This window comes from Halosimplex halobium, from assembly GCF_051414055.1.
GTDB lineage: Archaea > Halobacteriota > Halobacteria > Halobacteriales > Haloarculaceae > Halosimplex > Halosimplex halobium.
The window spans coordinates 54836-109378 of the sequence record NZ_JBLKNX010000001.1 but is presented as its reverse complement, the minus strand read 5'-3'; the positions used below and the strand labels follow the sequence as shown (position 1 = coordinate 109378).

Genomic DNA, 54543 nt, shown 5'->3' with positions numbered 1-54543 from the left:
CCGTACTTAGTTGTGTCTCCAGTCTCGTCGGTCCGCCGGCTACTCCCGCCCGTCGTCGTCGGCTTCGAGCCGGTCGACCTTCTGGCCGGCCCGCCGGAGGATGCCCCGGAGCGTCTTCGCCTCGCGGCCGGTCGGGTGGGCGCGGCCGACGAACCGCCGCCAGAGCCGCCGCGCCTTCCCCCGCTTTTCCTCGGGGTGGTCGATGGCGTCGAGGAACTCGCCGAACTGCTCGTGGAGCCCCTCGACGGCGCGCTCGTCGGCGCGCTGGTGGTTCGACTCGGGGTGCTGGGTCCCGTCGACGGTCAGCTCCCGGAGCTCGTAGCAGACGACCGTCGCCGCCTGCCCGAGGTTGAGCACGGGGTAGTCGCCGGAGGCGGGGATCGAACACACTTCGTCGAGGCGGGCGATCTCCTCGTTGGTGAGCCCGACCCGCTCGCGGCCGAAGACGACGCAGGTCTCTGCGTCGACGCCGCGGAGGCTATCGGCGAGGTCGGCGGGTGTCCTGAACGGGTAGCGGGTGTGGCTGCGCTCGTCCTCGTTGGTGACCGCCGTGCAGCCGACGGTGTGGAAGTGCTCGACCAGGTAGTCGAAGCTCACTTCCCGTGCGTCCGGGAGCACATCCTCGCGGGCGTGGCCGGCGAACCCCCAGGCCTCGCTCTCGGGGCCGATATCCGGTGGGTCGACGAGGTACAGATCCGTGATCCCGAAGTTCTTCATCGAGCGGGCGATGGTGCCGACGTTGCCCGAGGTCTCGGCGTCGACCACCGCGACCGAGACCGAGGGGCCGCCGTCGCGGTCCGTCCTGCTCCGGTCCGTCTCGTCGGGTACGTTGTCGCCGCTCATCCGTCGAAGTCGATGTCGGACAGGTCCATGTCCAGCGCGTCGAGCTCGTCGTCGTCCATCTCCTCGATCTCCTCCTCCAGGCCGGGCAGCTCCTCGTCGGGGTCGGGCGCCTCGGGCACGTCGTCGGGGTCCTCCTTGACGTGTTCGAGTTCGAATCCCTCCGGGGCGCGGCCGCCGTCGGCGAACCACTCGTGGAACCGGGCCTGCAACTCGCGCTCGCCGGCGTAGCGCTTGCCGCCCTCCTCCTGGAACCAGTAGACGAAGTCGGCCTCGTGGTCGTCACAGAGGAGGACCTCCCCCAGCGCCTCCCCGTAGATGGCCCGGGCGGGGTTGCACCGCTCGATGGCCTCCTCGCCGTGGATCAGGTAACAGCAGTCGCAGGGCTCGCCCATCATCGCCGAGAGGCGGACGATCCGCTCGCGCGTGTCGGCGTCCATGTTGTCCAGCGGCCGGATCGTCCCGTCGTCGGCGAACACCGCCTCCTCGTCGAACCGCCAGCCGCGGAGCCCGATCGAGACCTTTCCCATGTCCCCGGGTAGACGGCCGCCCGACAAAAAGCGCCCGAGTCGGCGCGGCCCGCCCGCGAGTCGGGCAACGGGACCGCGGCGACCCGACAATTTATTGTCTCGTGGCACTGAGTGTCACACATGGTCAGTTTCGTGGCCGTCATCATGTTCGCCACGTTGGCGGCGCTGGGGCTGGGGCTGGTCGCGTTCCTGGGGTCGCTGCTGGTCGGGGGCGCCGGGTCGCTGTTGCCGCAGAAGGAGGCGACGATGCCGTCCCACTACTCGAGTCTCGTCAACACGACGCCGTCGAAGTACCCGGGGTACTGCCCCGAGTGCGGGACGAACAACGACCCCGACTACACCGTCTGCCGGAACTGCTCGTCGAAGCTCCCCGAGTCGCGCTACGAGCGGGACAAGCGGACGACCAACGCCTTCTTCGACGAGCAGTAGCGGGGCCTCGCGCGGCGGGAACCGGGCGGGAGCCGCCGGGCCGGCGCAGTCGGCGAGCCGACGGGCATCGCCGCGGGCGCACCGTACCGCTTTTGCACCCGTGGTCCTCAGCCCCGCGTATGCAGAACGTCGACGCCGCGGGCCTCGGGATCGGGGACGACCATCCGCCGCGGGTCATGGGCGTGCTCAACGTCAGCGAGGAGTCGCCCTACGACCCGAGCGTCTTCGCCGACCCCGGCGAGGCCGCGGCGTACGTCGACGACGAGCTGATCGACGAGGGCGCCGACATCGTCGACGTGGGGCTGGAGTCGGCGAACAAGAAGTTCGACGTGCTCTCGGCCCAGGGGGAACTCGACCGGCTGGACACGGCCGTCGAGACCCTGGAGTCGACATCCGGCGACGCCGTCTGGAGCATCGAGACGCGCTACGCCGAGGTCGCCGAGGCCGCGCTGGACCGGGGGTTCGACATGGTCAACGACATCGCCGGCTTCGCCGACCCGGAGATGCCCGAAGTCTGCCGGGAGTACGACGTGGCCGTCGCGAAGATGGCGAGCCCGCCGAACATCGCGAAACCGGGGGCCGTGCGGGCGACGCCGTGGGCCGAACGGAAGTCCGAGTCGTGGGCCGCCGAGGCCGACTACGTCGACCAGGTGTACGAGGCGCTGAAACAGAACGGGCTGACCGACAAGACCATCGTCGACCCCGCGTTCGGCCGGTGGTCCGACGAGCAGACGATCGAGGACGACCGCGAGACGTTCCGCCGGCTGCGGGAGTTCCGCGGGCTCGGCGCGCCGACGCTGGTCTCGATCAACCGCAAGACGTTCCTGCGGACGCTGGCCGACCGCTCGACGGAGGGGGCGCTGCCGGTCAGCCTCGCCGCCACGTCGATGGCCGTCGAGCGCGGCGCCCACGTGATCCGCACCCACGACGTGAGCGAGACGCGCGACGCCGCGCTCGTCGGCGACGCATTCGCGCGGGAACGGGGCCGTAGCGGCGAAGAAGGGGCCGACGAGGGGGGCGACATCGCGGTCGAGGAACTCGACGTGACCACGCCGGGGGAGGCGGCCCGCCACTTCGAACGGGCGGGCGTCGACGCCGACCCGGCGGCGGCGGTCAGCCGCCTCTACGCGGTCAGCGGCCTCGACGCCGCGACCCGCGAGACGCTGCGGTCGGCCGCCGCGGCGACGGACTGCCGGTTCGTCGCCGGCGACGGGGAGGGGTTTTTGTGGGGGTCGACCGGTGCGCTCGCCGACCTGGCGGCCAGAACCGACGTGCCACGGGCGCTCGCCGGGATGCTCCCCGACGACGGGCGGGGTGACAGGTGAGAAAACTTATACCGGATGCGCCAAAACGGAATGGTGACGGCCGAAAGGGCACCTGGGTAGGGGTACCTTGTTCGTGCCATTTCGGCTAATCCGGTTTATTGGGGCGCAACTCCGGTAGTCACAGCTATGGAATTTCACGACTGGGAACCCGTCTACACCGCGATCCTGGCCGATATGGGGTTCGACCGCGACGGCGACGAGCGGGCCCGCGACCTGCTCGCCGACCTCGTGAGCGGCGGGGTCGGCGGGCGCGGGGACGGCCCCGACGGATCCGCGGGCGCGTCAGACGCCGGCGGGGCCGCGTCGAGCGCCGACGGGGATCCGTCCCGGCGCGGCGACGACCGCGGCGGCCCGCTCGCGCCCGCGGACCTCGATTTCGGCGGCGAGACGGTCGCGGTCGTCGGCGCGGGGCCGTCGCTCGGCGACGAACTCGACACCGTCCGGGCGGCCGACGCGGTCGTCGCGGCCTCCGACGCGGCCGCCGTCGTGTGCGAGGCCGGCCTGGCCGTCGACTGCATGGTCACCGATCTGGACGAGGAGGGCGACGCAGCCAGGGAACTGACCGCTGAAGGGACGCCTGTGGCGGTCCACGCCCACGGCGACAACCGCCCGGCGCTGCGCGAGCGGGTCCCCCGCCTCGCGGTCGAGCGGGTGTTGCCGACGACCCAGGCCGCCCCCGCCGGGCCCGTCGTCAACACGGGTGGGTTCACGGACGGCGACCGGGCGGCGTTCCTCGCGGACCACTGCGGCGCCGACGCCCTGGTCTTCGCCGGCTGGGACTTCGACGACCCCGACGTGGACCCGCTGAAGGCGAAGAAACTCGTCTGGGCCGAGCGGCTGCTCCGGTGGCTGGAACTGCGGCGCGGCGAGCGGTTCGCGGTGCTGGACAGTCGACGTGAGGGCATCGAAGAGTCCGTGCTGCCGGTGTAAACTACCCTCCCCTACTTCGCTCGGGGGCAATGGCCCCGCTCGCTCGTTGAGGGGAGGGCTTTCGCGTGGACTCCCGTTCTACGCCTTGGATGAGGCGGGAAGATTGTACTCTCCACTCACGTTCACCGTCCCGCGATTCAAGCGCACGTCTACGGGTGCGCCTCCGTCGTCTGCGTTTTGCCGACGCCGGAGATACTGCAGGCCGATGTTCTTGGAAGCGTTGTAGTCGGCGTGGTTCTGGTAGCCACAGTCCTGACACTCGAAGTCCTCGCCGTTGCGGTTGTCGTCGTGGGTAAACCCACAGGTCGAACATCGCTTCGAGGTGTTCCGTGGGTCGACCTGAACGGTTTCGACACCCTGCTCTCTGGCTTTGTAGGCGACATACTCGTAGAGCCGACGGAATGCCCAGAGATGGTGCCACGACGCCTGTGGGACGTTCTCACGAATGTCCGTCAAGTCCTCGAACACGATGTGCGAACAGTCGTGTTCGACAGCTTCGGTGACGATCTCGTTGGCGACACGATGCAGGAATATCTCGAAGCGTCCCTCCTCTTTGCGCTCGACACCTGCCATCGCGTCGTGGGCGGCTCGTGTCCCACACTGTTGGAGGTCGCCACGCCGTTTCTCGTACTCTCGCTTCCAGTGGTTGAACTCGTCTGCCGACCAAAACCGTCCGGTCGAAGCGACCGCGAGTTGGTTCACACCGAGGTCCACACCGAGGACTGTTCTGTGCTCGGTCGTGGAGTCGGTGTCGTCGTCCTCTTTGAGCATCGACGCGTGGAGATACCAGTCGCCCTCGCGTCGATGGAGTGTCGCCCGCCGAAACTCGTAATCCTCGTCCGCGACGTACTTCGTCGGCGGTGTCTCGGCGTCGTCGGGCAGAATGTAGTCGCACTCGATTCGTCCGTCCGGCGTTGACAGCGACACGTGGTCACGGTGGAACGTGGCACTTCGCTTGTCGTAGATAGCGGTATCTGCCGAGAACGTCGGACGGGACGTCTCTTGGTCGTTTTTGAGCCGTTCGACACCACTTTTGATGGATTCGACAGCCTGATGAATCCCTTTCTGGACGAGATTCGCGGTCAACTCCGTGTCCTCGCGGAGTTGGTCGTACAGCGCATCGTCGGCCTTCGCCTTGGATGTGACGTGGTAGCCGTCGTCGCCGTGCCAGCACCACTCGCTTGCAGTGTTAGCACAGTATTTGAATTGCTCGACAGTCTCTTGAAGATGTGTATCCGCGCCTTCGGGCGTGTCGAGCTTGATAACGGCAGTTCGACGGTACTCCACGATATTTTCATATAACTGCTTGTAGTTACTTAATAGTTGAGAGTTAGCAGGCAACAGTCTGGTGTCTGGTTGATATCGGGTCGGTTTCCTCCCCGCCCTACTCGCTTGTGCTTCCGCCGGGGCCGGAAGCCCGGCGCTCCTTGAGGGTGGGGCCTCCACCTCGAATTAGGTGAATCGCCGCGGGAGCGGCCGGCCGCTCGCCGGGGCCGGATCGCCGGCGGCCGGTCACCACCTGATATCGCGGTAGCGGAAGGCGGCGACGAGGAAGAACCCCAGGAACGCCGAGACGGCGAGCCCGGTGACCGGCGTGTACGTCACGCTGAGGGCGGCGAATGCGACGACGACCGCGGCGAGGATCGCGAGGTCACGCGCGTCCATACCGGGCAATTGGGACGTCGGTTCATTACAGTTCCCGTCCGGCCCGCCCGCTGGCTTGACGATGAACGCGGCCACTGTGTCACTCGTTTACACTTGCCGGACGACCGCAAGCCTTCTGTCGGTCGCCGGGCGAGTGGCGGTATGGTACCGGACTCCGTTTCGCCGACCGACCGCGAGGTGTCCGACGAGGCGGTCCGCGGGATGGTCGCCGCGATCCGCCCCGAGTGGACGGTCGAGTCCGTCGAGCGGAGCCCCCACGGGACGGATTTCGTGGCGACGCTCGACGTGGGGACGCCTGGCGGGCCGCGCGCCGTCGTCCTGAAGGCGACGACCGCCGACCTCGTCGACCCGCCGGTCGCCCGCGCCGAACCGCGGTTGTTCGAACTCGCGGGGCGGGAGACGACGATCCCAGTCCCGCGGGTCTACGGCTACTGCGACGCCCACGGGGAGTTCCCCGCGCCGTTCTACCTCGCCGAGCACGTCGAGGGCGCGAACCTGGAGGACGACCCCGGCCGGCTCGACCCCGCGGCCCGCGAGCGTGTGGTCCGGGAGGCGGGACGGAACCTCGCAGAGCTACACGAACTCGGCCCCCTTCCAGCGGTCGGGACCGTCGGCGTGCAGGACGGCGAGCTGACGGTGCTCGACACCGACGACCACCCGCGCGCCGAGGACTTCCGGGAGCGACTGCTCGAAGACTACGAGGGGACGCTCGACCGGCTGACCGAGGGCGGCTACTTCCCGGACCTCGCCGACGACCCCGAGCGGTTCGCCGACCTCGTCGAGCCGGTCCGCGAGCACCTGCGCGACGTGATCCCGGACCTCTCCGAGCCGGACCCGCCGACGTACAACCACTGGGACTACCGCTACGGCAACCTCCTGCTCGACCCCGAGCGCGGCGAGACGAAGGCGGTGCTCGACTGGGCGAACCTCTCGGCGGCCGAGCCCGCGTACAATCTCGCGAAGGTCGAGTTCCACCTGCTGAAGCCCGTCCGTGACGACGAGGTGCGGACGGCTGAACTGCGGGAGACGTTCCGGTCGGCCTACGCCGGTGGCCGCGAGGAGTGGCGGTTCGACGAAGCGACGCTGGAGCGGATGGCCGTCTACCGGCTGGTCGACCGGCTGGACGCGATGGCCTGCCTGCCGCTGTGGTACGAGGACGCGACGCCCGCCGGGCGCGACGAGCGCGCCGCCGAACACCGGGCGTTCCTCGCCGAGCGCGTGCCCGGCGTGGATCGGTGAGCCGCTCCTGGGGGGCGCCGACTGGGCCGCACTCTCTCCGCTGCCGACGGAGCTAAACCCCCACGGCCCCGGGTCTCGCCCATGACCGACCTCGACTTCCTGCGCGACGCCGTCGACCCCGACCGGGTGTCGACGGACGAGTACGCCCGGGAGGAACACGCCGGCGACTGGGGCACCCACCCCGAGGACGAGGTCCGCCCCGACGCCGTCGTCTGGCCGACGAGCACCGCGGAGGTGTCGGCGGTCCTGGCGGGGGCCCACGAGCGCGGGATCCCCGTCACCCCCTACGCCGCGGGCACCGGCCTGGAAGGTAACGCCGTTCCTGCCCACGAGGGTATCAGCCTGGACACTACGCGGATGGACGATATTCTGGAGATTCGACCCGACGACCTGCAGGTCGACGTGGAGCCGGGCGTGCTGGGGACGGCGGTCGACGAGGCGGCCGCCGAGCACGGGCTCACGTTCCCGCCGCTACCGTCGTCGGGCGACATCTCGACGGTCGGCGGGATGATCGCGACCGACGCGAGCGGGATGCAGGCCGTGAAGTACGGCGTCGTCGGCGACTGGGTGCTCGAACTCGAAGCCGTCCTCGCGGACGGGACGGTCGTGACGGCGGGCAGCGGCGCGGTGAAGTCCTCGGCGGGCTACAACCTGAAGGACCTGCTCGTCGGCAGCGAGGGCACGCTGGCGGTGATCACGCGTGCGACACTGCAACTGGCCGGACGACCCCAGCAGGTCCGTGGCGGCCGGGCGGTGTTCGAGACGTTCGACGACGCCGCCGGCGCCATCGCCGACGCCGTCCAGTCGGGCGTCGACGTGGCGAAGATCGAGCTGATGGGCTCGTTCGCGGCCGAGGTCGCCAACGAGTACGTCGGTACCGATCTGCCCGACGCGCCGATGGTCTTCGTCGAGTTCCACGCCGACCACGGGATCGACGAGGAGATCGAGTTCTGCCGGACGGTCTTCGCCGACTACGACCCCGTCTCCTTCGAGATCGCCGCCGACGAGGAGATGGCTCGGCTGTGGGAGTTGCGGCGCGAGATGGCCTACGCGCTCGACGAGTACCGCGGGAATCTCCGGCCGCTCCACCCCGGCGACGTGACGGTCCCGATCGGCTCGTTCCCGGAGATCGTCCGCCGCGCCCGCCGGGAGGCCGACGAGCGGGGCCTCCCGATGGCCTGCTACGGACACGCCGGCGACGGCAACCTCCACTACGAGATCCTCGTCGACCCCGACGACGAGGCGATGGTCGAGCGCGGCGAGGCGGCCTACGCGGCCGTCGTCGAGGCAGCCATCGACCTGGGCGGCACCGCGACCGGCGAACACGGCGTCGGTCTGGGCAAGCGGCAGTTCATGGAGCGCGAGCACGGAGCCGAGTCCGTGGCAGCGATGCGGTCGGTCAAAGAGGCGCTGGACCCCGAGGGGATCCTGAATCCCGGGAAGGTCTTCCCGGACGAATCGGACTGAGCGCCGCGGGCCTCAGCGGCCACCGTCGCCCCATGTCGCGGCGTCGTACAGCGCGAGCGCACCCAGCGGGAAGGTGAGCAGACCGAACCCCGCGGTGGCGGCGCGTCCGAGTCGCGAGTCCCGCGGCGCGAGCCAGCCGCCGACGCCGAGCAGGACCGTCCCGACGGTGACCGCGCTCCACAGCGGCGCGTAGGTCTGACAGTAGACGTAACAGACCGCGGTGACCGCGGGCTCCCACGGCGTGGGCGTCGGCTGCGGGAAGACGAGCGCGCAGTACGCGTGGAACCCGAGCGCCACGAGCGCCGGGACGGCCACGAGGACCGCTCGCCGGGCCCGCTCGCTCGTCAGCGACGCGCGTTCCGCTGCCCGGAGGATCGCGAGGGGGAACGTGAACTCCCACAGCCAGAGGCCGAGCGTGTAGCTGGCGGGATAGTGGCCGAGCGTCGGCTGGTCGGGCAGCGGCGCCACCGGGAGCGACGCCCACGGGTAGTACGGCATCGGTTCGGGGTCGGTGAGAAACGCCAGGCCGACGAGCAGGTTCGCCAGGACGAAGCCGACGGTCCCGATCCGGGCGATGCGGCGGATCGCCGGTGAGAACGCTTCGCCCGCCCCGGTGCGGCCAGTTCGGAGTGGAACGGTCCCGGACACGTCTGTTTCTTCTCCCCCCTGATTTTCCGCGATTTCGGTTACGCGACGCGGCGCCGAGATCGCGGCCCTGCGGCACCGACACGACGTATTCGTCGTGCCCGCCGGCGGACGCGCGCTCACCGGCTTCCCGATCCGTATCGAGGGGCGGCCGCGAGTTCGGATCGCGAACTGCCCCGTTCAAAAAGGCTCGTCACTCCGGCGCGAGCGCGCGCATCGTCGCCGATATCTCGTCGGGTTCGGCGCCCCGCGGGAACGACACCGACACGGCGTCGACGCCGTCGATGGCCTCCCACGCCGCGTAGTGCTCGCGACACTCCTCGGGCGTGCCGGCGATCCCGAGGTCGTCGAGCAACTCGTCGGAGATGGCGGCCAGCGCGGCCTCCTGATTCCCGTTGGCCCACTCGCTGGCGATCTCGACGGCCTCCTCGTCGTAGCCCTGCCGTTCGAGCGCCTCGCGGTAGAACGTGCCCATGGCGCCAACGTAGAACGCCAGGTGGTTCCGCGCGAGCCGACGCGCCCGCTCGCGGTCGTCCAGCGCGATACACGGCAGCGAGAGTGTCACGCGCAACTCATCGGGATCACGGTCGCCGAGTTTCGCCCCCCGTTTCAGGTCCGCCAGCCGGTCGCGCAGTCCCGCTTTCGTGAGCATCAGCGCGTGCCAGCCGTCTGCGAACCGACCGGCGAGTTCGACGGACTTCGGTCCCATCCCGGCGGCGTCGATCCCAGGGACCGTCTCCGGCGGATCACAGCGGAGACGCAGCCCCGAGAGCGTGAATATCTCGCCGTCGTACTCGACGGGGTCGCCCGAGAGCACGAGCCGGACGACCTCGACGGTCTCGCGGGTCCGCCGCAGCGGGCGGTCGTAGTCGGCGCCGTGCCACCCCTCGACGACGGCGGGGCCGCTGGGACCGAGGCCGACGCGCAACCGCCCGTCCGAAACCTCCTGCAGCGTCGCGGCGGTCTGGCCGATCAGCGCCGGCGAGCGGGAGTAGACGTTCGCGATGGAGGTGCCGATCCCGATCTCCTCGGTTCGCTCGGCGATGGCCGTCAGCGTCGTCACCGCGTCGCGACCCCAGGTCTCGGGGAGCCAGGCGCGCTCGTAGCCCAACTGCTCGGCCTCACGGGCGAACTCGACGAGCTGATCGACCGACGGCTGGGCGGCGACCGGGAGGAAGGCATCCCGGGTCGGCGCGGCTGGGTCGGTCACCGCGGACCCTCCGTGCTATCTCGTGGCATACGCCTACTCGGGCGCGAAGACCCAAATAGACCCGTAGCACTCGAAACAACTCGCGATACGTTTAAGATTCACGTTCAGTGCGGGGGCAGAGCAGACGGCGAACGGCAGTAGCTTCCCTACCACTCCCGGTCGTAGACGTTCCGGCGATGGCCGAGAGTTAGCACGTACACCGTGTCGTCCTCGCGGTTCCAGTCGGTGATGACGCGATAGTCGCCGACTCGGAGTTTGTACGCATCTTCGCCGGAGAGCCGTGAGAGGTCTCGATCCGGATCGACCTCCCGGAGGGCGTCTTTGATGCGTTCCTGAATCTCGGGTTCGAGCGCCGAGAGACGGTCCCGCGCCCGTTCCGAGAGGAGCACCTCCGTCATTCGAGGTCGTCGAGCGCGACCGTATCGCCCTCGTCGATCTGGTCGCGACTCACACGGATGTCGTCGCGAGCCCAGTCGGCCAGCTGCTGGGAGTCCATCAGGTGTCGAAGCGCGTCGCGGACCAGTTCGCTCTTGTTGAGATAGTGCGGGTGTTCCTCCAGAAACTCCCGCAGGTCGTCGTCCATCTCGTCGGGTATCTTCACGTTGAGTGTGCTCATCGTGTTACGAGAGTAGTACGCTCGACGGATTAAATCTTCTTCCGGGGACCGCTCCGTCCCGCACTTCGTTCGGAAGACTAGTCGTCGGCCGGTTCCCCGTGGCCGTACGGGTCGACGAACTTCGGGAGGTCGGGCACGTCGGCGCCGTCGTGTTCGCCGACCGGCGGGCGGTTCACCTCGGCGGCGGGCGAGTCGTCGAGGTCGGTCTCGTCTTCGATCGACTCCATCTGTCCCTCGCCGTCGGCCTCGCGAGCGTCCTGGTCGATGCGCATCGAGCAGAAGTCGACGCCGCACATCGAGCAGAAGCGGGCCTCCTTGTAGTTGTCGCCGGGGAGCGTCTGGTCGTGGAACTCGCGGGCCCGCTCCGGGTCCAGGGCGAGTTCGAACTGGCGGCGCCAGTCGAACTCGTATCTCGCCTCGGAGAGGGCGTCGTCCCAGTCGCGAGCGCCGGGGCGACCGTTGGCCACGTCGGCGGCGTGGGCGGCGATCCGGTAGGCCGCGAGCCCGTCCCGCACGTCCTCGGCGTCGGGCAGGCCGAGGTGCTCTTTGGGCGTGACGTAGCAGAGCATCGCCGCGCCGGCCCGGGCCGCCTCGGTCGCGCCGATGGCGCTGGTGATGTGGTCGTAGCCCGGCGCCACGTCGGTCACGAGCGGCCCGAGCACGTAGAAGGGGGCACCGTCGCAGACTTCTTGCTGGCGCTCGACGTTGTCGGCCACCTCGTCCATCGGCACGTGGCCCGGTCCTTCGACCATCACCTGGACGCCGTGGTCCCAGGCGGTCCGCGTGAGTTCCCCCAGCGTCTCCAGTTCGGCGAACTGCGCCTCGTCGCTCGCGTCGGCCAGCGAGCCCGGCCGGAGCCCGTCGCCCAGACTGAAGGTCACGTCGTGCTCGGCGAAGATGTCGCATATCTCCTCGAACTTGGTGTACAGGGGGTTCTCCATCCCGTTCTCCTCGATCCACTGGGCGAGGATCGACCCGCCCCGCGAGACGATGCCGGTCTTGCGGCCGTCGGTCAGCGGGAGGTGTTCCATCCGCACGCCGGCGTGGATCGTCATGTAGTCGACGCCCTGCTCGGCCTGCTTCTCGATCACGTCCAGCAGGAGTTCGTGGGTCAGGTCGGCCACGTCGTCGACCCGCGTGACCGCTTCGTAGATGGGGACCGTTCCGACGGGCACCGGCGAGTACTCGACGTTCGCCTCCCGGATCTCGTCGAGGTCGCCTCCGGTGGAGAGGTCCATCACCGTGTCCGCGCCGTAGTGGACCGCGGTGTGGAGTTTCTCCAGTTCGTCCTTGAGGTCGCTGGTCGTCTCACTGGCGCCGATGTTGGCGTTGACCTTCGTCGCGAACTCCCGGCCGATGACCATCGGGTCCAGCGACTCGTGGCCGTGGTTGGCGGGGATCACCGCCTGCCCCTCGGCGACCTGCTCGCGGACGAACTCCGGGTCGCGCTGTTCGCGTTCGGCGACCCGCTCCATCGCCTCCGTGACCGTTCCCTCCCGTGCGCGCTGCAGTTGCGTCGGCATCGATTACTAGGTTGTACTACCAAGTTATAAGCGTTGGTGGTCGGGCCGGTTAACGGAAGCGCGACCGCTGTCTATAGTATCCGACAGAATTATTTACTCAGAGTGCGTTGCAACTACTAGTGAATCATCTCGACGAGATCTCCGTCGAGGAACTGCAAGACACCCTCGACAACGTGGATGGAAAGAAACCGACACAACGGCTCTTAGCCGCAATTGCGTACAAAAACGGTGTTTCGCAGACTGAACTAGCCGAGTGGTACGACGTTCAACGACGGACGATCTACAGCTGGCTCAAGCGACTCGACACCGACGAGTCGCTTGAGCAAGCCGTCTCTGATGCTCATCGATCCGGAAGAAAACGAAAGCTCTCAGAATCACAGCAAGAAGAGTTCGAACAAACCGTTCACGAACCACCTGAAGAAGTCGGGATCGACGCGCCGGCGTGGACGCCGGCGCTCGCCCAAGAATTTCTCGAAGACACGTACGGCGTCGAATACTCGATCGCGAGTTGTCGGCGGTTGCTCAAAGAAGCTGGACTCAGTTATCAAAAACCACGTCGAACAGCCGCCGAAGCCGACGAATCTGACCAAGAGGAGTTCCACGACGAGATCAAAAAAAGCGGCGGGAAATGGACGCCACAGTAGTCTGTATCGACCAAACCAAGAAATCGGTACAGGTCGAGCCGCGTGCCGCGTGGTTTCCGCGCGGCACGCGGCCGAGCGTCGAACTGTCTGGTCAACGCGACTGGACGTGTCTGCTCGGCGCGATCACCGAAGATGGTGACTGCTTTTTCTCACGATTCACCGAGTACGTTACCGCCGATCACGCGAAACATTTCATTCTCGCGTTATGCGAAGAATTCGAAGAAGACTTGATCGTCGTGCTAGACGGAGCGCCGTACTTTCAGGCGTCGGCCGTCACGGACCTAGCGGCCCGTGACGACCTCGCCTTCGTCACGTTGCCTGCGTATTCGCCGGAACTCAATCCTGTCGAAGAGTGCTGGCGACAACTCCAAGACGCCCTCAGCAACCGGTTCTTCGACTCGCTTGAGCAACTGACCTCCGCGATCGATACCGCTCTCGACCAGCTGTCGCTCCCAAAAGTGAGTAATTACTTCTGACGAATACTATAGCGTGTCGTTCCGGGGAGAACGGACCCGGGCGGACCTGCGTCGAAAGTCGGACGTGTCAGCGAGTGGGCCGACGCGGGAGGATCGACGACGGTACGGGGCCCGACCAGTCCGGAATGGGTCTGCTGGGCGCGTCGGAGTCGCCCGGAGGGCGCTACTCGTCGACGCGGACGGTCGTGACGGGGACGGGCGACTCGCGGACGACGTTCTCGGCGACGCTGCCGATGAGGTAGTGGTCGAGGCCCGTCCGGCCGTGCGTGCCCATGACGACCAGGTCCGGGTCGTTCTCCGCGACGAATTCGAGGATCGCGGACTTCGGCACGCCCTCCTCGACGATGCGCTCGACGGGTACGTCGTCGGGGAGGGTAGCGACGGCCTCGTCGATGGCCTGGCGAGCGCGCTCGCGTTCGGAGGCGAGCCACGCGTCGGGGGCGATGCCGGACGACGGGCTCTCGAAGCGGTTTCGCGTGTCCACGACCGAGAGGACGTGGACGGTCGCGCCGTGAACTTCGGCCAGCTGGCCCGCGTGGTCGACGGCGGCCGTCGTCGCCTCGCTGCCGTCCGTGGGGAGGAGGATGTCGTCGTACATCAGACACCCACCGCCATGCCGAACAGGGCGAGCGCGATGACGGCGAACAGGCCGCCGACGAAGGTCTTGATCGTGTCGGTGTCGAGGGCGTTCGAGACGTAGGGGGCGATCTGCCCGCCGGTGACCGTCGCCGGGACGGTGAACACGACCATGTTCCACGGCGTCGAGGCCAGCGAGAGGCTGTGGACGCCGGGGATGTGGATCCCGGCGGCGTCGAGCACCGTCCCGCCGAAGACGTGGACGAGCGAGGCGAGGACCGCCGTCACGGCGACGACGATGTGATTGGTCCCGATGGCGACGCGGACGGGGACCTTCGTCGAGAGCATCGAGATGATGCCGAGTTCGCCGGCGCCGAAGCCGGCGAGCCCCTGGAAGGTGCCGCCGATGCTGTAGTTGGCGAACCGCTTGAGGTAGCCGCCGCGGGTGTAGCGGTAGTCGTCCCCGTCGCGGTCGACCCGCGTCACGGTCCCGTCGTCGTCGGTGCGGACGCCGGCGGGGCCGAGCTTGTCGGCGTCGTCGGGGAGGTCCGCGGTGCCGCCGTCCGCCGCCGTCGAGGCGCCGCCGTCGGTCGCCGTCGAGGTGCCGCCCTCCGACCCCGACTCCGGCTCCTCGTGGCCCAGGTCAGCCTTGAACAGGAGGTACGAGGCGGCCAGTAGCGCCAGGCCAAGCAGGCCGTGGAACAGCGGTTCCGGGATCACAAAGGAGAGGATGGCTCCAGCGACGACGAACGGCACCGCACCGCCGACGATCGACAGGGCGAGCCGGCGGTCGACCAGCCCGTACTGGACGAACGCGACTGCGGAGCTCGACAGCCCGAACGCCTCGCTGATCAGCCCGACCTTCACGAGCGTCTCCGGCGTGAGTGGCTGGGCGAACAGCGGGAAGATGAAGATCAGGAAGGGCACGAACAGCGCCGAGCCGCTGATCCCGACCGTGTTCACGATGGTCGCGCCCGTCAGGAACACGGGGAACAGCCACCAGAAATCCAGCCAGTAGCCCGGACCGCCGGCGCCGTCCGTCGGCGCGAACAGGAACACGCTCGCGACGAAGAGCACGGGCGCCGCGAACACGAAGATGTGCTGGTACTTCAGGAACGACTTCTGGACGGAACTGAAACTCACGCGGGAACACCTCTGGAAGCGGCACGGGTCGACGCCCGCACGACCGAGTCGCCGGACTGAACGAAGGGGTCCCGCATTCAGGTGATACCCCTCGTTGTCGGGTGAAATCGGGTCTGGCTCGCGGAACGGTCGACCGCCGGTGAACGGGTCATGGTGCCCGGCACGTTGCGAGTACCGTCTAAAGGACCTTGGGGTTCGGACGACGTTTGCGAACGGGACACACAGCGCGGCTGTGTCCAGTTTTCGCCGTTCCCGCTCGAGATCGATCAGAGTCTTTCCGGGAGGATCGACAGGGCGAAAACGACCCCGGCGGACAGCGGTCTCTGGACGGTGCGAGTCGAGGCGGACGGGGAGCGCCGTTCAGGTGTCGAACTCGTAGGCGTCGGCGGCGCGGGCCTCGGAGGGTTCGACGTCCGGTTCGCCGGGGTCGGCGTCCCTGTCGAGGGTCCGCCTGAGCAGGAGATAGCCGGCGGCGCCGACGGCCAGCCCGCCGACCCCGCGGGGACCGACGCTGACGGACGTTTCGAGCGCCCACCCGGAGGCAAACAGCAGCTGGTACGCCGTGAAACCGACCATGGCGACGCCCAGCGCCAGCAGCGCGTAGCCGAGGAGCGTGCCGCCGACCGATGCGAGCCGCTCGCGTTCGATGGAGCGCTCCATACTGTCGCTTCGGACGGGTCACAGATTAGACTTGTTGCCATGCGAACCGCTTCGGGCGACTCGCCCCCTCCCCGGGTCGTCGACGCGCGGTCGGCGCCGCCGCGAAAACCCTAACCGTGCCGGCGACAACGACCGGATATGAACCCCCTCGAACTGGACCGCCAGCAGGTCCTGGCGCTCATCATGGTGTTCCTGATGATCGGGTCGGCGGTCGTCTACGTGCTCGCGTACGCGCTCGGGTGACCGACTCGACCGCGGGGCACCGCCGGGTCAGTGGTCGTCAATCCCGTCGTCGCCGTCGCCGTCGTCACCGTTTTCGTCGGATTCACGGCCGGGGTCGAAGCGGGCGACCCAGTCGTCGAGCGTCTCCAGCCGGTGGGATTCGCGGTCGGGGTCGCCGACGTTGTGGTGTTCGTCGGGGTAGACGACGAGTTTCGACTCGACGCCGCGTTTCCGGAGGGTGCGGTAGAGCTGCTCGGACTGGGTGGGCGGACACCGCCAGTCGTTCCCGCCGGCGGTCAGCAGGAGCGGCGTGTCGATCCGGTCGGCGTCGGTGATCGACGACGCCGCGTCGAAGGCCTCGGGCTCCTCCCACGGGAGGCCGAAGTCGTTCTCGATCCACCTGTGGGAGTCGTCGGTGCCGAACGCCGAACGCATGTCGTAGACGCCGTGTTCGGCGAGACCGGCGGCGAACCTGTCCGTTCGGGTGAGCACGTAGGCCGTGTTGACCCCGCCCTGGGAGAAGCCGCCGACGAACAGCCGGTCGGGGTCGGCCCACCCCCGCTCGACGAGGTCCTCCATCCCGGCCAGCAGGTCCTCGACCTCGAGCGTGTTCCACGCCCCCTGCAGCGCCTCGCAGAAATCCCGACCGTAGGAGGTCGACCCGCGGTAGTTGACGTTGTAGACGAGGTAGCCGCGCGTCGTCCAGAACGTCGTCAGGAGTCCGAACTGCGGCTGGTCGTAGGCCATCGGCCCGCCGTGGATCCACAGCAGCGTCGGCCGCGGGTCGGGGTCGTCGGGGTCGAACCCGGGCGGATGGGAGGCGATCCCCTCGACCTCGGTCCCGTCGTCGCTCTCGAACGCTAGCCGGGTGGTCTCGGGGTGGTCGTAGTCGGCGACGAGGTCCGGGTTCAGCTCGGTGAGCCGGCGCCGCGGGTCGGCGTCGTCCGGCCCGGCGTCGAGGGCCTTGGAGTCCATCGCGTACACGTCGTACCCCTCCGCGGGATCGCTGCGGACGAGCGCGACGGTCCCGCCGTCGGCGTCGAACTGCCCCAGCGTCTCGTCGCGGGGCTGGCGGTCGAAGACCCGCTCGTGGCCGCCGTCGGCGTCGATCTCGGCGAACCGGGTCCAGCCCTCGTCGGCGATCGACGCCAGCAGCCGGTCGCCGTCGAGCCACGCCGCGCTCCCCAGCAGACCGAGCGTCCGGTCGAGTTCCCCGGTGACGACGGTGTACTCGCCCGTCTCGGGGTCGGCGACGCAGAGCTCGGTCGGCGCGTACCAGTTGGTCGGGTCGCTCGCGCCGAAGGCGAGCCGGTCTCCCTCGGGGCCCCAGACGGGGGCGGTCGCGGTGTACTCGCCGTCGGTGAGTCGCTCGACCGAGCCGTCCCCGGCGTCGACGACGTGGATGTCGTAGACGTACGTGTCGTCGGGCTCGTCGCCGTGGTACGCGCAGAAGGCGATGCGGTCGTCCTCGGGGTGCCATGCGGGCTGGAGCCCGCCGAGCGCCTCGAAGATCCCGCCGCCGGTGGCGTCGTCGAGGCGGCGTTCCTCGCGGGTCTCGACGTCGACGACGAACAGGTAGGTCGTCACCGTGTCGAGCCACCCCTGGCCGTCCATCTTGTGCTGGAGGCGCTCGGTCTCGACCGGGCCGTCCTCGCGGCGCTGGTCGAGATACTCCTCCTCCGCCTCGGTCGGGTCCCGCGCCGAGACGACGACCCGCTCGCCGTCGGGCCCCCAGTCGAAGTCCCGGACCCCCTCCTCGCGGTCGGTCACCTGCCGGGCGTCACCGCCGAGTTCGAGGTCGTACACCCAGACCTGGGGCTTGGGCTCGTCGCCGTTCGCGCCGCTCTCCCCGTCGTCCTCGCCGTCAGCATCGTCCTCGCCGTCAGCATCGTCTCCGTTCTCGCCCTCATCACGGCCGACGCGCATATCCACGTCCGCGTCGCGGACCATGACGGCGCCGAGTTTCGAGCCGTCCGGCGACCACTCGACGTTCCACGCGCCGCTGGCGCGAGTGAGCCGGTGGGGGTCGCGGCTCCCGTCGGCGGGGACGACGAACACCGATTGCAGGGTCTCGTCCTCGTCGGGGTCGGCCTCGCTGGCGGCGAACGCGACCCGGTCGCCGTTCGGCGAGACCGCGAGTTCCGTCGGGCGCGTCCGGTCGTAGACCGCGTCTGCGGGGAGTTCGTCCATGCCCCGGCGTCGGCCGGCGGTCACTTACCAGTTCGGGCGATGTGGCCCCCGTTTGCACCCGTCCGCGGCGGTCAGTCGTCGCCGACGGCAGCCGCCACCTCGGCGCTCGCGGGTGCGGCCGCACCGTAGCGCGCCCACAGCGCCAGCAGGCTCGGCAGAACGACGACGCTCGCGAGGAACGCGTAGCCGATGCCGAGCGCGAGGACGAGCCCGAACTGGCGCAGCGCGGGCAACAGCGAGAACGCCAGCACGCCGAACCCGCCGGCGGTCGTGACCGCGCTGGACAGCAGCGCCCCGCCGGTGCCGGTGACGGTGCGCTCCAGCGCGCGCCCGGGGTCGCCGCTCGCCGCCAGTTCGTCGACGAAGCGCTCGGTGACGTGGATCGCGTAGTCGACGCCGAGCCCCAGCGAGATGCTGCCGACCAGCGCCGTCACGAGGCTCAGCGACAGGTCCAGCGCCGCCATCGTCCCGAGGAGCCACGCGACCGTGGCGGCCACCGGCGCGAGCGTCACCGCCCCGACCGAGGCGCTGCCCTCGAAGGCGCGGAACGCGACCGCCAGCAGGGCCAGCAGCGCGACCAGCGTGACGGCCACGCTCTCGACGATCGTGGTCGCCAGCCGCGTGTCCAGGTCGTCCGTGACGACGAGCGACCCCGTCGCGGTGGCGGTCAGCGCGCTCCCGCGTTCGAGGTCGGCGGCGACGCCGCGCACGGCCTCCGCGACCGCCCCGCTCGACGCGGTACCCTCGACGCCGACCCGCATCCGGAGCGCGACGGGCTCGCCGTCGACGCGGTGGACGAACCGCTCGGCCAGGCCCGGCGCGGCGGCGGACAGCCCGTCGTAGACGGCGTCCAGGTTCCGGTCGGGGACGCCGTCCCCGTCGGTGTCGGCGGCCGCCACGGTCGCGTTGAACGAAGCGTTGCGCGCGGCCGCCAGCCGGATCGCCGAGACGGGGGAGGCGACGGCCGCCTCGCCGGTCGGGCGGGTGAACGTGACCTCGGCCGCCCGCGCCTCCTCGGCCGCGTCGGCGACACGCTCCAGCGTCGCCGGGTCGGTCACGTCCCCGCTCACGAGGACGTACGTCTGCGTGTCGGGCGCCTGGAACCGCGAGTAGACGAACTCGCGGTTCTCGTCGAGGAAGTACTCGCCCGGCCGGACCGCCGCGGGCAGCTCCTCGGTCCAGCCGGGCGGGTCGTCGGCCATGAACGACTCCGTGTCCGAGGACACGTCGACGCCGGTCGCGGCGTAGGCGCCGCCGGCGCTGACGACCAGTGCGACAGCGAGCACGGCCAGCGGCGCCCGCCTGGCGAGGACGGCCCCGGCGCCCAGCAGTCGGCCGAACCGCCCGCCGGTCCCGAAGGGTCGGCGCGAGCGGTCGACCCCGCGGGCCTCCAGCGCGGCATCGACCTCCGTCTTCAGTGCCGGGAGGAAGACGCCGAAGACGACCAGCGTCGCGCCCACCCCGACGGCGGTGACGACGCCGAAGGTCCGCAGGTCCGGCATCGAACTCGTCAGGTTCGCGAGGAAGCCGATCGCCGTCGTCGCCGTCACGAGCGCGAGCGCGGTGCCGACCCCGCGCAGCGAGCGACCCATCGCGGTCCGCACGCCCTCGCCGTACTGGCTGCGGCGCTCCCTGAATCGCATCACGACGTGGAGCCCGTAGTCGACGGAGAGCCCGATCAACAGCAGCGGGACGGCGATCATCATCTGGTTGAACTCGATGCCGGTCCACCCCATGACGCCGAAGGTCCACACGAGTACGAGCACGACGCCCACGAGCCCGAGCGCGACGTCGAGGGGGTCGCGATAGGCGACCGACAGCGCCGCGAGGACGAACAGCAGCGCCAGCGGCCCGAGGATCGCCATGCTGTCGCCGATGGCCGCGTTCTGCTGTTCGGAGAAGAAGCCCTCGCCGAACGCGAGATACGTCTCCGGCCCGGGCTGGCGCTTCGCGACCGCGCGGGCGGCGAAGTGACTCTCGACCACGGGCTCGGAGATCATCGGCGGCGCCCGGACGAGTTGCTCGGTGCGGAAGGTGACGACGACCAGCCGCGCGTCCGCGGTCGTCGACCCCGGTTCGTACCCGCGGGGCAGCAGCCGCCGCGCCGTGCGGCCGCTCGCGTCCCCGTCGGCGGCCAGCACCTGCCCGACGACCGACTCGACCGCACTCGCGTTCATCGACTCCAGTTGCGCGAGTTGCTCGTCGACCGTCGGCGCCGTCGCCGACTGTCGCCGCTGGCGCTGGGTCGACTCCTCGCTCAGCCGCTCGGACCGATCGCGCCGCTGCTCGGCGACGATGGCGGCCCGCGCGACGATATTCGCCACGCCCGTCGTCGAGCGGTTCCCGACGAGCGTCCGGTTCACCGTCGCGTTCTCGCGGAGCCGCTGCTGGAAACGCAGCGAGCGCACCAGCGACTGGCGCGAGAGCACGTTCCCGTCGGGGTTCCGGACGGCCAACAGCGCGGTCGTCGTGTTGCCGTCCCCGGCGGAGAAGTTCTCGCGGACGTAGTCGTTGGCCGCCGCGGCCTCGGACTCGGTGGCGACGGCGTCCAGCGACGCCGACTGCTCGACCATCCCGGCGCCCGCCCCGACGGCCAGCGTCAGGACGAGCATCGCGGCGACGACGAGTCGGCTCCGCTCGGCGACGAGAGCGGCGGCGCGGTCGACCGCTCCCATCAGCGACCACCCTCCCGTCGGCGTCTCGCCGCGCTCCGTTCCCGGCCGCGCGCCGTCCGCCACCGCGCCCGGCCCCGGTCGCGTCTCGGTTCCGTCCGACTCTCGGTGTCTCTCATCGTTCGAAGGCAGCGGCGCCCGCCGGGTGCCGCTTCTGTGCGGTATAGTCGGGGGATTTAAGCCCGGCCGGGGGCGAGCCGTCGCCGATGAAACACCTCCGTGTGACCTCGCGGCCCGAGCCCGGACGGGCGCCCGCGTTCTTCCGGGTGCTGGCCGACTCCGACCACGTCGCGGAGGCGCGGGCGGTCGACTGGAACATGGCCGCCCCCGAGCGGACGACGCTGCTGTACGCCGTCGACGGCGACCCGGTCCCGTTCCGCGAGGCGGCGCTCGACACGTCGGGGATCGAGTCCGTCGCCCTCTCGGCGGTCGACGCGCCCACCTCCCACGCGCTGGTCCGCGCGGAGACGGCGGCGATCCCGCTGTTCAGCGCGATCGCCGAGGCGATGGCCCGGGCGGGCCTCGTGGTCCGCAAACCGGTCGTCTACCGCGACGGGACGGCTCGCGCCCACGTCGTCGGCGACCCCGCGCCGCTCCAGGCCGCGCTGGACGCGGCGCCGCCCGGCGTCGACGTCCGGGTCGACGAGATCGGCACCTACCCCTGCCCCAGGGCCGACCCCGCCACCGAACTGAGCGAGCGCCAGCGGGCGGCCGTCGAGGCGGCGCTCGAACTCGGGTACTACGACCGGCCCCGCGGGGCCACCCACGAGGACGTGGCCGACGCGCTGGACTGCGCCCCGGCGACGGCCAGCGACCACCTCCAGAAAGCGGAGGCGAAGCTCGTCCGCGCCGGGATGGGCGCGTTCGGTCACGGAGACTGACCGGCGAGGTCACGACCGTCTCCGGTCGCCCTCCGGGTCGGAGACCGGGGCCGGAGCCCGGAGGGTCGAGCCCCGGCCGAGTCGCACGGATTTATGCCGGCGTCGCCCGCAGTTCGCGCCGATGAAGGTCCTGCGAGCCACCGCGCGGGTCGCCCCCGAGGACGCGCCGACGTTCTTCAACCTGCTCGCCCACGCCCCCGAGGTCGAGGAGGCGCGGGTGCTCGAAGTGAACACGACGCCGGCGGGCGTCGAGACACTGCTCATCGCCATCGACGGCGACCACACCGCCTTCGCCGCGCAGGCTGACGAGACCCCGGGCGTCCAGTCGGTCGAGGTGTCGGTCGTCGGCGAGGGCCGCGCGTACGCGCTCCTGGTGATGCGCTCCCCGGAGACGCCGCTGTTCGACCGGATCCACGAGATGGGGTCGAGCCGGGGGTTCGTGGTCCGGACCCCGTTCGTCTACCGCGACGGCGCGATGTACGGGCGGGCGGTGGGCGACCCGGAACCGCTCCAGCGGGCGCTGGAGGAGGTCCCCGCCGAGATCGACGTCCGCGTCGACGAGGTCGGCGAGTTCCGCGGCGGGCTGGACGACCCCGGGACACGCCTGAGCGAGCGCCAGCGCGAGGCGCTCGAGACCGCGCGGGACCTGGGGTACTACGAGACGCCCCGCGAGGCCACCCACGAGGACGTCGCCGCGGAACTCGACTGCGCGCCCGCGACCGCCAGCGACCACCTCCAGAAGGCCGAGGCCAAACTCGTCGACGCCGCGCTCGACGAGTTCGGTCCCGAGGTCTGAGCTCGGTCACGAACTCCGGGTCTCCGTCCCCGCTCGACCGTTCAGACCGCCTCGGCGCTGCTGGCGCGCGCGCGAGCAGTCCGACCGCGAGCGCGCCGACAGCGAGGTTCAGCGCGACGAGGACGGCGACGGCGGGGACGACCGTGTCGGCGACCCCGCCGAACCGCGAGACCGACAGCACCGTCGACACGTCCCGGCCGAGGACCAGCGCCCGGACCGCGTCGACGCCGTAGGTGACGGGGTTGAACGCCGCGACGAACTCGATGTCGTCGGACAGCGGGACAAACGCCGGCGAGAGGAAGAGGAGGGGGAACATGAACAGCATCGAGGCGGCGTTGACCACCTCGTCGTCGCGGGCCAGCAGGCCGACGACGTTCGAGACGGCCATGAACAGCAGGCCGACGAGCAGACAGACCGCGACGACCCCAGCGACGCCGGCCGCTCGCGAGTCGACGGGCGGGTCGCTGACCGACCGCCAGCGGGAGGCCGTCGCGGCGGCGAACCGGCTGGGCTACTACGAGACGCCGCGGACGGCGACACACGCCGACGTGGCCGCCGAACTCGGCTGTTCCCCACAGACCGCCGGCGAGCACCTGCGGCGGGCGGAGGCGAAACTCGCCGACGCCGCGCTCGACGAGGTCCGCTCCGGGCGGTGAGTCACACCCACTCGACGGCGGCGTCGAGGTCGAGCGGCACGTCGCCGTGGCGGTAGCCCTCGCAGCGGCCGTCGGGGCGGTAGCGGAAGACGACGGTGGGCTGGTAGCCGACGGAGGGGCGCTCGGCGCGGATGGGGTTCCACTCGTCGTCGCGGAAGGAGGTGCAGTCGACCAGCAGGACGGCGTCGTCGTGGATGGCGAGCTGGTCGCGGGTCTTCGAGTCGACAGTCCGCCGCAGCGCGGCGATGGGGGTACCGGCGGGGCGGTTGCGAGGGGCCATCGGGCGGGTGACCTCGACGAGCCGCTCCCCGCCGGGGGTCTCGACGGCGAAGTCCAGCGCGTGCCCGGAGTCCCGTTCCGACTCGGGGACGAAATCGATCCCGGCGTCGGCGAGCAGTTTGGCGGCGTCGAACTCGCCCATGGTGGCGCGCATGCGGCTGAACTCGTTGCGCTCGCTGGTGCCGAGCTTGGCGGCCATGGTGTAGCGGTGGTCGTCGAGGACGCCCGTCTTCAGGAACCGCTCGTAGAACTCCAGCCCTTCCTCCCGGGTGGCGTCGGGGAACCCGGCGGCGTCGCGGTCGAAAAAGGCGCGGGTGGTCTCGCGGCCGTCCTTCGAGAAGAGGACCGGGAGGAAAAACCACGAGACGTACTCGTAGGCGGCGAGCCAGGGGGCCTGGCGCTGGAGGTCGTAGGTGAGTTCGCGCTGGGCCCAGCGGGCGACCTCGTAGGGCGCCTCGTCGAAGGTCTCCTTCTCGGTGCGCCACAGCGCCTCGGGCGTCTCGGTGTTGCCCAGCCAGTAGGCGCCGTCGTCGTCCCAGGCGAACAGGGCCAGATCGCCGTTGTCCATCTCGAACCGGCGGGCGCGGTACCCGCGCGGACCGTCGATCTTCGGCGTCGTCAGTCGCGCGCCGAAGCGGTCGTCGAGCGGGGCGAACAGGTCCTGTCTGACCCGCTGCTCGTCCCAGCGCCCGGTCGACCGCCGAAAGCGAACCGGTCCGGCCATATCGGGGGAAGCGGGAGCCAGCGGTTTACACTGTTCGGACTCGTCGCCCCGCCGGCGCCGCCGCCCGTTCAGACCCCGCCAGCGGGCGCGTCAGTGACGCTCGACCGGAAATTTCACCGACCGTTACATTGATAATCGTTAGCTCACTAGTGTGGGTGTGATACACAATGTCGATGGGTGCATACGACGAAGTGGAGCATGAGCGCCGCGAGCGCAAGAACGGCGAGGTCGACATGAGCGACGAGGACCGCCGCACGGAGTACCGCGGCGAGGTCGAGTACGACAGCGACGAGTCGGCGGAGGAGCTGCTCGACCAGTTCAAGGAGATAAATTCGTAATCGCTCCGGTTCCTTCCGTGCGCCGGTAGAGGACGACCAGCGACAGCGATGTCACGGTCGCGATCGCGAGGACGTGCCCGACGACGGCGACCAGCAGGACCGTGTGGTCCAGCAGGAACGGGACCAAAAGCAGCTGGAGCAACCCGAAGCCCATCGTCTCCAGGTCGGCGCGGGCGAGGATCCGGGTCTGTTCGGGGGAGAACCGGAAGCGGGCCGACCGCCACAGCGCGGCGACGCTGGCCCACCAGCCGGTGCCGATGCGGTAGCACACGTCCCAGAGCACGAGGAGGGTGAGATACGTCGCGGCCAGCGGCGGCTCCGGGCCCAGCAGTTCGGTCACCAGCGGGCGCGGCGTGCGCGGGTCGACGACGAACAGGTAGGTCAGCAGGGCGACGAAGGCCAGCACGCCGAGGACCACCTCGATGCTGGAGCCGAAGACGAGCCGGCGGTACGGCTCCGGCGGGTCCGCCCGGCGGACGAGCTTGCTGATCCGCAGCATCTCCAGGCTGCCGGCGGTCGCGACGAGGACGGCGACCGTCCCCGCGACGGCCCCCTCCGGGAGCCCGTAGATCGCGGCCAGCACCAGCACGCCCGCCTCGAACAGCGAGAACTGGATGACCAGCGCCAGCCGCTCGGAGACCTCGACCCCCGGGAGCGCGCCGACGATGCTCTCGTAGACCCACGTCTCACCGTACTCCGGGACGGGCGACGCGGCGGCGTCAGCGGCGTCTGCAGCGTCCTCTCCGCCTGTGCCGTCCCCGTCCGCGCGGGCGTCGCCCCCCGGGCCAGGGTCCGGGTCGATCACCGGGACCCTCCCGGTGTCGCGCGTGGCGCTCGGTCCGCCATCGGGTCCACCCTCCGTGGTCGTCCCGCTGTCGGGTCCGCCGGTCGTCCCACCATCAGGTCCGCCCCCCGCGTTCGTCGGCGCTCGGGCTCCCGCCGGGGGCGGGTGCGGCCGTCCCCGTCTCGGGGGCCAGCGCCTTCCGGACGGCGTCGTCGAACGACGTGAGATCGACGTCGACGTGGTCGCGGATCGCGTCGTCGGTGACGACGACCGGGTTCTTCAGCCCGAGGACGAGCGGCCGGGCGACCGCCGTCGGCACGTCGGTCACCAGCCCGATCCAGTACGAGGAGAGCTTCGGCGTGAGGACGGGGACCGAGAGGATCAGCGGCCGGCGCCGGCCCATCGCCTCGGCGGTCCGGGCGAGCATCTCGCGGTAGGTCAACACGTCGGGCCCGCCGATCCCGTAGGTCTCGCCCGCGGTCGCCGGCGCGTCGAGGACGCCGACGAGGTACGCGACCACGTCGTCGACGGCGATGGGCTGGCACTCGTTTTTGACCCACCGGGGGGTGACCATCAGCGGTAGCCGCCGGACCAGCTGGCGGACCATCCGGAAGCTGGCGCTGCCGTCCCCGACGATGACCGCCGCCCGCAGCGTCGTCAGGTCGTAGTCGGCGTCGGCGAGGATCCGCTCGACCTCCCGGCGCGACCGGAGGTGCGGCGAGAGGTCGTCGCCGTCCTCGCCGAGGCCGCCGAGGTAGACGACCCGCTCGACCCCCGCGCCGTTCGCGACGGCGGCGAAGTTACTCGCGGCCTTGCGGTCCCGTTCCTCGAAGTCGTCGCCCGCCCGCATCGAGTGGACGAGGTAGTACGCCGCGTCGATCCCCTCGAAGGCGGGCGCGAGCGTTCCGGGTTCGAGCAGGTCGCCCTGGACCACCTCGACGCCCGGCGGCGGGTCGTAGGCCGACGGGTCCCGGACCAGCGCCCGCACGTCGTGGCCGGCCGCCGTGAGTGCGGGGACGAGCCGCCCCCCGACGAACCCCGTCGCCCCCGTGACGAGCACGTGCATACCCGGACCAGGGACTGAATCCCCTTAACGACCCGAGCCGGCTGGGCGACCCCGGCCGGTCGCGCCTCAGTCCTCCCAGCCCGGCGTCTCGGGCGCGCCGCGGTCACCCTCGACGGTCGCGGCGGCCCCGGGGTCGGGCGGCTCCTCGCCAGCGCGGTCGGTCCACTCGGCGACGGCGCCGTCGACCCACGAGTCTGCGTCGAGCGCCCGCTCGCGGGCCCGTTCGTAGCGCTCGTCGCTGACGGCCAGCGTCCCCGGCGCCGAGGCGGCGGCGACGGCCACGAACTCGGCGTGGTCGGCCCGCGTCGCCTCGCCCGCGGCGAGCCGCGCGACCGCTCCCTCGATCCGTTCGGCGTCGGGGTGGCCGAACACCCGCGCACCCACCGCTCCCGGCCCCAGCACCGGACCGGCGTCGTCGGGCGGTTCGTCGTCGAGCAGCCGCTCGCCGCCGTGGACGCGCTCGACCCGCTCGCACTCCGTCTCGGCGTCCAGCGCGAGATTGTCGCCCGGGTAGGTCGCGCAGGTTCCGGGATAGAGGTCGCTCTCGTGGATGCGACACTGGAGCGTCTCCGGGTCGAGGAAGGCGCAGGTCGGGAGCCAGCGCGGCTCGGCGTCGAAGGGCGCGACGGGCTTGGGGACCTTCCGCAGGCCGACGAGGAAGGCTGGGCGGCCCCGGACGGCGGCGACCTCGACGCCCCCGACGGTGACGCTCGGGCCGTCCTCGATCCGGAACAGCCGGGCGACCAGCGCGCCGGCGAGGCCCGCGTCGAGGAACGCGCGCACCTCGTCGCTCGACAGCGGCGCGAGGTTGGCCACGTCGTCGAGCGGGCGGTAGCTACCGCGGCGCTCGTGGCCGTGGTCGGCGTCGTCCGGCGCCAGCGCGCGCCAGTCGAGACAGCAGCCGGCACACCCCTCGCAGTTCACCTCCATACCGACGGTTCGGCGTCGACGGGCAAAAGTCCGCGCCCGGACGGCTGTGATCCGCGCGAATCCGATGGCCGGATTCCTCCGCCTTCAGGGGGAGGAGGAGGTCAAGGTCCGTTCGTGCTGTGAATGGAGCCGTCGTTTCCGGTTGGGTCGGTGTGGCAGCGACGGGAACGACAGCGACCGCACTCGACCGTATTCGACCTGACTGCACTCGACTGTGTGCGTTGCAAGCCCTCGGCGCGAGCGCGCCTCGCCCGTTCAGTCCACCGGGAGAGCACGCTCTCCCGGGCCCGCGCTCACACGTTCGCGCGGACGCCAGGACGCAACCGCACCGCCCCGCACAGCACCGCAACGGACCACAAGCCTCCCCAGCCGATTCGCTCCTGGCGTCGCTCATCCACTGTCAGAGCAAGCTCCGACAAGCCTTCGTCACACGTTCACGAAGATCTCGCGCGGTGTCGTCGCGGCACGGAGGCCGCCAACGTCAGAGCAAGCGCTGACGAGCCCTCGGTCGTTCGCGGTGTTCACTCCCGCGGACACCGGCTGCGCGGGAGCGGAGCGACCGTCGCAGCCGGCCTTTTTCACCCATGGTTTCGGACCGGGCGTTCCCCCCAGGTCGCCGCAGGCGACCGAGGAAACCCCGGTCGAAAAAGTCGGTCCCGACAGTTTAAATCCCGAAGGGCGCAAGGCGTCGGTAATGGACGTCGCGGACATCCCGGGCGTGCCCGAGTGGTTGCCCGAGCACCTGCGCGGGGACGGCATCGAGTCGCTGTACCCCCCGCAGGCCGAGGCCGTCGACGCCGGCGTCACCGAGGGCGAGAACCTCGTCGCCAGCGTCCCCACGGCCAGCGGGAAGACCCTCGTCGCCACGCTCGCCATGCTCGCCTCCGTCGAGCGCGGGGGGAAGGCGCTGTACATCGTCCCCCTGCGCGCGCTGGCGAGCGAGAAGCGCGAGGAGTTCGAACAGTTCGAGCAGTACGGCCTCGACGTGGGCGTCTCGACCGGCAACTACGAGTCCGAGGGCGGCTGGCTCGCCTCGAAGGACATCGTCGTCGCCACCAGCGAGAAGGTCGACTCCCTCGTCAGGAACGACGCGCCGTGGCTGGACGAGCTCACCTGCGTCGTGAGCGACGAGGTCCACCTCGTCGACGACGGCGAGCGCGGCCCCACGCTGGAGGTGACGCTGGCGAAGCTCCGCCAGCTCAACCCCGACCTGCAGACGGTGGCGCTGTCCGCCACGATCGGCAACGCCGAGGCGCTCGCCGAGTGGCTCGACGCCGCGCTCGTGGACTCCGAGTGGCGCCCCATCGAACTGAAGAAGGGAGTCCACTACGGCCAGGCGCTGCACCTGGAGGACGGGAGCCAGAGCGAACTGCCCGTGCGAAACTCCGAGAAGCCGACCGCAGCTATCGTCCGCGACACGCTGGAGGACGAGGGGTCGACGCTGGTGTTCGTCAACTCCCGGCGCAACGCCGAGGCTGCCGCCGGGCGGCTCGCCTCGACGGTCGAACCGCACCTCACGGCCGACGAGCGCGACCAGCTCGCCGACATCGCGGCGGAGATCCGGGAGGTGAGCGACACCGAGACGAGCGACGACCTCGCCGACGCGGTCGAGCAGGGCGCGGCGTTCCACCACGCCGGCCTCGCCAGCGGCCACCGCTCGCTCGTCGAGGACGCCTTCCGCGACCGGCTCGTCAAGGTCGTCTCGGCGACGCCGACGCTCGCGGCCGGGGTCAACACCCCCTCGCGGCGCGTCGTGGTGCGGGACTGGCGCCGCTACGACGGCACCGCCGGCGGGATGCAGCCGCTGTCGGTGCTGGAGGTCCACCAGATGATGGGGCGGGCGGGCCGCCCCGGACTGGATCCGTACGGCGAAGCCCTCCTCGTCGCCGACAGCCACGACGAACTCGACGAGCTGTTCGAGCGCTACGTCTGGGCCGACCCCGAGCCCGTCGAGTCGAAGCTCGCGGCCGAGCCCGCGCTGCGCACGCACATCCTCGCCACCGTCGCCTCCGGGTTCGCCAACTCCCGCGAGGGGCTGCTGGAGTTCCTCGAGGGGACGCTGTACGCTTCCCAGACGACCGAGCGCGGCCGGCTCGAGCGCGTGATGGACGACATGATCGAGTACCTCGAACGGAACGAGTTCATGGAGCGCGACGGCGACGACCTGACCGCGACCTCGCTGGGCCACACCGTCTCGCGGCTCTACCTCGACCCGATGAGCGCCGCGGAGATCATCGACGGCCTGCGCGCCTGGAAACGCGGCGACGGGCGGGCGCGGTCGGACGACGGGTCGGGCGCGGCCGACCGGCCGGCGGTCGAGGCCGACGCGCCCGCCGACGGGGAGGAGCCGCCAGGGTTCACGACCGCGAGCGACCTCGCCGACGAGGAGGACGAGGAGGCCGATCGACCGGACCCGACGGCGATGGGGCTGTACCACCTCGTGGCGCGCACGCCGGACATGTACGAGCTGTACCTGCGCTCGGGCGACGAGGAGGAGTACCAGATGCTGGCCTTCGAGCGCGAGGAGGAGTTCCTCGGGTCGATGCCCAGCGAGTTCGACCCGGCCTTCGAGGACTGGCTGTCGGCGCTGAAGACCGCGCGGATGCTCGAGGACTGGGCCAGCGAGGTCGACGAGGAGGCGATCACCGACCGCTACGACGTCGGCCCCGGCGACGTGCGCGGCAAGGTCGAGACCGCCCAGTGGCTGCTCGGCGCCGCGGAGTCGCTCGCGGGGGAACTCGGTCTCGGGCTCGCGCCGGCGATCCGCGAGGCGCGCGTCCGGGCCGAACACGGCGTCCGCGAGGAACTGACGGATCTGGCCGGCGTCCGCGGCGTCGGCCGCAAGCGCGCCCGGCGGCTCTACGACGCGGGCATCGAGGACCGCGCCGACCTCCGGGAGGCCGACAAGTCGGTCGTGCTGGGCGCCCTGCGCGGCCGCGAGGGCACCGCCGAGACGGTTCTGGAGAACGCCGGCCACCGCGACCCGTCGATGGACGGCGTCGACCCCGACGCGAGCGCACGCCCGGACGACGGCGCGAGCGGCGACGGCGGGGCGGCCAGCGCGGGCGGCGAACCGGGCGACGAGGAGGACCAGTCGAGCCTGGGTGACTTCTGATGGGCGGAGAGCTTGACACGGGCGCTCCCCGGCGAGGTGACGGCCGATGGAACTGATCGAGGGGGTCGCGACCGTCGACGACCTCGACGCGTTCGTCGCGCGCCTCGGCGAGGTCGGCGACGAGCACGGCGCGACGGTCCAGGCGTTCGACGCGCGCTCAGTCGTCGACCGCGCGCACCTCGAGCGGGCGGTCGAACTCGCCGACCGGGCGCTGGCCCGCGGCGAGAACGTCGCCCGCGACCGCGGGATGGAGATCCTGCTGTACGCCGCCGGGACCCGCCAGATCGACCACGCGCTCGAACTCGGCGTGGGCGAGGGGGAGTGTCCGGCGGTCGTCCTCGTCGACGCCCGCGAGGGATCCGAGGCCACCCGGGAAGACGAACGACGGGCAGCGGCGGCCGTCCGTGACCTCGACGGCCCGGGTCGGATCGAGCCGGCGGAGACGCTGGGTGAGTACGACGCCGACCGGGTCCGCGAGTACTTCGACGTGAGCGACGCGGAACTGGCGGCGGTCGAGGGGACGCTGGCCGACGTCGTCCGGGAACGCGTCGCCCTGCTCGACGTGGCGAAGTAGTTGCCGGCGGCCGGGAACGGTCGCCACCCGTTTATATCCGGGCGGCGAACCCCCGTGTATGTACGAGGACATCCTCGTTCCGACGGACGGGAGTGCGGGCGCGAGCGCGGCGCTCGACGAGGCGATCGACCTGGCCAGGCAGTTCGACGCGACGGTCCACTCGCTGTACGTCGTCGACGTGGCGTCGCTCGGCACCGAAGCCGGCGCCGTCGACGTGGTCGAGTCGTTCGAGCAGATGGGCGAGAACGCGACGGAGGCCGCGGCGACGCGGGCGCGCGACGCCGGCGTCGAGGCGACGGACTCGGTCGCGACCGGCACGCCCCACCGGGCGATCCTCGACTACGTCGACGACAACGGGATCGACCTGGTCGTCATGGGCACCCACGGGCGCACCGGGCTCGAGCGGTACCTCCTCGGCAGCGTCACCGAGAAGGTCGTCCGCACCGCCGAGGTGCCGGTGCTGACCGTCCGGGCGGACGAGGACGAGGCCGAGTCGGACGCCGAGGACACCGGAGGCGGCGAGTAGCGACGGGCCGGCCGCGGGCGGCCCGCCCGGAGAAAGGCTCAGGGCCATCGGCCGCGTAGGCCCGGGTATGCGCTTCGCAGTGGCGATAGACGGTTCCGCGGAGAGCGACCGGGCGCTCGACCACGCCGTCGAGATGGCGACCGCCGCCGACGCCGAGTTGACGGCGGTCCACTCGGTCGACCCCGACGTGTACGACACCGGCGGGGCCGAGTCGCCGGCCTCGGCCAGCGAGTACGACGACCGGCTGATCGTCGAGAGCGTCGACGACGCCGAGCGGCGCGGCGAGCGCCTGCTGGACGACGCCGTCGAGCGCGCGGCCGACTCGGGACTCGATATCGACGCCGAACTGCTGTACGGCGACCCGGTTGCGACGATCCCGGACTTCGCGACGGCCGAGGGGCACGACGGCGTCTTCGTCGGCCACCGCGGGCTCTCGGAAGCCCAGGAGCGGGTGCTCGGCAGCGTCGCGAAGGGGATCGTCGAGCGGTCGTCGCTGCCGGTGACCGTCGTCCGCTGACTCACTCGGTCGCCGACCGTTCGGACGCGGGATCGCCGCTCGCCCCCGACGCCGTCCCGTCCGACTCCTCGGAGGCCGAACCCTCGGAGGCGGAGAGCTCCCCGTGCTCGTCGATCTCGCCGGCGACGAGGCGGGTCGAGGAGATCCGCTCGCCGTCGGCTGCGCGGACGAACGGGACGACGAACCCCTCGACCGGGTCGAGGTCTCGACGAACGCGCTCGGCGTTGATGTCGGCGATCTCGTGAGCGGTTTCGGGCGAGACGACCAGCGCGTCGAGCGTCGGGTCCGTCGACGCGATGCCGTGCTCGTCGTGCAGTTCCCGGATCTCGATCTCCCGGCCCCACTCGTCGAGCGCTTCGAGTTCCTGCCGGACCCGCTCGCGGCGCTCCGCGAAGTCGGGGACCGGGCGCTCGCGCTTGCCGCGGGCGAACGCGTCGCTCGTCAGTGCGACGAGGACGCCCTCGTCGCCGCGTTCGAGCGCCGTGCGGAACAGCGCGCGATGTCCGTCGTGGATCGGTCCGAACGTGCCGGCGACTGCGACGCGCATACCCGTCCCTCGGGCGCGGGCGAGAAGTGTCTCACGCCTGCGGGGGAAACCCCGCGGGGCCGTTCAGCGCTCGACGACGGCGCCGGGCGCGACGACAGTGTCGGCGACTCGTTCGAGTTCCCGCCGGACGCGGCCCGGGCGGCGTCGGCCGGTGAGGACGACCGCGTCGGCGTCGATCTCGGCCGCGTAGGCGGGCAGTTCCTCGTTGGGTCGCCCGTGACAGCGCCGCGTGCGGACCGTGACGCCGCGCTCGCGGCCGCGGCGGTCGACGACCGCCAGCAGGTCGTGGCCCGCGTCCTCGGCGTCGTCGACGACCAGCTCCGCGCTCGACAGCGCCGGCTCGCCGTAGCGGCCCGTATCGACGACGTACAGCGCGTGGACCACCCCGCCGGTCCGCGCCGCCAGGTCGACGGCGTGGTCTATCGCCCGGTCGACTTCCCCCGTTCGGTCCCTCTCGGTCTCCCCGGTCCCCTCGCCCGCGGTCGCGCTCCCGTCCAGCGAGAGCAGGATGCGTTCCGTCATCGTTCGAGACGAGTCGGATCGACGGTAAATAGGTGCGAGACGGTTCGCGCGGCCGGGCGAACGGTAGCCACAGCCACACGCCGGGGGTAGGCTTTACTTGTCCGCTCGGCTAGCCGCGGTATGCCGACGCTCGACGACCCCGTCACGGTCGGCGGGGTCTCGGTTCCGAACCGGCTCTACCGCGCGCCGCTGCTGGAGTGTGCCGGCAACGGCCCCGACGCCGTCGACACCCTCCTCGACGAACTCGAACCCACGGCCGCGTCGGGCGTGGGACTGATCTTCCAGGGGGCCAGTATCGTCACCGCCGAGAGCGGCTGCGCCGCGCCGAACATGACCCGCTTCCACGACCCCGCGTTCGTCGAGCGCTGCTCGCGCCTGACCGACGCCGTCCACGACCACGGCGGCCGGATCTTCGTCCAGCTCGGCCACGGCGGCCTGCGGAGCCTGGCGGTCTGGCACGCCGAACACCGCGCCCGGAACCCCGACCACGAGGAGCTTGCCGTCTCGCGGCCGCCCGCGCAGCTGCGCACGCTCGACGCGCTCGGGCTCGTCGACTTCCAGCCCCGCGTCATGTCGACCGCCGAGGTGTACGAGCTGGCCGAACGGTTCGGCGAGGCCGCGGGCTACGCCGCCGACGCGGGCTACGACGGGATCCACCTCTCGGGGGCGAACATGGGGATCGTCCAGCAGTTTTGCTCGCCGTTCTACAACCGCCGGGACGACGAGTTCGGGACGCACTCGGGGGAACCGCCGGGCAGCGGGGGGGTACGGTTCCTCGAGACGGTCCACGACGCCGTCCGCGAGCACGCCGGCGACGTGGCGCTGGTGACGAAGGTGCCCGCCGAGACCGCCGCGCCGCGGTTCGTCCGCCGCCGGCTCTCCCGCAGGGACGCGATCGATATCTGCGAGCGCGTCGTCGATATCGGCTACGACGCGGTGGCCCCGGTGGAGGTCTCGACGTTCTGGGACATGAGCGTCGTGCGGGGCGCCTACCCCGAGCGGGCGTGGGAGCACGCGGACCTGCAGTCGGGCTACGCCGCTGCGCTTGGGAGCCCGCTGAAGGCGCGGGCGGTCGCCGCGCTCAACCGGCTACAGAGCCGACGCTTCCCCGAGGAACCGGGCTGGAACGCCGCGCTCTGCCGGCGGGTGCGCCGCCGGGTGGACGTGCCCGTCCTCTGCGAGGGCGGCGTGCGGGAACGCGGGACCTGCGAGGCCCTGCTCGGGGGCGGTCCGGACGGCGAACCGGCCTGCGACCTGGTGGGGATGGGCCGACCGTTCTACGCCGAGCCGCGGCTGGGGGCACGGCTGCTGGGAGACGGGACGAAATCGAGAGCGAGCGGCGACACGCGGGCGCTCTGCGAGAGCTGCAACAACTGCACCGTGCCGCAAGTGACGGGCGCACCCGGGTTCTGTCGGACGCCCTCGGTGGTCCGGGAGCGCGCTCGACTCGAAGGAGAGGGGGTCTACGAGCGGGAAAGGAGCGGCGCTCACGGGCGCGGGGAGTGAGCGGGGGCTATCGACACGGCGGCGGGAGAACGGGGCGGAGCGGGGCCGGCCGGGGCGGGTCGCGAATTACTCCTCGTCGGGCAGTTCGTCGACGAGGACGACGGCCTCGCCGTCGATGATGGTCTCGCCGTCGTCGACGACGCGGGTGGTCAGGCGGTACTGGTCGTCGCCCAGGTCCTCGACGATCTCGCAGACCGCGGTCAGGCGGTCGCCCAGGCGGACGGGGTTGTGGAACTCCAGATCCTGGGAGAGGTAGATGGTCAGGCCGGGCAGGCGCGCGAGCCCGGCGGAGATGAGGCCGCCGACGAGCGTCCCGTGGGCGATGCGGCCCCGGAAGCGCGTCTTGCTCGCGAACTCGTCGTCGAGGTGCAGCGGGTTGGTGTCGCCGCTGGCGGCGGCGAACGACTGTACGTCCCGGTCGGAGATGGTCTTGGTGAACTCGACGCGGTCGCCGACACCCAGCCGACCGCGGTCGTGTTCCGTCAACTCGACGTGCCACTCGGGCAGGTCCTCGTCGGCCTCGATGCGGTCGACGGCCTCGACGCCCTCCTCGTCGTCCGACGGCGTGACGCCGAAGGCCGCGAACGCCGCCCGATTGGCCGCAACGACGCTGTTGAACATGTGCGAAGACGTCTCCGCCCACGTGTCAAGCAGCGCGTTCCGGTGCGGTTGGGAACTCATCGATACCCGCGTTTAGGTTTGATGCTATTAAAACGTAGTGGTACGAGAACGTCGAAACCCGCCTATACGCGCCCTCTCGGCCCGCTACGCGGGATACGCGCCGCTTACTCTCGGCAGTTTTCGCGGGGAGGGAAACCGCCGGTCCGCCGACCGGCGGGACCATCCCCATCCCGACGGTAGCCCGGAGTTACCGCCACCGGCGGTCGCTCGCGCCGACTCCTCACGTCGACTCCTCGCGCCGACGCACCGTCGCCGAACGCCGTTGGCGGTGCCCCGTGGGTCGGCCCCGAACCGCCCCGACCACTCCGAACCGCGGACCGTCCTGGGCGGCCTCGACTACCCGGAACTGTCCCAGACGATCCCACGCCGCCCCGGACCGTCTCGGAGCGTGCTGATCCATCCTGTGGTATCGAATGGTATCTGATGGTATTGAGCGCAACCCTTATGTAACTGAGGGGTGTAGGTGTACTCGACCGATGACCGACGAGAGCGACGGTCCGACGTGGCCGCCGATGTTCAGCGGGATGCAGGAGATGAGCGAGCAGGCGATCGAGAGCCAGCAGGAGTTCATGGAGCAGATGCTGCAGGCCGGTGCGGGCGGGCTGGACATGAACCAGCTCGGCGCGATGAGTCAGACGGCGACGTTCAAGACGCGCGTCCAGTCGGGCGGCCGGATCTCTATTCCCGACGCCGAGCGCGAGGCGCTGGACATCGAAGAGGGCGACATCGTCCAGACCGTCGTCATCCCGGTCAAGCGGAACAGAGAGTGATACACATGGCATACACGACCCCCATCACCACGGCGTTCGAGATGCAGCGCGCGACGATCGAGCAGAGCCAGAAGGCCTTCGAGCAGACGCTGGAGCTCCAGCAGACGATGAACGAGGCCGTCGTCGACAGCTTCGACAGCCAGGAGTCGGCCCAGCGGCGCGGCGTCGAGCTGACCCAGACGCTCGTCCACAGCTACCTCGACGTGATCGAGTCGTCGATGCCCGGCGCCGCCGGGACCGTCGACGAGGTCCGCGCGGCCGTCGACGAGCAGTACGACTTCCTGCTGGAGAACCACGCGGAGGTCTTCGAGACCGTCGCCGGCGAGTACGAGCAGGGCGTCGACGCCTACGACGAGCTGACCGAGGACTACGTCGAGGCCGTCGACGAGCAGGTCGCGATGCTGGTCGAGGCCCACGAGGAACTGGAGGCCCAGTCGGTCGACGTGGCCGAGGAGTGGGGCGACCAGCTCGAGGAACTCCAGGACCAGGTCGAGGACCTGCAGGACCAGGTCAGCGACGTGCAGGAGCGGGCCGCGGCCGCCGTCGACGCGTAGGAACACGGTTTTTTCTTTCAGTACACCGGAGACATACCCATGAGCAACACAAACGAGATGCAGGAGCAGTGGACCGAGATGGTCGAGGAGATGAACGACGCGGTCGCCGACTCCCTCGAACAGAACATGAAGGCCCAGGCCGCGTTCGTCGAGTCGTGGGCCGAGGCCGTCGAGGACTCGGTGCCCGAGGAGGACACCATGGCCGAGGGCATCCAGGGTTATAATCGCGCCTACGAGGTGTGGATGGACGCCGCCGAGCAGATGTTCGAGCGGACCACCGACGCCGCACAGGGCGAGGACGTGGGGCCAGCGGAGTTCCGCGACATCTGGCTGCAGTCGGCCAACGAGGCGTTCAAGGAGGTCATGTCCACGAGCGCCTTCGCCGCCGCCAACGGCCAGCTCGTCGAGCGCATGATGGAGATGCGCCGCGAGGCCGACGACGTGAGCCAGGAGACCATCTCACAGCTCGGCTTCCCCACGCGCGACGACATGGACGAGGTCGGCGAGCGACTCGTCGAGCTGGAGCGGCGCCAGCACGAGGTCGAACAGAAGCTCGACCGCATCCTCGACCACCTGGAGGAGTAACATGGCCAGCGAACGCGGAGACCCCTTCAACCCCGTCTCGCTCGCACTGGACGCCCAGCGCACCGCCGTAGAGACGATGACCCAGGCGACCGAGCAGAACAGCGAACTCCCCGAGGCGCTGGCGACCGTCGAGAGCGTCGACGTGGGCCAAACCCCGAGCGAGGTCGTCTACGAGGAGAACAAGCTGGAACTGCTCCACTACCAGCCCGAGGCGGCCGGCATCGAGCCCGAGGAGACCCACGACGTGCCGATCCTCATCGTCTACGCACTGATCAACAAGCCGTACATCCTCGATCTGCAGGAGGAACGGTCGGTGGTGCGTCGGCTGCTGGAGGCGGGCCACGACGTGTACCTCATCGACTGGAACGAGCCCTCGCGGATGGACCAGCACCTCACGCTGGACGACTACGTCAACCGCTACATCGAGAACTGCGTCGACGAAGTCCGCGAACGCTCCGGCCAGGACTCGATCAACATTCTCGGCTACTGCATGGGCGGCACGATGTCGGCCATGTACGCGGCGCTCCACCCCGAGAAGGTCAACGCCCTCGGGCTGATGGCCGCGGGCCTCTGTTTCCAGGGGACCGGCGGCGTCCTCGAACAGTGGGGCTCCGACGAGTACTACGACCCCGAGGACGTGACGGAGACGTTCGGCAACGTCCCGGCGGAGTTCCTCGACGTGGGCTTCGCGCTGATGGACCCCGTCGACAACTACGTCTCGAAGTACATCCGGTTCTACGAGAACCTCGACAACGAGGACTTCGTCGAGAACTTCGGCCGGATGGAGCGGTGGCTCTCCGAGGGCATCGACGTGGCCGGCGAGGCCTACGACCAGTTCCTCACCGACCTGTACCAGGAGAACAAGCTCTACAACAACGAGATGGAGCTTGGCGGCGAGCACGTCGACATCGAGAACATCGACATGCCCGTCCTGCAGATCATGGGCGAGTACGACCACCTCATCCCCGCCGACGCCTCGAAGCCGTTCAACGAGGTCGTCGGCAGCGACGACGTGACCACCATCGAGTTCTCGACCGGCCACATCGGCCTGTCCGTCTCGTCCTCGTCCCACGAGGAGGTCTGGCCCGAGGTCTGCGAGTGGTACGCCGACCGCTCGGAAACCGCCGAGGAAGAAGCCGAAGGGGCCGCCGACGCGGCCGAACCCGACGACGTGACCGCGGCCGAGGAGGCCGCCGAAGCGGAAGCCGCCGAGGACGGCCCCGCCGCCGAGGAGGAGGCCGTCGCCGAGACGACCGCGGAGGACGAGCCGGACAGTCCCGACGTGGACACCGTCGACGGTATCGGCCCGACCTACGCCGACCGCCTGCGCGACGCCGGCATCGCCACCGTCGCCGACATGCTCCAAAGCGAACCCGCGGAGGTCGCCGACATCACCGGCGCCTCCGTCTCCCGGGTCGAAGACTGGTTCGAGCAGGTCGAGTAGGGACGGTTCACTCTCGGTTTCGCGCTTTTCGCGCCTCTGTTCACATTCGACTGGCTGAACCCAAACTGACCGCAGCCCGGCGTTCGACTCGCCGAGAGAGGACCCACGGCCGAAACTGATTTGACCGGTGCCCGACCATTGAGAGACATGGGAGTCCAGTCCCGCGAGGCCGACGAGTTCGATACCGTCACGCTCACAGAGAGCGACGGCTACATCGTCGCGCGTGACGACGACTCGGGGGTCGCGAGCCAGGGCGACACCAAAGCGGAGGCGCTCGCCAACCTCGCCGAAGCGCTGGAGCTCCACGAGCGACCGGACCCGGAAGATACGGAACTGGAGGAAGCCACTGCACCGTGGCTGACCGACGAGTAAGTCAGTAGAGCGACAGAGCGTCGCAACCCAAAACGATATTTCCGATCCGGTAGCATCGCCTGTGTGCCTCGCCCCTATTCCGGACGAGAACTGATCAACGCGCTTCGGAAGTGGAACTTCCGACGCGTCGATCAGACCGGAAGCCACGTCAAGCTCCGGTATATCGACCCGAACACGGGCGAGAAACGGACTGTTACCGTTCCGCTGCACGACGAGGTCGCGACGGATACCCTCCGCTCCATCGCGGATCAGGCCGGTGCGAAGGATTTTCAGTCATTTCTCGACGCGATCGACGACCTCGTGTGAGGCGCTTCACTGCAGATCCGACAGCCGCGCCGCCGCGAACGGAACGACCATCTCGCGGGGGGTCGGACCGCCGTGGATGCCCGCGAAGTCGGCGACCTTCTCCATGCTCGGATAGACCAGTGCCCGGTCGCGATCGACGACGACCACGTCGCCACAGCGCTCCCACCCGGGTGCGTCGCTCGGGCCGAACAGTTCGAGTTCGCGGGCGCGCTCGCGAGTGACGGCGGTCGCGCCGGCCGCCTCGACGGCCTCGACGACGGCTTCCACTTCGCCGGGTTCGACCGCGAGGTGGCAGGCGCGCGGATCCCCGAACGGCGGGACGCGACCGCCATCGCCACGGGGCCAGCGACGACCGGACCGACGGAGCCGGTCGGCGACGCCGTCGATGTCCAGCACGCGCAGCGAGCCGTCGGGGCCGTCGGCGAGCGGGATCGAACCGTGGTCGGCGGTGACCACGAGCAGCGTCTCGGCGGCCGTGGCAGCGTCGACCTCGTCGTAGAGCGCCCGCGAGAGGCGGTGGGTCACTCGCCCGAGTGCGTCGTGATAGGCGCCGGAGTCCGGACCGTACTCGTGGGTGACGCTATCGAGAATCGGAGTGTACCAGTAGGTGTACGACCGACCGCGGGTATCTGCGAGACAGTCTCGGAGCGCGGCCGCACCGTCGGCGAGGCCGTCGTACGGTTGCTGCGTGGCACCGCGGAAGACCGCGTTCGCGTACTCGGTGCCGAGCGTTTCGGCCGGCTGGACCACCCGCGTCTCGACGCCCGCCCCTCCCAGTTGCGGATACACCGGGTCGGCCGTGACGTACTCGTCGGCACCGACGGGCGGCGCGGTCGACCCGTTCGCCACGTCCTCACGGACCTCCTGGGGGAACGGTCTGACGACCGTCTCTGCGCCGGGGAGCGCGACGTCGCAGCCGAGGACACTGTGTTCGGCCGGTGTCGCGCCGGTGTGGACGCTCGTGATCGCCGGTGCGGTCGACGCGGACGCGACCGACGTCAGGGGCGTCGTCGCGCCCCGCTCGTCCAGCCGCCGCAGAAACCGGTGGTCCGCGGCGTCACGCCGCCACCGATGCAGACCGAGACTGTCCAGAACGACCACCAGGACGTGCGAAACCCCCGTCTCCACGCCGACTAGCGCGTCGGCTGGCAGCTTCGGACCGACGTCGACTCCCAGCACGTCGCCGACGGTTCCCGGGACGTTCGCGAAACAGTACCCCTCATAGTCGGGGACCACTAACCCGTCGCGCGTCTGTTGGTCGAGGAGGGCCGCGGCCTCGCCTGCGCGGAGCATCTTCTAGTTACTCAGATTTTGAGTCAATAAGTCTTGTGTGAAGACGGGGCGGTTTAGGTACGCTCCCACACTACTCACGACTATGCGAGTCAGCGTTATCGGCGGCGGGACGGTCACCGAGGAGGAGGCGGCCACCGCGGAGGAACTCGGCTGGAAACTCGCCGAGCGGGGCCACGAGGTAGTCTGCGGCGGCCTCGGCGGCGTGATGGAAGCGGTCTGTCGCGGCGCGAGCGAGGCCGGGGGTTCGACCATCGGCATCCTCCCCACGGAGCGCCGCGCCGACGCCAACGGGTACGTCGACACGGCCGTCGCGACCGGGATGGGCAACGCGCGCAACGTCCTCGTGGTGATGAACGGCGACGCCGTGATAGCGGTCGACGGCGGGACGGGGACGCTCTCGGAACTCGGCCACGCGCTGGATTTCGACAAGCCGGTCGCCGGTATCGGGACCCACAGAATCGACGGCGTCGACGGGATCGACCACGTCGAGACGCCCGAAGCGGCGGTCGAGTCGGTCGAGCGACGCGTCTGAGGGTTGTCTCAGTGATGGAGCGCCGGGATCTCGGTCGGGAGACGCCGAGCGCCGGCGGATCACTCTACATCGAGCGCCGCCAGCGCCTCGTCGACGGCGGCGGGGACGGCGCCGGCGATCACCTCGATCTCGAGGTAGAGGGCGATCTCGTCGGCGACCCACTCGAGTTCGATCGGGTCGTCGCCGGCCGACCGGTCGATATCGTTGGCCGCGTAGTCGAACCAGCCCGCGAGCGACGCGAGTTCCGTCCGCGCCAGCCGCTCGTCGGCGCTGTCCGCCAGCGCGTCCTCGACGGCCGTCGCGGCCGCCGCTCGCAACTCGCTCACGTCCTCGACGCTCTCGACCGTCAGGTGGTCGCCGGCCGCGATCCGGTCGCGCAGCCGCTCGAAGGCGCCGACCTGCGCGAGCGTCTCGACCTGCCAGAGTATCCGTCCGGGCAGGTCGATCTCCGGGACGAACTCCCCCTCGTAGGGGAGCTCGGAGTGCAGCCGCCGGAGCGCCGCGCCGGCGACCGTCCCCTCCAGGTCGCCGCCGCCGTCGACGAGATCCGGCAGGTCCGCGTGCTCGGCAGGTTTGTCGGTCATCCGCGAGTCGATACTGTCGGCCAGCGAGTCGCGGGCGTCTGCGAACGTCGACTCCAGCGACCGCGGGTCGGACAGCGAGGCGGCGAACTGTTCGTCGACGTGGCGGGCGTTGCCCAGCGCAGCGCGGGCCTGCTCGACCTCGCTCGCCCGCTCGGCGAGGACGAGCGGCGTGACGGGCGCCCGGTCGTCGCTCGCTCCGTCACGGGCGTGGCGCTCGGCCTCGCGGACCCACTGCCCGACGAGCGCGTGGACGATCGCCGCCCGGACCGGATCCGCGCCGACGAGTTCCCGGTCGTCGCGGAACTCGCCGATGTCCTCGCGGACGGACGCCCGGGCCGAGCGCACGTCCGCTGCGGTCAACTCGTCCTCGATAGCGGCCCACGCGGCCTCGACCGCACGGGCGGGACCGCGGGCGTGGGCGAGCAGTTCGAGCCGCTCGCGGGTGTCCGTCTCGCGGACGGCCTCGGCGAGGTGCTCGCGGGCGTGCTCGGCGTGCTCGCCTATCTCCTCGCGCATCGCGCCGTTGGGGAGGTCGTCGGCGGTCAGCGGCAGCGGCGCCGCGTCGAGCATCGCGTGGGCCCGCTGCCGGGAGTCGGCGACGTGGCCGTCGGCCACCGCGACGGGAAGCGGGTGGGCGACCGTCGGCCCCTCCCGGTCGGCCACTCGGCCGAGCGCCGCCCCGTCGAGTTCCACCGGGTCCGGCTTCAGGGGGTTGGGCAGGGCGCCACAGCCAGCCAGCAGCGTCGCGCCGCCGAGCGCGAGCGCACCCCGGCGAGTGACTCGCGGGCCGCCCGGCGTCGAGTTGTCGCCCGTCATCGGGACCCCCCGTCGGTGTCGGTCGGGGCGTTCCCGGCGGTCCCGGGGCCGGCATCGGTCCCCGCCGTCGTCGCGGTCGACGAGCGAGGCCGGGGCGTCGGTCGGGGGCCTTCGCGGCGGAAACACCGGCCGCTGGCGACGCCGGTCGCGCCCATCTCGAACTCAGCGGGGTCGAGCGAGACCGGGAGCCGGGCGATGGTGACGTGGGCGTCGCGCGCGTCGGCCTCGCAGGCCACGTCGGCGTCGCGGAGGAAGCGGCCGTAGCGGGTCTCGACCTCGCCGTCGTCCCACGCGACCGAACAGAGGACCAGCCGGTAACACTCCCCGACGGAGCGCCCCTCGACCAGCAGCGTCTCGCTGTCGAAGTCGGTCCCGGCGACGAACTGTCGGGCGGCCTCGGGAGCGACCGACGACTCCGTCTCGGCCGCGCGGTCGGTTACCCGGAGCGTCTCGGCGGTCGGGGCGTCGCCGATCAGTCCCTCGAACTCGCGGTCGGACGGGTCGACCGTGCCGCCGGCGGTGGCCCGGTCGTCGGGTTCGGGGACGAACCACGCGAGCGGGTCGTCGTAGCCGGCTTCGTCGGCGCGGAGCGTCACGGATTCGAGATCGTCGGCGCTGTCGTCGCCCCCGCGGGCGGGCGGCGTCGGCGAGCCGACGGCGGTACCGGCGTCGCCGCGGCCGGCGTCGGTCTCGCCGTCGGGGCAGCCGGCCAGCCCGGCGGCCAGTCCGACCGCTGCCTGGAGGGCGCGGCGGCGGGTGAGTCGGGGCATCGGTCCCAGGATGGGCGCTCGGCGGTAAATATCTCGTGGCTCCCCGTTCGAGGTCGCGTTGCGCCCGAGTGCCGCACGTTCAAGTACCGGGGCGGCCGAACGAGGTGGTATGTCCGGCTCCGAACTCGCGGCGCGCGTCCGAGCGGCCAAGGAAGTCGACCCCGAGGAGTTCGACCGGCGGGCCGCCGAGGAGGCCGAACAGCTCAAGACGGCGGTGCGCGACGGTACCTTCGACAACACGGAGGCCATCGTCGGCCTCGAACTGGAGCTGTACGCCGTCGACGCCCGCTCGGGGTCGCTCCGGCGGGTCCCGCGGGGCCTGCTCGATCTGATCGGCTTCGAGAAGGAACTCGGGCTGCACAACGCCGAGATGCAGACCAGCCCCCAGCCGCTCAACGAGCACGGTCTCGCCGCCCAGGAGCACGAACTCAAGGCCAACCTCGCGCCAGCGCTGGAGCGGACCGCCCGCGACGACATCCGGCTGGTCAGCGACGGGATGTGGACCGTCCCGCCGACGGGCGAGACGTCCACGGAGTACCTCTGTGACTCGGTCGAACAGGACGGCGTCCGCATCGCGACCAACATGTCCGACGCCGCCCGCTACCACACGATGGCCAACACCGACTACCCCACCGGGATGCGCGTCGAGGCACCCCACGTCTCCCTGCGGGCCGACACCGTCATGCCCGAGAGCCTCATCACCTCCATCCAGCCGCACTACCAGATCCCCCACGCCCCCGACCTGCCGGAGTACTTCCGCTACGCGCTGCGAATCGCCGGGCCGCTGCTCGCGCTCGGCGTCAACGCCCCCTTCTTCCCGCCGGATCTGTACGACGACGCCGACGACAAGGAGATCGTCGCCGACGCCTGGATGGAGAACCGCATCACCGTCTTCGAGGACGTGCTCAACCCCGCCGACGACGAGGCGCCCGACAAGGTGCGGTTCCCGCCGGACTTCGACAGCGTCGAGGCGGCCATCGACGACATCGTCGCCGACGAGACGATCGTCCCGATGGAGGTCGAGGCGGGCCAGCGCTTCGACGACGCCTTCGCCCACCTGCGGCACAAACACGGCAGCTACTGGCGGTGGATCCGCCCGGTGTTCGACGGCGCCACCGAGGCCCAGGCCAACGCACGCATCGAGTTCCGCCCGCTGCCCGCCCAGCCGACCGTCCGCGACGCCGTCAGCTTCCAGGCCGTCTTCGCCGGCCTGCTCGCCGCGCTCACCGGCATCGAACACCCCGTCCGCGCGATGGACTGGGAGACCGCCCGCGAGAACTTCTACGCCGCCAGCCGCGAGGGGCTGGAGGCCGACCTCACGTGGATCACCTCCGACGGCGAGGAGACGACGGACCTCGACCACATCTACGGCGAGCTGTTCGAGGCCGCCCGCCAGGGCCTGGAGCGGCAGGGCCTCCCGACCGACGCCGCCCGCCGGTACGTCCGGCCGCTGCGCGAGCGGGCCGACCGGCGTATCACCCCAGCCCGCTGGAAACACGACCACGTCGCCGCCGCCGTCGAGGAGTCGGCCCCGCTCGCCGAGGCCATCTGGGGAATGCAGTCGACCTACGTCGACCACCAGGAGGAGACGCTGCTGGAGGGCACTTTCATCGACTGGCTGTGAACGGCCCGTGTCGCCCGCCTCGCTCACGGTCGCGTAGCTCTGCCGCACCGCCGGCACGGTCGCTCGCGAGACCCCCCGTCGTCAGGCACGTCGGCGAGGCTCGACCGTGTAGCAGGCGTCGCCGAAGCCATCTGCGCCGTGCAGTCCACCTACGTCGACCAGCAGGCCACGACGCCCCTCGATGGGTCGTTTCCGGACTGAATCCGAGGGGTTTCGATTCGCGGTCGCCGGTGTCCTCCTCCGGCGGCAGGTCGGCGTCGAACTCCTCGCGTTCCACCGTACTGGAACTGACATCGAAGCTGGGCCGGCTGGATCTCGGGTTTTCGGCCCCGGTGTTCCGTACCGAACGACCTGATCGGAGTGACACCGTTCCTGCGCTGGGCGGTGAGCGTCTGGCACCGTCAATCGATGAATCGTTCCGTTTCTGATTCCGGGCCGTCGACCACCCTGGTGAAATCACCGGTCTCGGTGTCGACTTCAACGGTCCCGTACGTGTTTCGACGTAAAAACGTGGAAACAGCGAACCCGTCCTCTTCGGGATGGAACCCCCAGTCGCGGTTCCGTTGCCGTCTCCAGAGCTGCGTCCCCGACTCGTCGAACCCGAACAGTATCGTACTCGAGAGCGTGCTTCGACTCTCCGCCTGGACGACGAGAAGTGTCCGCCCGTCACTCGTCCGGTAGGATTTCGGAACGAGTTCACTCCACCGTTCGGGCTCGTTGAGGTCGTCGACCGACCACTCTGTCACCCGCGAGCCGTGCTCGTCGAACCAGGCGAGATGCCGGGCGGTCTGAACGATCCAGAACCCATCCGACCGCTCGAACGACTCGACGGGGCGGTCGAACTCGACGGCTCGATCGCCGAAGACGAACTCGTCTCGCCGCCAGGACCGACGGTGGTCTCCCGTTCCGGGATCCAACTCCACGAACCGATCGCTGTCGGTTTCGACGATGAGTCGGCCGCCACGGTACGAAATGGCCGCAACGGTCGCATCGTCGGGAAGCGATTCGATTCCCCAGCCCGGCGTGCAGTCGTTCGCCACTTCGAGCAAGAGCGGGGAGCGGTCGGCCAGACGCGGACTCGGCTCGGGCGAGTCCGTATCGGTGGACTTCAGCGCGAGGACGAGGCCGTCCGGTAGTCGAGCGGTATCGGTGATCACGCCCGGAACGACCAGCTCAGAACGTCCGTTTCCGACGGTAGAGGGACCGATGACTTCGAGACGATGCTCGCTATTGGTTCCCATTGGCGATGCTGTCGACAGGCACCCCTAACAGCTTTTGGCTCGGATCGGCGGGCGACCGATTCGGCGCGGAGACGGTCTCCTTCGTGCGGGCGTTCTGTCGGCGATACCTGCCGGTCAGCGAGCGCATTCGCCCGTCGCCGGAGAGGCGGTCGAATCGGGATCTGCCGCGTCCCACCGGTCGTCGAGTGTATCTCCGGTGTCGTCGTTCAGTTCGTTGACCTTCCCGAGCGGGACCCATTCGGCGTCGCTATCGAACGGCCAATCGGACGATGAGGGCCGCTCTAGAATCTCGTACTGGATGACACCGCCGTCGAGCCTACCATCGTACTGAGCGGTAACCGCATCGCCGTCGAGGCCGGGGTAGTCGTCAGCCTGGAATCCACCCACATAGCTCACTCTGATCGGGAGGTCGTAACTTCCCCGGACGTACACCTTCGCAACGCACTCGTAATCACCCCAGCCGCTCGCAACATTCTGGTTTACCAGACTGTTGTTCCAGAGCGCGAATCGATTGATGATAGATTCCATATCGTACCCGCGGACTGCGGCCCTGCGTGCGATCCAGCGGCCCGTGACGCACCCGTCGGGGTCGTACACGCTCACGAATTGGTCGGCGCGATCCGTCGTGAGTTCGGTGACGATCCCCGGTTCTCTGTGCGAGTCGACCCCACCGTAGGTCGTGTACTCCACGTCGTTCGTATACTGCGCGGTCATGAACCGCTGGATGTCGTGCTCCTCGGCGAGGCTCATGCCGTTGTCGTTCTCGTCGCGCAGGAGGTAATCCAGCGTGTTCTCGATGTTCTCGTGGTCGTAGCGGGTCAGGATGATCGTGTCCCGCCACGTGTCGGCGACATCGTCGTCCTCCCCGTGGCCCGGTTCGTCGCCCTTGATGAAGTCGGCGTAGCGATCCTTGTACCGGTCGGTTGGCAGCTGACAGAACTGCTCCTCCCAGAGGCGGTTCTGAACCGAGTCCGACAACCCGTCGTACCAACTCTCCGCGCCACTGTCTTCCTCCAGTTTCTCCGTCAGGTCGTCTTCCTCGCAGTTGTCCGGCCCGGGCGCGTCGAACTCGAACTCGTCGTCGCTGCTGTCGTACTCCAGCGGAATGTCCTCGACCCTGTCGCCCCCGGCACGTAGTCCGCCAGCGACGCCTTGACCTGTCCGGTGGCTTCCTTGATGTTGCTACACTTGCCCGCGTCGATCGCAGCGGGGGTAAACCCGGGGCCGACGTGCGGCCACGTCGCCGAGCACATCTTCCGCCACGGCTTCTCGAACGTCCCCGGTGCCTGGAGCGTCCAGTCGTCACCCACCCCGTAGCGGGGCTTGGGATACACCGTCCCCCCGGGCACCGGAATGACGACCGCCGTCGACCCCGAGAAGTCGATCGGGTCGACCTGAAGGTTTCGGTACGTCGGCTGCGGTACGGCGGGAACACCGCATAGCGGACCGCGGGACGCTCACCTGTCCAGCAACCGTCTGACTGCCGCTTCCGGTCCGCGGATCGCCCGAACGAACTCGCCCGTCTCGATGTCGACTTTCACCGTCGCCCAAGTGTTCCTGTGGAGTTTCGTCGAGATGCAAAACGCCTCGTCTTCGGGCCCGGGTGGGAACGTCCAGGTCTCGTCCGTCCGTCGCTCCCACAGCAGCGATCCAGTCTCGTCGAATCCGTACAGTGCCGTGTTCCCTTCGACGGCCGGCTGGACGACGAGGAGCGTCTTCCCGTCGGATACCTCGTATCGATCCGACCGGACCCGGATGTCAAGATCGGAGCGTCCCCGGGCGGTTCCGTCCGGCTCGAACCAGTGGAGACCGTATTCGGTCTGGACGATCACTGTCCTCTCGGTTCGTTCGATGGATTTGACGGGCTCGTCGAACGTCCGACGTTCGTCACCGAACGCGACGGTCCGCGAGTCTTCGATTTCGACCGGCGTGTCTCCCCCAGACATCAGTTCCCTTTGCGGTTCAGCTGTTTTTATTGTTACCGCTGACAGTCACCAGTGGCCGGAGAGCTATCTGCAGGTGCGTCGACATCGTCCCACCGGTCGTCGAAGACAGTAGCGTCCCGAGCAACCGCCTCGATCGATCCGAGTGGCTTCCACTGCGGGTCGGTGAACGGCCAGGCGCTCGTTCCGGGGTTTGGCATGATCTCGTACTGGACGACACCACCCTCCAGTTCCCCGCCTTGTTCGGCTATCACCGCGTCCCTGTCGAGTCTGTTCGGATACTCGCTGGGGTGGAACCCGCCCGCGTAACTGACCCTCATTGGAACGTCGATACTCCTGGGTACGAACACCTTCGCGACGCAGTCGTACTCCCCCCACCCGTACGTCGAGACGTCCGTTACCAGACTATTGTTCCAGAGAGCGAACCGATTGATTATCGACTGCGTGTCGTATCCCCGGACGGCACTCGGCCTCGCAAGCCAGTTCCCCGTCACGTATCCGTCGGAGTCGTAGACTCGCGCGAACGTATCCGACCGTACCGTCTCGATCTGTGTCACGATCCCCGGCTCCCGGTGTGACGGGACGCCGCCTTCGTAGCTGTTCGTGTCATCGGCGGTCAAGAACATCGTTACATCGTGTTCTTCGATAAGGCTGTCCCCGTTGCCGTTCCCGTCCCGGAGGAGGTAATACAGCGCGTTTTCGACGTTCTCGAACCGGATCTGCGGAGTCGTCAACATCGCTCGCCACGTGTTAGCGACCTGGTCATCGTCGGGGTCGCCAGGTTCGTCGCCTTTGATCAGGTCCGCATACAGGGTCTTGTTGTCGCTGTCCGGAAGTCGGCAGTACTGATACTTCCAGAGGTAGCGCTGATACGACTGTGAAAGCCCGTCGTACCAGTTCTCCGCGTCGCTGTCCTCTTCCAGTTTATCGGTCAGGTCGTCTTCCTCGCAGTTGTCCGGCCCGGGCGCGTCGAACTCGAACTCGTCGTCGCTGCTGTCGTACTCCAGGGGCACGTCGCTGACCGCGCTACTCCCCGGCACGTAGTCCGCCAGCGACGCTTTGAGCGGACCCTCCCCCGGCTCGTTGATGTTACTACACTTGCCCGCGTTGATCGCACCGGGGTTGAACCCGGGCCCGACGTGGCCCCAGGTCGCCGAGCACATGTTCCGCCACGGCTTGCTGTTGCGGTCGGTCTTGATCGTCCAGTCGTCGCCCACGCCGTAGCGCGGCTTGGGGTACACCGTCCCGCCGGGGACCGGAATGACGACCGCCGTCGACGCCGAGAAGTTGATCGGGTCGACCTGCCCGACGCGCCGCTTTTGCCCCGCGATCTCCAGGTCGACCGGCATCTCCTGGCGGACGTACGTCGTGGTCTTCGGCGAGGCCGGCGCGCTGTTGTCCGCCGTCACCTCGAAGCGGCCGTACTCGCCTTTGACCTGCACCGACCAGTGGTCCACCGAGAGATACCAGTAGCTCGGCCAGGGCACGATCGGCACCCCGGGGTAGCCGAACGTGTTGTGCTTGCGGACGGCCATCGGGACGTGCTGGGTGTCGCCCGCCTCGGTCACGGTCGCGTAGCTCGGCCGCACCGCCGGCACGGTCGCCCGCGAGACCGGCCCCGTCGTCAGATAGGTCGGCGAGGCGTCGACCGTGTAGCGGATGTCGCCCAGCAGGTCCGTGTCGGACATCGTCCCCGGGCTGTACAGCGGTCCAGACCCGTCGATCTGGTCGGACGCGAAGTCAAGCCCCTTGTTCAGGACGTTCGTCGCGCCGTCGACCTTGCTGGAGATCTCGTCGTCGACGTCGCTGGAGGACTCCGACCGCGCGCTCTCGACGCGGTCGATCCACCGGTGGACCGCGTCGACGTACTCCATGCGCGCCTCGGCGATCGCCTTCTGGCGGGCGCTGTCGTAGGTCCCCGACATGTCGTAGTAGACGTGGTGGGACGTGTTGGTGCGCTCGCGCAGCGGGCCGAACACGTCGCTGCCGGTCGCCATCTCCGTCGGCGAGACCTCCAGGTCCGAGACGGGTTCGGGCGGCGCCGACTCGTCGCCGACCACGTGCTCGTGGAGGGAGACCACCTCGTCTTCGAGGTCGCTCCGCAGGGTCGACCGTTCGCTCGCCGAGACGAACGTGTCGGGGTCGATCGACGTACTGGCGGACAGCTGGTCGGAGACGGCCGACTCGAGGTCACTGGCGCTCTCGATCGACCCCGTCGAGATGGCGTCGCCGAAGTTGCCGTCCGGGTCGCTCGGGTCGACGTTCAGCCCCTCGCGGATCGACGCCGCGACGGCCTCCTCGAAGTTGGGGCTCGACCCGGTGTAGGCGCCGTCGGTCCCGTTGTGCGAGACGTTGATCGCCGGGTCGTCGCTGTAGGTCCCGCTGACGGTCACGTCCACCTCCCAGGTGACCCGCTCGCGGTCGGTCTCGTCGTCGTACTCGTAGCACGGCCCGGTCGGTGTCGGCGTCGGGGTGCCCGACCCGGACGACCCCGACGAGCACGGTTCCTGGCGGCGGTACTCCCTGGTCTCCGTCAGGACGTTCGTCACCTCGACGCGGAACTCGTGGAGGTCGCGGGTCCGCGCCGTCGACTCGTCCCAGACCGGCGAGTGGTCGACGGTGACGTCGACGGTGCGGTCGACTTCGACCGGGCCGTCGTCCCACTCCGACCAGCCGCTGCCCGGCGGTTCCGTCGCCGCCGGCATCTCGCCCGAGAGCTTCGTGGCGCCGCTGGTGCTCGTCGAGACGGAGTAGGAGAACACGCGGTCGATCAGCCGCTCGAAGGTGTCCCGATCGGTGAAATCGGTGGGCAGGTCCTCGTCGAGTTCGGGCGCCTGGTCGGTGCCGTTCGGGTCGTCCTGTTCGGTGTCGTCGCTGTACTCGGGGTCGTAGTCGACCCGCTGGGCGAGGGTCTCGTCCAGCGCCGGCTCGGCGAACTTGTCGATCTCGACGGTGCTCTCCTTGTTGAACGCCCGCTGGGCCTGCTGGCCGATGAACTGGTTGACGACCTCCTGCACCGAGCTCGGCGGGGTCCCGCTCGCACCGCCGGTGACCATCGCCGCGGCCGCGCAGAAGTCCTTGGCATCGAGCCCGGAGACGGCGCTCCCGAGCCCGTACCGGCTCTTCCAGTCGCTCGTCGAGCTCTCGTCGTCGAGGCTGCTCCCGCCGGCGCCCTCGGTGTAGTCGTCGCTGGAGCTGCTACCGCTCCCGGACCGGCTGAACGCCCCCGCCTCGTAGAGCTTCTCGACGTTCCTGACGACCATGCAGGCGTACGCCGAGCCCATCACCCGGGTGTAGCCGGGGTCCCGCGTCCCGAAGACCTCCCCCTGGACGGCGAAGTTAGCGCTGTTGGCCAGCACCTCGATGTCCTTCTTCATCACCATCTTGCCGAACGCGTCGGCTTTCCCCGGCGGCGCCATCCGCTCGTAGTAGGCCTTGGCGTACATCAGCGGGTACAGCCGGGCGGCGAACTGCTTGCCGAAGCCGCCGGTCCCGGAGGCGAAAAACCCCTTCGCGAGTTTGTCCTGGTACTTCTGGGTCTTGTGCTGGAGCAGCAGGCTCGTCGACGCGACGGAGACCGTGATCGGCTCGGTCTCGCTGGCGCGGATCTCCCCGTCGCCGACGACCTCCGTGGTGAGCCCGTCTATCGTCGCCGTGACCGTGCCGTTGGACAGGTCGTCGTCGGGGTCGTCCATCCCCGCCTCGAGGTCGACGCGGTCGATGGCCGCCCGGATCGACGACTCCGTGTAGCTGACCGGCGGGAGCGACGTGCGGGTGACCGACCCGTCGCTCAGCCGCTGGCGGGCGCTGTCCAGTTGCGCCTGCACTTCGAGGTAGGCCCGCAGTTTCACGTATCGCCGGTAGACGGCGTTGGGGTCGGGGTCGCTGGCGCCGTTCGCCAGCGCTCGCCCGGCGGGCGTGTCCGCCGGGATCGTGACCGGCTCCCGTGCGGCCGCCCGCGCCGCGTCGGAGACCGCCTCCCGGACGACCGACTGGGCCGCCCCCTGGGCCTGGTCCATCGCGAGCCCGACGTCCGTGTCGGTGTCGGCGTCCTCGCGGGACTGCATCACGCCGACCACGGTCGCGCTCGTGATCAACACCAGCACCCCCACGACCGCGAAGGGGACGCGCGCTCTGTTGCTCGTTGCGACTGACAGCGTTCGCCTGTTCCGGTTCATTCGTTCCAGGTCGTGACCGTGATTCTCACTTCACCGACCGAGACGGCCGACGCGATGCGCTCGGCGTCCGCGCTCGGGTACTCGTGCCGTAGCTCCGCCTCGATCATCGCCGCGAGGCCGCCCCGGAGATCCTCGTTGGCCGCCGTCGCGTCGGCCTGTGTCCGGCTGACCGGCCTGTCGACGCTCCCGCCGATCGACGGCGTCGTGTCGAACGCCGGGCGGTCGACGATCTCGGCCATCCGCTGGTAGCGGTAGACGACCAGCGCCCGGCCGAGGCCGTTCCGTTCGAGCGCGAGCTGGGTCTCCCCGGGCGGGAAGTACCCCTCGACGACGGCCCCGGCGATCACCTCCGAGACGCCGCTGTACCCGTCGATACGGAAGGCCCGCTCCAGCGCTGCGTCGTCGACCGGCGGCAGCTTGCTCGGGACCACCAGCGTCGCCGTGCTCGTGTCGACGCCGGCGGGCAGGTCGGCGCCCGCCTCCGTGCGGCCGCGGATCGCCGAATCGGTGTAGGGAGTCCAGAGCGCGACGACGTGGGCGTCACGGCCGACGCTCGTCAGCGCGTCCCTGACCGCGCCGTCGACCGCCGTCTCGAAGTCCCGGCCCGCCTTCGTCAGGTACCTCGGTCCGTCGGGGTCGTAGGCGTCGGCGTCGTTCCCGTCGGGGAACACCGCGTTCGTGACCGCGGCGTCGGCCAGCAACCCCGTCAGCGTCCCGTGCGTCGACCGCTCGTAGTCGTAGCCGTCGTCGCTGAAGTGGGGCTCGCCGCGCACCGGGTCGAGCGTGTACTCGACCGTCCGGGTCGCCGCCGCCAGCGTCTCGGCCGTCCGGTCGGCCTGCATCGGGTCGTGTGCGGGCTCGTCGTCGGTCAGCGAGACCGCCAGCACCGCGACCGACGCGCTGACCAGCAACAGCGCGAACGTCACGTCCACGACCGTACTGATCGCTCTGTCCGGCCGTCGTCTCGTCACGGGCAGACCCCCCGGTCCGCGCCGCGCCGAACTCGGCTCGTCCCCCCGAGCGTCGACAACCGATGCTGCACACCCCCATTGGTCCCGTCATGTTATTTAAACGTAACACGGGTGGCCCCCCGGCGCAGATGGCCGGAAGTCCGGTCGGTAGCGGCCGACCGCGGACTCACTCGTCGTCGAGCTGGGCCTCGACGCGGTCCCGCAGGGCGTCGGCGTGTTCCTTGGCCGTCGCGGCGTGGGTCGAGTCCTCCGTCTCGACGAGGCGCTCGACCGCCTCCCGGAGCGCGACGAAGTCCTCGGGATCGTTCTCGAAGAAGTCCCCGAGCTGGTCGACGTGTTCCCGGGCCGCCGAGGCGTTGGTCTCGTTGTATCCGACCTCGAGCCCCGCCAGACGGGCGTCTAGGTCTTCCAGCGTCTCCAGCACCCGCTCGTACGGCCCCGGCGCCATGTACGACCCTTCCTCCCCATGGGATAAAAACTACTGTGGTGCCAGCGAGCGCCGACCGCCACACACGGACGGGGTGGGACCCGGCCGGCGTCCGCGGCGCCGAGCCAGCCGGATGTTCACGGGTCGAACCCGCGCGTCCGCGGCGCCGGACCAGCCGGATGTCCCCGGCGCCGACCCTCGTTCACTCGACGCGGGCGTCGACGACGACGTGGGCCACGCCCTCGCTGTAGCCCTTGACGCGGCGGGTTTCGAGCAGTTCGACCGAGCGCCCGTGCTCGTCGGCCGCGTCCCGGAGGCGTCCGACGGGGCGGTCGGGTACCAGCGCCTCGGGCGTCGCCTCGTGCATGTGGACGACGCCGCCGGGCTCCAGCGCCCCGAGCGCGCTGTCGAGGTACTCGTGGGCCTCGTAGTAGCCCATCACGACCCGGTCGGCGCGCACGTCCGTCGCCGCGTCGACCTGTTCTAACACGTCCCGGCAGTCCGCCCGGTAGGGTTGGACGCGGTCGGCGACGCCGTTGCGGCGGACGTTCTCCAGCAGGTACTCGAAGGATGCGGGGTTGCGCTCGATTGCGGTCACCTCCGCGCCCGCGCGAGCCATCGGGAGCGCGAAGTAGCCGATGCCGGCGAACATGTCGACGACGCGCTCGCCCTCCGGGACGATTTCGCCC

General features: G+C 69.9%; 55 protein-coding genes and 1 pseudogene (1 of these 56 running past the window's edge). 23 read left to right on the top strand and 33 right to left on the bottom strand.

Annotated features, from left to right (window positions below; translation table 11 throughout):
• Positions 1 to 39: 39 nt before the first annotated feature.
• Both ACMGFG_RS00565 and ACMGFG_RS00560 read right to left on the bottom strand, forming a co-directional pair.
• A complete protein-coding gene (locus ACMGFG_RS00565; RefSeq protein ID WP_436928402.1) occupies positions 40 to 843 on the bottom strand; it encodes an RNA methyltransferase in 804 nt (267 codons plus the stop codon).
• Positions 840 to 1370, bottom strand: coding sequence for a DUF8114 family protein (locus ACMGFG_RS00560; protein WP_436928401.1), 531 nt, complete (start codon positions 1368 to 1370; stop codon positions 840 to 842). The genes ACMGFG_RS00565 and ACMGFG_RS00560 overlap by 4 nt, the downstream gene beginning before the upstream one ends.
• Positions 1371 to 1490: 120 nt before the next feature.
• On the opposite strand from ACMGFG_RS00560, the gene ACMGFG_RS00555 reads away from it, so the two are divergent.
• The 3 genes from ACMGFG_RS00555 to ACMGFG_RS00545 all read left to right on the top strand — a co-directional run bounded on the left by ACMGFG_RS00555 (position 1491) and on the right by ACMGFG_RS00545 (position 4054).
• Complete coding sequence (locus ACMGFG_RS00555; RefSeq protein WP_436928400.1) at positions 1491 to 1799, top strand: DUF7577 domain-containing protein; 309 nt, start codon at positions 1491 to 1493, stop codon at positions 1797 to 1799.
• 119 nt (positions 1800 to 1918) lie between these two features.
• Positions 1919 to 3124: a dihydropteroate synthase gene (gene folP / locus ACMGFG_RS00550; protein WP_436928399.1), complete on the top strand. Its 1206-nt coding sequence runs from the start codon at positions 1919 to 1921 to the stop codon at positions 3122 to 3124.
• Positions 3125 to 3250: 126 nt separating this feature from the next.
• Positions 3251 to 4054, top strand: a complete 804-nt coding sequence (locus ACMGFG_RS00545) for a 6-hydroxymethylpterin diphosphokinase MptE-like protein (RefSeq protein WP_436928398.1) — start codon at positions 3251 to 3253, stop codon at positions 4052 to 4054.
• 78 nt (positions 4055 to 4132) lie between these two features.
• Here the strand turns inward: ACMGFG_RS00545 and ACMGFG_RS00540 are convergent, their stop codons facing one another.
• Together ACMGFG_RS00540 and ACMGFG_RS00535 are read right to left on the bottom strand one after the other, a co-directional pair.
• On the bottom strand, positions 4133 to 5341 hold the full coding sequence (locus ACMGFG_RS00540) for an RNA-guided endonuclease InsQ/TnpB family protein (RefSeq protein ID WP_436928397.1): 1209 nt from the start codon (positions 5339 to 5341) through the stop codon (positions 4133 to 4135).
• A 225-nt stretch (positions 5342 to 5566) separates the two neighbouring features.
• Positions 5567 to 5719, bottom strand: coding sequence for a hypothetical protein (locus ACMGFG_RS00535; RefSeq protein WP_436928396.1), 153 nt, complete (start codon positions 5717 to 5719; stop codon positions 5567 to 5569).
• 141 nt (positions 5720 to 5860) lie between these two features.
• On the opposite strand from ACMGFG_RS00535, the gene ACMGFG_RS00530 reads away from it, so the two are divergent.
• Together ACMGFG_RS00530 and ACMGFG_RS00525 are read left to right on the top strand one after the other, a co-directional pair.
• The gene (locus tag ACMGFG_RS00530; RefSeq protein ID WP_436928395.1) at positions 5861 to 6958 is read left to right on the top strand and encodes a phosphotransferase family protein; all 1098 of its coding nucleotides are present in this window, start codon (positions 5861 to 5863) and stop codon (positions 6956 to 6958) included.
• 81 nt (positions 6959 to 7039) lie between these two features.
• Positions 7040 to 8425, top strand: a complete 1386-nt coding sequence (locus ACMGFG_RS00525; RefSeq protein ID WP_436928394.1) for an FAD-binding oxidoreductase — start codon at positions 7040 to 7042, stop codon at positions 8423 to 8425.
• Between the two features lie 12 nt (positions 8426 to 8437).
• Here ACMGFG_RS00525 and ACMGFG_RS00520 read toward each other — a convergent pair whose 3' ends face one another.
• The 5 genes from ACMGFG_RS00520 to thiC form a co-directional block, all read right to left on the bottom strand.
• Entirely contained in the window at positions 8438 to 9073 is a 636-nt protein-coding gene (locus ACMGFG_RS00520; RefSeq protein ID WP_436928393.1) for a hypothetical protein, read from the bottom strand.
• Positions 9074 to 9263: 190 nt separating this feature from the next.
• Entirely contained in the window at positions 9264 to 10280 is a 1017-nt protein-coding gene (locus ACMGFG_RS00515) for a TIGR04024 family LLM class F420-dependent oxidoreductase (protein WP_436928392.1), read from the bottom strand.
• A 146-nt stretch (positions 10281 to 10426) separates the two neighbouring features.
• Entirely contained in the window at positions 10427 to 10678 is a 252-nt protein-coding gene (locus ACMGFG_RS00510) for a type II toxin-antitoxin system RelE family toxin (protein ID WP_436928391.1), read from the bottom strand.
• On the bottom strand, positions 10675 to 10896 hold the full coding sequence (locus ACMGFG_RS00505; protein WP_436928390.1) for a ribbon-helix-helix domain-containing protein: 222 nt from the start codon (positions 10894 to 10896) through the stop codon (positions 10675 to 10677). Before ACMGFG_RS00505 ends, ACMGFG_RS00510 begins: the two co-directional genes overlap by 4 nt.
• 77 nt (positions 10897 to 10973) lie before the next feature.
• Positions 10974 to 12419, bottom strand: coding sequence for a phosphomethylpyrimidine synthase ThiC (gene thiC, locus ACMGFG_RS00500; protein ID WP_436928389.1), 1446 nt, complete (start codon positions 12417 to 12419; stop codon positions 10974 to 10976).
• A 119-nt stretch (positions 12420 to 12538) separates the two neighbouring features.
• On the opposite strand from thiC, the gene ACMGFG_RS00495 reads away from it, so the two are divergent.
• Positions 12539 to 13539, top strand: a protein-coding gene (locus tag ACMGFG_RS00495) for an IS630 family transposase (RefSeq protein WP_436928388.1) whose coding sequence is annotated in 2 segments (ribosomal slippage) — positions 12539 to 13031 and positions 13031 to 13539 — 1002 coding nt in all. Because the reading frame shifts where the segments join, the coding sequence is not laid out codon by codon here.
• A gap of 163 nt (positions 13540 to 13702) precedes the next feature.
• Here the strand turns inward: ACMGFG_RS00495 and ACMGFG_RS00490 are convergent.
• From ACMGFG_RS00490 to ACMGFG_RS00470, 5 genes are all read right to left on the bottom strand, one after another.
• Positions 13703 to 14137, bottom strand: coding sequence for a universal stress protein (locus ACMGFG_RS00490; protein ID WP_436928387.1), 435 nt, complete (start codon positions 14135 to 14137; stop codon positions 13703 to 13705).
• Positions 14137 to 15258 (bottom strand): TSUP family transporter, encoded by a 1122-nt coding sequence (locus ACMGFG_RS00485; RefSeq protein WP_436928386.1) that lies wholly within the window; start codon positions 15256 to 15258, stop codon positions 14137 to 14139. The genes ACMGFG_RS00490 and ACMGFG_RS00485 overlap by 1 nt, the downstream gene beginning before the upstream one ends.
• Before the next feature lie 360 nt (positions 15259 to 15618).
• A complete protein-coding gene (locus ACMGFG_RS00480) occupies positions 15619 to 15918 on the bottom strand; it encodes a hypothetical protein (RefSeq protein ID WP_436928385.1) in 300 nt (99 codons plus the stop codon).
• Positions 15919 to 16188: 270 nt separating this feature from the next.
• Positions 16189 to 18330: a S9 family peptidase gene (locus ACMGFG_RS00475; RefSeq protein ID WP_436928384.1), complete on the bottom strand. Its 2142-nt coding sequence runs from the start codon at positions 18328 to 18330 to the stop codon at positions 16189 to 16191.
• Positions 18331 to 18401: 71 nt separating this feature from the next.
• On the bottom strand, positions 18402 to 21005 hold the full coding sequence (locus ACMGFG_RS00470; protein WP_436928383.1) for an efflux RND transporter permease subunit: 2604 nt from the start codon (positions 21003 to 21005) through the stop codon (positions 18402 to 18404).
• A gap of 203 nt (positions 21006 to 21208) precedes the next feature.
• Between ACMGFG_RS00470 and ACMGFG_RS00465 the strand changes: the two genes are divergently transcribed.
• Complete coding sequence (locus ACMGFG_RS00465) at positions 21209 to 21883, top strand: helix-turn-helix domain-containing protein (RefSeq protein WP_436928382.1); 675 nt, start codon at positions 21209 to 21211, stop codon at positions 21881 to 21883.
• A 121-nt stretch (positions 21884 to 22004) separates the two neighbouring features.
• Complete coding sequence (locus tag ACMGFG_RS00460; protein WP_436928381.1) at positions 22005 to 22679, top strand: helix-turn-helix domain-containing protein; 675 nt, start codon at positions 22005 to 22007, stop codon at positions 22677 to 22679.
• Positions 22680 to 22944: 265 nt separating this feature from the next.
• On the opposite strand, the pseudogene ACMGFG_RS00455 reads toward ACMGFG_RS00460, so the two are convergent.
• A pseudogene (locus ACMGFG_RS00455) lies at positions 22945 to 23067 on the bottom strand (ABC transporter permease); the annotation flags it as partial.
• On the opposite strand from ACMGFG_RS00455, the gene ACMGFG_RS00450 reads away from it, so the two are divergent.
• Positions 23066 to 23335: a helix-turn-helix domain-containing protein gene (locus ACMGFG_RS00450; protein ID WP_436928775.1), complete on the top strand. Its 270-nt coding sequence runs from the start codon at positions 23066 to 23068 to the stop codon at positions 23333 to 23335. The pseudogene ACMGFG_RS00455 and the gene ACMGFG_RS00450 sit on opposite strands and share 2 nt — an antisense overlap.
• Position 23336: 1 nt before the next feature.
• Here ACMGFG_RS00450 and ACMGFG_RS00445 read toward each other — a convergent pair whose 3' ends face one another.
• Positions 23337 to 24338 carry a DUF5784 family protein gene (locus ACMGFG_RS00445; protein WP_436928380.1) on the bottom strand — a complete coding sequence of 334 codons (1002 nt, stop codon included), beginning with the start codon at positions 24336 to 24338 and terminating at the stop codon, positions 23337 to 23339.
• A gap of 167 nt (positions 24339 to 24505) precedes the next feature.
• Here ACMGFG_RS00445 and ACMGFG_RS00440 point away from each other — a divergent pair, with 167 nt between their 5' ends.
• Positions 24506 to 24676 (top strand): DUF5786 family protein, encoded by a 171-nt coding sequence (locus ACMGFG_RS00440; protein WP_436928379.1) that lies wholly within the window; start codon positions 24506 to 24508, stop codon positions 24674 to 24676.
• On the opposite strand, the gene ACMGFG_RS00435 is transcribed toward ACMGFG_RS00440, so the two are convergent.
• The 3 genes from ACMGFG_RS00435 to ACMGFG_RS00425 form a co-directional block, all read right to left on the bottom strand.
• Positions 24657 to 25343 (bottom strand): DUF7530 family protein, encoded by a 687-nt coding sequence (locus tag ACMGFG_RS00435; protein ID WP_436928774.1) that lies wholly within the window; start codon positions 25341 to 25343, stop codon positions 24657 to 24659. The two genes, ACMGFG_RS00440 and ACMGFG_RS00435, sit on opposite strands and share 20 nt — an antisense overlap.
• A gap of 232 nt (positions 25344 to 25575) precedes the next feature.
• Positions 25576 to 26526, bottom strand: coding sequence for an NAD(P)H-binding protein (locus ACMGFG_RS00430; protein ID WP_436928378.1), 951 nt, complete (start codon positions 26524 to 26526; stop codon positions 25576 to 25578).
• Positions 26527 to 26592: 66 nt separating this feature from the next.
• Positions 26593 to 27456 carry a YkgJ family cysteine cluster protein gene (locus tag ACMGFG_RS00425; RefSeq protein ID WP_436928377.1) on the bottom strand — a complete coding sequence of 288 codons (864 nt, stop codon included), beginning with the start codon at positions 27454 to 27456 and terminating at the stop codon, positions 26593 to 26595.
• 694 nt (positions 27457 to 28150) lie between these two features.
• On the opposite strand from ACMGFG_RS00425, the gene ACMGFG_RS00420 reads away from it, so the two are divergent.
• The 4 genes from ACMGFG_RS00420 to ACMGFG_RS00405 all read left to right on the top strand — a co-directional run bounded on the left by ACMGFG_RS00420 (position 28151) and on the right by ACMGFG_RS00405 (position 32188).
• Positions 28151 to 30571, top strand: a complete 2421-nt coding sequence (locus tag ACMGFG_RS00420; RefSeq protein WP_436928376.1) for an ATP-dependent DNA helicase — start codon at positions 28151 to 28153, stop codon at positions 30569 to 30571.
• Positions 30572 to 30617: 46 nt separating this feature from the next.
• Positions 30618 to 31145: a KEOPS complex subunit Cgi121 gene (gene cgi121 / locus ACMGFG_RS00415; RefSeq protein ID WP_436928375.1), complete on the top strand. Its 528-nt coding sequence runs from the start codon at positions 30618 to 30620 to the stop codon at positions 31143 to 31145.
• 58 nt (positions 31146 to 31203) lie between these two features.
• Positions 31204 to 31671: a universal stress protein gene (locus ACMGFG_RS00410; RefSeq protein WP_436928374.1), complete on the top strand. Its 468-nt coding sequence runs from the start codon at positions 31204 to 31206 to the stop codon at positions 31669 to 31671.
• Between the two features lie 67 nt (positions 31672 to 31738).
• Positions 31739 to 32188, top strand: a complete 450-nt coding sequence (locus tag ACMGFG_RS00405; RefSeq protein WP_436928373.1) for a universal stress protein — start codon at positions 31739 to 31741, stop codon at positions 32186 to 32188.
• A 1-nt stretch (position 32189) separates the two neighbouring features.
• On the opposite strand, the gene ACMGFG_RS00400 is transcribed toward ACMGFG_RS00405, so the two are convergent.
• Together ACMGFG_RS00400 and ACMGFG_RS00395 are read right to left on the bottom strand one after the other, a co-directional pair.
• Positions 32190 to 32735, bottom strand: a complete 546-nt coding sequence (locus tag ACMGFG_RS00400) for a phosphopantetheine adenylyltransferase (protein WP_436928372.1) — start codon at positions 32733 to 32735, stop codon at positions 32190 to 32192.
• Positions 32736 to 32798: 63 nt separating this feature from the next.
• A complete protein-coding gene (locus tag ACMGFG_RS00395) occupies positions 32799 to 33257 on the bottom strand; it encodes a universal stress protein (protein WP_436928371.1) in 459 nt (152 codons plus the stop codon).
• Positions 33258 to 33377: 120 nt separating this feature from the next.
• Between ACMGFG_RS00395 and ACMGFG_RS00390 the strand changes: the two genes are divergently transcribed.
• Entirely contained in the window at positions 33378 to 34763 is a 1386-nt protein-coding gene (locus ACMGFG_RS00390) for an oxidoreductase (protein WP_436928370.1), read from the top strand.
• Between the two features lie 66 nt (positions 34764 to 34829).
• On the opposite strand, the gene ACMGFG_RS00385 is transcribed toward ACMGFG_RS00390, so the two are convergent.
• Positions 34830 to 35384: a MaoC family dehydratase gene (locus ACMGFG_RS00385; RefSeq protein ID WP_436908836.1), complete on the bottom strand. Its 555-nt coding sequence runs from the start codon at positions 35382 to 35384 to the stop codon at positions 34830 to 34832.
• 536 nt (positions 35385 to 35920) lie between these two features.
• On the opposite strand from ACMGFG_RS00385, the gene ACMGFG_RS00380 reads away from it, so the two are divergent.
• The 6 genes from ACMGFG_RS00380 (at position 35921) to ACMGFG_RS00355 (ending at position 39475) form a co-directional block, all read left to right on the top strand.
• Positions 35921 to 36214 carry an AbrB/MazE/SpoVT family DNA-binding domain-containing protein gene (locus tag ACMGFG_RS00380; protein ID WP_436928369.1) on the top strand — a complete coding sequence of 98 codons (294 nt, stop codon included), beginning with the start codon at positions 35921 to 35923 and terminating at the stop codon, positions 36212 to 36214.
• Between the two features lie 5 nt (positions 36215 to 36219).
• On the top strand, positions 36220 to 36768 hold the full coding sequence (locus ACMGFG_RS00375) for a hypothetical protein (protein WP_436928368.1): 549 nt from the start codon (positions 36220 to 36222) through the stop codon (positions 36766 to 36768).
• 39 nt (positions 36769 to 36807) lie between these two features.
• Positions 36808 to 37353 (top strand): poly(R)-hydroxyalkanoic acid synthase subunit PhaE, encoded by a 546-nt coding sequence (locus tag ACMGFG_RS00370; RefSeq protein ID WP_436928367.1) that lies wholly within the window; start codon positions 36808 to 36810, stop codon positions 37351 to 37353.
• A 1-nt stretch (position 37354) separates the two neighbouring features.
• Positions 37355 to 38797: a class III poly(R)-hydroxyalkanoic acid synthase subunit PhaC gene (gene phaC, locus ACMGFG_RS00365; RefSeq protein ID WP_436928366.1), complete on the top strand. Its 1443-nt coding sequence runs from the start codon at positions 37355 to 37357 to the stop codon at positions 38795 to 38797.
• Between the two features lie 147 nt (positions 38798 to 38944).
• Positions 38945 to 39169 carry a type II toxin-antitoxin system HicB family antitoxin gene (locus ACMGFG_RS00360; protein WP_436928365.1) on the top strand — a complete coding sequence of 75 codons (225 nt, stop codon included), beginning with the start codon at positions 38945 to 38947 and terminating at the stop codon, positions 39167 to 39169.
• A gap of 63 nt (positions 39170 to 39232) precedes the next feature.
• Positions 39233 to 39475 carry a type II toxin-antitoxin system HicA family toxin gene (locus ACMGFG_RS00355; RefSeq protein ID WP_436928364.1) on the top strand — a complete coding sequence of 81 codons (243 nt, stop codon included), beginning with the start codon at positions 39233 to 39235 and terminating at the stop codon, positions 39473 to 39475.
• Positions 39476 to 39481: 6 nt separating this feature from the next.
• Here ACMGFG_RS00355 and ACMGFG_RS00350 read toward each other — a convergent pair whose 3' ends face one another.
• Positions 39482 to 40768, bottom strand: coding sequence for an alkaline phosphatase family protein (locus tag ACMGFG_RS00350; protein WP_436928363.1), 1287 nt, complete (start codon positions 40766 to 40768; stop codon positions 39482 to 39484).
• 82 nt (positions 40769 to 40850) lie between these two features.
• On the opposite strand from ACMGFG_RS00350, the gene ACMGFG_RS00345 reads away from it, so the two are divergent.
• Positions 40851 to 41300 (top strand): TIGR00725 family protein, encoded by a 450-nt coding sequence (locus ACMGFG_RS00345; RefSeq protein WP_436928362.1) that lies wholly within the window; start codon positions 40851 to 40853, stop codon positions 41298 to 41300.
• A 59-nt stretch (positions 41301 to 41359) separates the two neighbouring features.
• Here the strand turns inward: ACMGFG_RS00345 and ACMGFG_RS00340 are convergent, their stop codons facing one another.
• Positions 41360 to 42700, bottom strand: coding sequence for a hypothetical protein (locus ACMGFG_RS00340; RefSeq protein ID WP_436928361.1), 1341 nt, complete (start codon positions 42698 to 42700; stop codon positions 41360 to 41362).
• Positions 42697 to 43470: a hypothetical protein gene (locus tag ACMGFG_RS00335; protein WP_436928360.1), complete on the bottom strand. Its 774-nt coding sequence runs from the start codon at positions 43468 to 43470 to the stop codon at positions 42697 to 42699. The genes ACMGFG_RS00340 and ACMGFG_RS00335 overlap by 4 nt, the downstream gene beginning before the upstream one ends.
• Positions 43471 to 43579: 109 nt before the next feature.
• Between ACMGFG_RS00335 and ACMGFG_RS00330 the strand changes: the two genes are divergently transcribed.
• On the top strand, positions 43580 to 45094 hold the full coding sequence (locus tag ACMGFG_RS00330) for a glutamate-cysteine ligase family protein (protein ID WP_436928359.1): 1515 nt from the start codon (positions 43580 to 43582) through the stop codon (positions 45092 to 45094).
• A 401-nt stretch (positions 45095 to 45495) separates the two neighbouring features.
• Here the strand turns inward: ACMGFG_RS00330 and ACMGFG_RS00325 are convergent, their stop codons facing one another.
• From ACMGFG_RS00325 to ACMGFG_RS00290, 8 genes are all read right to left on the bottom strand, one after another.
• Positions 45496 to 46335, bottom strand: coding sequence for a hypothetical protein (locus ACMGFG_RS00325; protein WP_436928358.1), 840 nt, complete (start codon positions 46333 to 46335; stop codon positions 45496 to 45498).
• Positions 46336 to 46449: 114 nt separating this feature from the next.
• A complete protein-coding gene (locus tag ACMGFG_RS00320) occupies positions 46450 to 47313 on the bottom strand; it encodes a hypothetical protein (protein ID WP_436928357.1) in 864 nt (287 codons plus the stop codon).
• Between the two features lie 47 nt (positions 47314 to 47360).
• Positions 47361 to 47684, bottom strand: coding sequence for a hypothetical protein (locus tag ACMGFG_RS00315; protein ID WP_436928356.1), 324 nt, complete (start codon positions 47682 to 47684; stop codon positions 47361 to 47363).
• A gap of 108 nt (positions 47685 to 47792) precedes the next feature.
• On the bottom strand, positions 47793 to 48167 hold the full coding sequence (locus ACMGFG_RS00310) for a hypothetical protein (protein ID WP_436928355.1): 375 nt from the start codon (positions 48165 to 48167) through the stop codon (positions 47793 to 47795).
• 146 nt (positions 48168 to 48313) lie between these two features.
• The gene (locus ACMGFG_RS00305; protein WP_436928354.1) at positions 48314 to 52456 is read right to left on the bottom strand and encodes a DUF7286 family protein; all 4143 of its coding nucleotides are present in this window, start codon (positions 52454 to 52456) and stop codon (positions 48314 to 48316) included.
• Entirely contained in the window at positions 52453 to 53427 is a 975-nt protein-coding gene (locus ACMGFG_RS00300; protein WP_436928353.1) for a DUF7284 family protein, read from the bottom strand. The genes ACMGFG_RS00305 and ACMGFG_RS00300 overlap by 4 nt, the downstream gene beginning before the upstream one ends.
• A gap of 166 nt (positions 53428 to 53593) precedes the next feature.
• Positions 53594 to 53875 carry a hypothetical protein gene (locus tag ACMGFG_RS00295; RefSeq protein WP_436928352.1) on the bottom strand — a complete coding sequence of 94 codons (282 nt, stop codon included), beginning with the start codon at positions 53873 to 53875 and terminating at the stop codon, positions 53594 to 53596.
• Positions 53876 to 54056: 181 nt separating this feature from the next.
• A protein-coding gene (locus ACMGFG_RS00290) for a class I SAM-dependent methyltransferase (RefSeq protein ID WP_436928351.1) crosses the window boundary here: on the bottom strand, positions 54057 to 54543 show its final stretch. It continues 545 nt past the right edge of the window; the window shows 487 of its 1032 coding nt (coding positions 546-1032); the start codon falls outside the window, past its right edge; the stop codon is at positions 54057 to 54059.

Excerpts from the sequence above, each read along its gene's own strand:
- folP (WP_436928399.1), top strand. The coding sequence starts at position 1,919 with ATGCAGAACGTCGACGCCGCGGGCCTCGGGATCGGGGACGACCATCCG.
- ACMGFG_RS00350 (WP_436928363.1), bottom strand. The coding sequence starts at position 40,768 with ATGCTCCGCGCAGGCGAGGCCGCGGCCCTCCTCGACCAACAGACGCGC.
- ACMGFG_RS00405 (WP_436928373.1), top strand. The coding sequence starts at position 31,739 with ATGCGCTTCGCAGTGGCGATAGACGGTTCCGCGGAGAGCGACCGGGCG.
- ACMGFG_RS00440 (WP_436928379.1), top strand. The coding sequence starts at position 24,506 with ATGTCGATGGGTGCATACGACGAAGTGGAGCATGAGCGCCGCGAGCGC.
- ACMGFG_RS00460 (WP_436928381.1), top strand. The coding sequence starts at position 22,005 with ATGAAGGTCCTGCGAGCCACCGCGCGGGTCGCCCCCGAGGACGCGCCG.
- ACMGFG_RS00330 (WP_436928359.1), top strand. The coding sequence starts at position 43,580 with ATGTCCGGCTCCGAACTCGCGGCGCGCGTCCGAGCGGCCAAGGAAGTC.
- thiC (WP_436928389.1), bottom strand. The coding sequence starts at position 12,419 with ATGCCGACGCAACTGCAGCGCGCACGGGAGGGAACGGTCACGGAGGCG.
- ACMGFG_RS00395 (WP_436928371.1), bottom strand. The coding sequence starts at position 33,257 with ATGACGGAACGCATCCTGCTCTCGCTGGACGGGAGCGCGACCGCGGGC.
- ACMGFG_RS00380 (WP_436928369.1), top strand. The coding sequence starts at position 35,921 with ATGACCGACGAGAGCGACGGTCCGACGTGGCCGCCGATGTTCAGCGGG.
- ACMGFG_RS00360 (WP_436928365.1), top strand. The coding sequence starts at position 38,945 with ATGGGAGTCCAGTCCCGCGAGGCCGACGAGTTCGATACCGTCACGCTC.
- ACMGFG_RS00445 (WP_436928380.1), bottom strand. The coding sequence starts at position 24,338 with ATGGCCGGACCGGTTCGCTTTCGGCGGTCGACCGGGCGCTGGGACGAG.
- ACMGFG_RS00480 (WP_436928385.1), bottom strand. The coding sequence starts at position 15,918 with ATGGAGCGCTCCATCGAACGCGAGCGGCTCGCATCGGTCGGCGGCACG.
- ACMGFG_RS00385 (WP_436908836.1), bottom strand. The coding sequence starts at position 35,384 with ATGTTCAACAGCGTCGTTGCGGCCAATCGGGCGGCGTTCGCGGCCTTC.
- ACMGFG_RS00430 (WP_436928378.1), bottom strand. The coding sequence starts at position 26,526 with ATGCACGTGCTCGTCACGGGGGCGACGGGGTTCGTCGGGGGGCGGCTC.
- ACMGFG_RS00470 (WP_436928383.1), bottom strand. The coding sequence starts at position 21,005 with ATGGGAGCGGTCGACCGCGCCGCCGCTCTCGTCGCCGAGCGGAGCCGA.
- ACMGFG_RS00345 (WP_436928362.1), top strand. The coding sequence starts at position 40,851 with ATGCGAGTCAGCGTTATCGGCGGCGGGACGGTCACCGAGGAGGAGGCG.
- ACMGFG_RS00450 (WP_436928775.1), top strand. The coding sequence starts at position 23,066 with ATGAACAGCAGGCCGACGAGCAGACAGACCGCGACGACCCCAGCGACG.
- ACMGFG_RS00370 (WP_436928367.1), top strand. The coding sequence starts at position 36,808 with ATGAGCAACACAAACGAGATGCAGGAGCAGTGGACCGAGATGGTCGAG.
- ACMGFG_RS00340 (WP_436928361.1), bottom strand. The coding sequence starts at position 42,700 with ATGACGGGCGACAACTCGACGCCGGGCGGCCCGCGAGTCACTCGCCGG.
- ACMGFG_RS00420 (WP_436928376.1), top strand. The coding sequence starts at position 28,151 with ATGGACGTCGCGGACATCCCGGGCGTGCCCGAGTGGTTGCCCGAGCAC.
- ACMGFG_RS00565 (WP_436928402.1), bottom strand. The coding sequence starts at position 843 with ATGAGCGGCGACAACGTACCCGACGAGACGGACCGGAGCAGGACGGAC.
- ACMGFG_RS00400 (WP_436928372.1), bottom strand. The coding sequence starts at position 32,735 with ATGCGCGTCGCAGTCGCCGGCACGTTCGGACCGATCCACGACGGACAT.
- ACMGFG_RS00510 (WP_436928391.1), bottom strand. The coding sequence starts at position 10,678 with ATGACGGAGGTGCTCCTCTCGGAACGGGCGCGGGACCGTCTCTCGGCG.
- ACMGFG_RS00530 (WP_436928395.1), top strand. The coding sequence starts at position 5,861 with ATGGTACCGGACTCCGTTTCGCCGACCGACCGCGAGGTGTCCGACGAG.
- phaC (WP_436928366.1), top strand. The coding sequence starts at position 37,355 with ATGGCCAGCGAACGCGGAGACCCCTTCAACCCCGTCTCGCTCGCACTG.
- cgi121 (WP_436928375.1), top strand. The coding sequence starts at position 30,618 with ATGGAACTGATCGAGGGGGTCGCGACCGTCGACGACCTCGACGCGTTC.
- ACMGFG_RS00390 (WP_436928370.1), top strand. The coding sequence starts at position 33,378 with ATGCCGACGCTCGACGACCCCGTCACGGTCGGCGGGGTCTCGGTTCCG.
- ACMGFG_RS00325 (WP_436928358.1), bottom strand. The coding sequence starts at position 46,335 with ATGGGAACCAATAGCGAGCATCGTCTCGAAGTCATCGGTCCCTCTACC.
- ACMGFG_RS00425 (WP_436928377.1), bottom strand. The coding sequence starts at position 27,456 with ATGGAGGTGAACTGCGAGGGGTGTGCCGGCTGCTGTCTCGACTGGCGC.
- ACMGFG_RS00525 (WP_436928394.1), top strand. The coding sequence starts at position 7,040 with ATGACCGACCTCGACTTCCTGCGCGACGCCGTCGACCCCGACCGGGTG.
- ACMGFG_RS00465 (WP_436928382.1), top strand. The coding sequence starts at position 21,209 with ATGAAACACCTCCGTGTGACCTCGCGGCCCGAGCCCGGACGGGCGCCC.
- ACMGFG_RS00535 (WP_436928396.1), bottom strand. The coding sequence starts at position 5,719 with ATGGACGCGCGTGACCTCGCGATCCTCGCCGCGGTCGTCGTCGCATTC.
- ACMGFG_RS00410 (WP_436928374.1), top strand. The coding sequence starts at position 31,204 with ATGTACGAGGACATCCTCGTTCCGACGGACGGGAGTGCGGGCGCGAGC.
- ACMGFG_RS00335 (WP_436928360.1), bottom strand. The coding sequence starts at position 43,470 with ATGCCCCGACTCACCCGCCGCCGCGCCCTCCAGGCAGCGGTCGGACTG.
- ACMGFG_RS00560 (WP_436928401.1), bottom strand. The coding sequence starts at position 1,370 with ATGGGAAAGGTCTCGATCGGGCTCCGCGGCTGGCGGTTCGACGAGGAG.
- ACMGFG_RS00305 (WP_436928354.1), bottom strand. The coding sequence starts at position 52,456 with ATGAACCGGAACAGGCGAACGCTGTCAGTCGCAACGAGCAACAGAGCG.
- ACMGFG_RS00555 (WP_436928400.1), top strand. The coding sequence starts at position 1,491 with ATGGTCAGTTTCGTGGCCGTCATCATGTTCGCCACGTTGGCGGCGCTG.
- ACMGFG_RS00295 (WP_436928352.1), bottom strand. The coding sequence starts at position 53,875 with ATGGCGCCGGGGCCGTACGAGCGGGTGCTGGAGACGCTGGAAGACCTA.
- ACMGFG_RS00505 (WP_436928390.1), bottom strand. The coding sequence starts at position 10,896 with ATGAGCACACTCAACGTGAAGATACCCGACGAGATGGACGACGACCTG.
- ACMGFG_RS00490 (WP_436928387.1), bottom strand. The coding sequence starts at position 14,137 with ATGTACGACGACATCCTCCTCCCCACGGACGGCAGCGAGGCGACGACG.
- ACMGFG_RS00375 (WP_436928368.1), top strand. The coding sequence starts at position 36,220 with ATGGCATACACGACCCCCATCACCACGGCGTTCGAGATGCAGCGCGCG.
- ACMGFG_RS00475 (WP_436928384.1), bottom strand. The coding sequence starts at position 18,330 with ATGGACGAACTCCCCGCAGACGCGGTCTACGACCGGACGCGCCCGACG.
- ACMGFG_RS00545 (WP_436928398.1), top strand. The coding sequence starts at position 3,251 with ATGGAATTTCACGACTGGGAACCCGTCTACACCGCGATCCTGGCCGAT.